This window comes from Pseudomonas sp. PA-1-6B (genome assembly GCF_021609545.1).
GTDB classification, from domain to species: Bacteria; Pseudomonadota; Gammaproteobacteria; order Pseudomonadales; family Pseudomonadaceae; genus Aquipseudomonas; species Aquipseudomonas fluorescens_BV.
Window position 1 is genome coordinate 1 of the sequence record NZ_WJZM01000051.1, and the last position, 40,961, is coordinate 40,961.

39 protein-coding genes and 2 pseudogenes are annotated in these 40,961 nt (G+C 57.5%); 25 read left to right on the forward strand and 16 right to left on the reverse strand.

Features of this window, described 5'->3' with window-relative positions; genetic code table 11:
* Positions 1-140: 140 nt before the first annotated feature.
* The gene (locus GIV35_RS20910; protein WP_034126491.1) at positions 141-575 is read right to left on the reverse strand and encodes a PA3611 family quorum-sensing-regulated virulence factor; all 435 of its coding nucleotides are present in this window, start codon (positions 573-575) and stop codon (positions 141-143) included.
* 178 nt (positions 576-753) lie between these two features.
* On the opposite strand from GIV35_RS20910, the gene GIV35_RS20915 reads away from it, so the two are divergent.
* The 3 genes from GIV35_RS20915 (at position 754) to GIV35_RS20925 (ending at position 2,813) form a co-directional block, all read left to right on the forward strand.
* The gene (locus tag GIV35_RS20915) at positions 754-1,473 is read left to right on the forward strand and encodes a tRNA-uridine aminocarboxypropyltransferase (RefSeq protein WP_054917802.1); all 720 of its coding nucleotides are present in this window, start codon (positions 754-756) and stop codon (positions 1,471-1,473) included.
* 251 nt (positions 1,474-1,724) lie between these two features.
* Complete coding sequence (gene erdR, locus GIV35_RS20920; RefSeq protein ID WP_003189050.1) at positions 1,725-2,375, forward strand: response regulator transcription factor ErdR; 651 nt, start codon at positions 1,725-1,727, stop codon at positions 2,373-2,375.
* 75 nt (positions 2,376-2,450) lie between these two features.
* Positions 2,451-2,813, forward strand: a complete 363-nt coding sequence (locus GIV35_RS20925; protein WP_003189051.1) for a diacylglycerol kinase — start codon at positions 2,451-2,453, stop codon at positions 2,811-2,813.
* A gap of 3 nt (positions 2,814-2,816) precedes the next feature.
* On the opposite strand, the gene GIV35_RS20930 is transcribed toward GIV35_RS20925, so the two are convergent.
* A complete protein-coding gene (locus GIV35_RS20930) occupies positions 2,817-3,743 on the reverse strand; it encodes a LysR family transcriptional regulator (protein ID WP_003189054.1) in 927 nt (308 codons plus the stop codon).
* A 125-nt stretch (positions 3,744-3,868) separates the two neighbouring features.
* Here GIV35_RS20930 and fpr point away from each other — a divergent pair, with 125 nt between their 5' ends.
* Positions 3,869-4,648: a ferredoxin-NADP reductase gene (fpr, locus tag GIV35_RS20935; RefSeq protein WP_003189055.1), complete on the forward strand. Its 780-nt coding sequence runs from the start codon at positions 3,869-3,871 to the stop codon at positions 4,646-4,648.
* Positions 4,649-4,782: 134 nt separating this feature from the next.
* Here fpr and tsaA read toward each other — a convergent pair whose 3' ends face one another.
* From tsaA to rimO, 5 genes are all read right to left on the reverse strand, one after another.
* Positions 4,783-5,478 carry a tRNA (N6-threonylcarbamoyladenosine(37)-N6)-methyltransferase TrmO gene (tsaA, locus tag GIV35_RS20940; protein ID WP_223022986.1) on the reverse strand — a complete coding sequence of 232 codons (696 nt, stop codon included), beginning with the start codon at positions 5,476-5,478 and terminating at the stop codon, positions 4,783-4,785.
* A gap of 3 nt (positions 5,479-5,481) precedes the next feature.
* The gene (locus GIV35_RS20945) at positions 5,482-5,943 is read right to left on the reverse strand and encodes a DUF1456 family protein (protein WP_005785469.1); all 462 of its coding nucleotides are present in this window, start codon (positions 5,941-5,943) and stop codon (positions 5,482-5,484) included.
* Positions 5,944-6,011: 68 nt separating this feature from the next.
* Positions 6,012-6,722: an rRNA pseudouridine synthase gene (locus tag GIV35_RS20950; protein WP_223022984.1), complete on the reverse strand. Its 711-nt coding sequence runs from the start codon at positions 6,720-6,722 to the stop codon at positions 6,012-6,014.
* Between the two features lie 207 nt (positions 6,723-6,929).
* Complete coding sequence (locus tag GIV35_RS20955) at positions 6,930-7,400, reverse strand: GNAT family N-acetyltransferase (protein ID WP_223022983.1); 471 nt, start codon at positions 7,398-7,400, stop codon at positions 6,930-6,932.
* A gap of 100 nt (positions 7,401-7,500) precedes the next feature.
* Positions 7,501-8,841, reverse strand: a complete 1,341-nt coding sequence (gene rimO, locus GIV35_RS20960) for a 30S ribosomal protein S12 methylthiotransferase RimO (protein WP_003231334.1) — start codon at positions 8,839-8,841, stop codon at positions 7,501-7,503.
* 216 nt (positions 8,842-9,057) lie between these two features.
* Between rimO and GIV35_RS20965 the strand changes: the two are divergent.
* The 3 genes and pseudogenes from GIV35_RS20965 to GIV35_RS20975 form a co-directional block, all read left to right on the forward strand.
* Positions 9,058-9,366 (forward strand): annotated as a pseudogene (locus GIV35_RS20965) (hypothetical protein); the annotation flags it as partial.
* The gene (locus tag GIV35_RS20970; RefSeq protein WP_236264851.1) at positions 9,339-10,310 is read left to right on the forward strand and encodes a hypothetical protein; all 972 of its coding nucleotides are present in this window, start codon (positions 9,339-9,341) and stop codon (positions 10,308-10,310) included. The pseudogene GIV35_RS20965 and the gene GIV35_RS20970, both read left to right, overlap by 28 nt.
* A gap of 73 nt (positions 10,311-10,383) precedes the next feature.
* Entirely contained in the window at positions 10,384-11,358 is a 975-nt protein-coding gene (locus tag GIV35_RS20975; RefSeq protein WP_236264850.1) for a hypothetical protein, read from the forward strand.
* On the opposite strand, the gene GIV35_RS20980 is transcribed toward GIV35_RS20975, so the two are convergent.
* From GIV35_RS20980 to GIV35_RS20990, 3 genes are all read right to left on the reverse strand, one after another.
* Complete coding sequence (locus tag GIV35_RS20980) at positions 11,319-12,278, reverse strand: hypothetical protein (RefSeq protein WP_236264849.1); 960 nt, start codon at positions 12,276-12,278, stop codon at positions 11,319-11,321. The genes GIV35_RS20975 and GIV35_RS20980 overlap by 40 nt on opposite strands.
* A gap of 67 nt (positions 12,279-12,345) precedes the next feature.
* A complete protein-coding gene (locus tag GIV35_RS20985; RefSeq protein WP_236264848.1) occupies positions 12,346-12,642 on the reverse strand; it encodes a hypothetical protein in 297 nt (98 codons plus the stop codon).
* An 812-nt stretch (positions 12,643-13,454) separates the two neighbouring features.
* Positions 13,455-14,360, reverse strand: coding sequence for a hypothetical protein (locus GIV35_RS20990; protein WP_236264847.1), 906 nt, complete (start codon positions 14,358-14,360; stop codon positions 13,455-13,457).
* A gap of 273 nt (positions 14,361-14,633) precedes the next feature.
* Between GIV35_RS20990 and GIV35_RS20995 the strand changes: the two genes are divergently transcribed.
* A complete protein-coding gene (locus GIV35_RS20995; RefSeq protein WP_236264846.1) occupies positions 14,634-15,182 on the forward strand; it encodes a hypothetical protein in 549 nt (182 codons plus the stop codon).
* Positions 15,183-15,509: 327 nt separating this feature from the next.
* Here GIV35_RS20995 and GIV35_RS21000 read toward each other — a convergent pair whose 3' ends face one another.
* On the reverse strand, positions 15,510-15,845 hold the full coding sequence (locus GIV35_RS21000) for an addiction module antidote protein (RefSeq protein ID WP_105225983.1): 336 nt from the start codon (positions 15,843-15,845) through the stop codon (positions 15,510-15,512).
* Entirely contained in the window at positions 15,842-16,165 is a 324-nt protein-coding gene (locus GIV35_RS21005) for a type II toxin-antitoxin system RelE/ParE family toxin (RefSeq protein WP_019817718.1), read from the reverse strand. Before GIV35_RS21005 ends, GIV35_RS21000 begins: the two co-directional genes overlap by 4 nt.
* 413 nt (positions 16,166-16,578) lie before the next feature.
* Between GIV35_RS21005 and GIV35_RS21010 the strand changes: the two genes are divergently transcribed.
* The 4 genes from GIV35_RS21010 (at position 16,579) to GIV35_RS21025 (ending at position 20,743) form a co-directional block, all read left to right on the forward strand.
* Positions 16,579-18,480 carry a potassium transporter Kup gene (locus tag GIV35_RS21010; protein WP_014717187.1) on the forward strand — a complete coding sequence of 634 codons (1,902 nt, stop codon included), beginning with the start codon at positions 16,579-16,581 and terminating at the stop codon, positions 18,478-18,480.
* A gap of 126 nt (positions 18,481-18,606) precedes the next feature.
* Positions 18,607-19,713, forward strand: a complete 1,107-nt coding sequence (locus GIV35_RS21015) for an NADH:flavin oxidoreductase/NADH oxidase (protein WP_223022982.1) — start codon at positions 18,607-18,609, stop codon at positions 19,711-19,713.
* A gap of 103 nt (positions 19,714-19,816) precedes the next feature.
* Positions 19,817-20,353 (forward strand): GNAT family N-acetyltransferase, encoded by a 537-nt coding sequence (locus GIV35_RS21020; RefSeq protein ID WP_223022981.1) that lies wholly within the window; start codon positions 19,817-19,819, stop codon positions 20,351-20,353.
* Between the two features lie 204 nt (positions 20,354-20,557).
* Positions 20,558-20,743, forward strand: coding sequence for a hypothetical protein (locus GIV35_RS21025; protein WP_014717190.1), 186 nt, complete (start codon positions 20,558-20,560; stop codon positions 20,741-20,743).
* Positions 20,744-20,797: 54 nt separating this feature from the next.
* Here the strand turns inward: GIV35_RS21025 and GIV35_RS21030 are convergent, their stop codons facing one another.
* Positions 20,798-22,423, reverse strand: coding sequence for a glucan biosynthesis protein D (locus GIV35_RS21030; protein ID WP_054897106.1), 1,626 nt, complete (start codon positions 22,421-22,423; stop codon positions 20,798-20,800).
* Positions 22,424-22,727: 304 nt separating this feature from the next.
* Between GIV35_RS21030 and GIV35_RS21035 the strand changes: the two genes are divergently transcribed.
* The 8 genes from GIV35_RS21035 (at position 22,728) to GIV35_RS21070 (ending at position 32,074) form a co-directional block, all read left to right on the forward strand.
* Positions 22,728-23,435 (forward strand): tellurite resistance TerB family protein, encoded by a 708-nt coding sequence (locus GIV35_RS21035; RefSeq protein ID WP_105225987.1) that lies wholly within the window; start codon positions 22,728-22,730, stop codon positions 23,433-23,435.
* A 210-nt stretch (positions 23,436-23,645) separates the two neighbouring features.
* Positions 23,646-25,268 carry a methyl-accepting chemotaxis protein gene (locus tag GIV35_RS21040; RefSeq protein WP_105225988.1) on the forward strand — a complete coding sequence of 541 codons (1,623 nt, stop codon included), beginning with the start codon at positions 23,646-23,648 and terminating at the stop codon, positions 25,266-25,268.
* On the forward strand, positions 25,268-25,780 hold the full coding sequence (locus GIV35_RS21045; protein ID WP_127882178.1) for a chemotaxis protein CheW: 513 nt from the start codon (positions 25,268-25,270) through the stop codon (positions 25,778-25,780). The genes GIV35_RS21040 and GIV35_RS21045 overlap by 1 nt, the downstream gene beginning before the upstream one ends.
* A complete protein-coding gene (locus tag GIV35_RS21050) occupies positions 25,777-27,039 on the forward strand; it encodes a CheR family methyltransferase (protein ID WP_236264844.1) in 1,263 nt (420 codons plus the stop codon). The genes GIV35_RS21045 and GIV35_RS21050 overlap by 4 nt, the downstream gene beginning before the upstream one ends.
* The gene (locus tag GIV35_RS21055; RefSeq protein ID WP_200648466.1) at positions 27,036-27,737 is read left to right on the forward strand and encodes a chemotaxis protein CheW; all 702 of its coding nucleotides are present in this window, start codon (positions 27,036-27,038) and stop codon (positions 27,735-27,737) included. The genes GIV35_RS21050 and GIV35_RS21055 overlap by 4 nt, the downstream gene beginning before the upstream one ends.
* On the forward strand, positions 27,734-30,013 hold the full coding sequence (locus GIV35_RS21060) for a hybrid sensor histidine kinase/response regulator (RefSeq protein ID WP_236265926.1): 2,280 nt from the start codon (positions 27,734-27,736) through the stop codon (positions 30,011-30,013). The genes GIV35_RS21055 and GIV35_RS21060 overlap by 4 nt, the downstream gene beginning before the upstream one ends.
* Positions 30,010-31,020 (forward strand): chemotaxis response regulator protein-glutamate methylesterase, encoded by a 1,011-nt coding sequence (locus GIV35_RS21065; protein ID WP_034126508.1) that lies wholly within the window; start codon positions 30,010-30,012, stop codon positions 31,018-31,020. The genes GIV35_RS21060 and GIV35_RS21065 overlap by 4 nt, the downstream gene beginning before the upstream one ends.
* A gap of 52 nt (positions 31,021-31,072) precedes the next feature.
* Positions 31,073-32,074, forward strand: a complete 1,002-nt coding sequence (locus tag GIV35_RS21070) for a response regulator (RefSeq protein ID WP_054897111.1) — start codon at positions 31,073-31,075, stop codon at positions 32,072-32,074.
* 144 nt (positions 32,075-32,218) lie between these two features.
* Here the strand turns inward: GIV35_RS21070 and GIV35_RS21075 are convergent, their stop codons facing one another.
* On the reverse strand, positions 32,219-32,473 hold the full coding sequence (locus GIV35_RS21075; RefSeq protein WP_236265594.1) for a bacteriocin immunity protein: 255 nt from the start codon (positions 32,471-32,473) through the stop codon (positions 32,219-32,221).
* A 40-nt stretch (positions 32,474-32,513) separates the two neighbouring features.
* On the opposite strand from GIV35_RS21075, the pseudogene GIV35_RS21080 reads away from it, so the two are divergent.
* Positions 32,514-32,672: pseudogene (locus GIV35_RS21080) on the forward strand (diguanylate cyclase domain-containing protein); the annotation flags it as partial.
* A 132-nt stretch (positions 32,673-32,804) separates the two neighbouring features.
* On the opposite strand, the gene GIV35_RS21085 reads toward GIV35_RS21080, so the two are convergent.
* Both GIV35_RS21085 and GIV35_RS21090 read right to left on the reverse strand, forming a co-directional pair.
* A complete protein-coding gene (locus GIV35_RS21085; RefSeq protein ID WP_105225993.1) occupies positions 32,805-33,056 on the reverse strand; it encodes a bacteriocin immunity protein in 252 nt (83 codons plus the stop codon).
* Positions 33,057-33,058: 2 nt separating this feature from the next.
* Positions 33,059-35,323, reverse strand: coding sequence for an S-type pyocin domain-containing protein (locus GIV35_RS21090; protein WP_236265593.1), 2,265 nt, complete (start codon positions 35,321-35,323; stop codon positions 33,059-33,061).
* 531 nt (positions 35,324-35,854) lie between these two features.
* Here GIV35_RS21090 and prfB point away from each other — a divergent pair.
* The 4 genes from prfB to GIV35_RS21110 all read left to right on the forward strand — a co-directional run bounded on the left by prfB (position 35,855) and on the right by GIV35_RS21110 (position 40,798).
* Positions 35,855-36,950 (forward strand): peptide chain release factor 2 gene (prfB, locus tag GIV35_RS21095; RefSeq protein WP_096001736.1). Its coding sequence is split into 2 segments (ribosomal slippage): positions 35,855-35,926 and positions 35,928-36,950, totalling 1,095 coding nucleotides; the frame shifts between segments, so codons are not numbered across the junction.
* 79 nt (positions 36,951-37,029) lie between these two features.
* On the forward strand, positions 37,030-38,532 hold the full coding sequence (lysS, locus tag GIV35_RS21100) for a lysine--tRNA ligase (RefSeq protein ID WP_236265592.1): 1,503 nt from the start codon (positions 37,030-37,032) through the stop codon (positions 38,530-38,532).
* 143 nt (positions 38,533-38,675) lie between these two features.
* A complete protein-coding gene (locus tag GIV35_RS21105) occupies positions 38,676-39,392 on the forward strand; it encodes a TetR/AcrR family transcriptional regulator (RefSeq protein WP_105225995.1) in 717 nt (238 codons plus the stop codon).
* Positions 39,393-39,520: 128 nt separating this feature from the next.
* Entirely contained in the window at positions 39,521-40,798 is a 1,278-nt protein-coding gene (locus GIV35_RS21110) for a flavohemoglobin expression-modulating QEGLA motif protein (protein ID WP_014717201.1), read from the forward strand.
* Positions 40,799-40,961: the final 163 nt, after the last annotated feature.

Below are 40,961 nucleotides of genomic sequence, written 5' to 3' on the forward strand. Positions count from 1 at the left end.
GGGATGAACTGATCATGGGCCGAAAAACCCTTGGCTGGCAACCGCTTATTGGGGGTTCATTACGCAGTTTAGTCGTTGGTGGCAAACGCAGAGGAAGCGTGCGCGCCGCTGGGAAGCAGCGCGGGAGGGTCAAGCAGAGGTTACTTTTTCTTTTTCGCCGGAGCCGGGCAATCGGCCTCTGCGAACTTGACGGAAGCCACCGGGCGATTGGTCTTGTTCTCGGTAATTTCGTAGCGCATCACTGCGCCCTTGGCCATCAGCTCGCGGTAGCCCGGGTTGGTGCACACACTGCGGCCCAGCTGGAAATACACAGCCTTGGGGTTGGCGCGCATCTGTTCGGCACGGTCAGGCAGCACGCTGAGGTGATCGATCAGTTGCATCCCTTCAACGGTGTAGGCGACTTCCAGGGTTTTTTCATCGATTTCCCGGGGCAGGTCCTTGTTGCTTTCGGCCGCGACGCTTTGCAGCTTCTTGTTCATTTGAGCCTCCAACAGCGAGGCCGCGTGGGCGCCCATAGGCAAGACCAGCGCAAGGGCGACGGATGGGGCAACAAGGCGCAGCATGGAACGCAGCATGAAACTCTCCTGATTCGGTTACTGGTGCATAGACCAGCCACTGCGCTGTGCGTTCAGTGGCGCGCAATTATAGGTGAGGCCTTGCCACTACAGCCAGGCGTATCGCTGGTAAACTGCGGGACTTCTGTTTTTCACGAGTTTGTTCCGTGTCGATTTCTTCTACTGCGCCGCGTGCCCGATGAGTCACGCCGTCTCCCGTTTGCGTACCCAGCGTCTGGCGCGTGCCGTCAGGCCGTTTCTCAATCGGGGTTCCCGTGCTGAGCGCTGTCCCGGCTGTCGGGTCATTCCTGAGTACTGCCTGTGTGCCTGGCGGCCTCAGGTAGAAGCCAAGTCCGCCATGTGCCTATTGATGCATGACGTTGAACCGATGAAGCCCAGTAATACGGGCTGGCTGATCGCCGATGTCATACACGACACCACCGCATTCGCCTGGTCGCGTACCGAAGTCGACCCCGAGTTGCTCAGATTGCTGGCCGACCCGCAGTGGCAACCCTACATCGTATTTCCCGGTGAATTCGTGGCGCCGCAACGGGTGGTCAGTGAAGTGCGCGTGGAGGAGGGTAAGCGCCCACTGTTCATCCTGCTGGACGGCACCTGGAGCGAAGCGCGCAAGATGTTTCGCAAAAGTCCCTATCTGGAACATTTGCCGGTGCTGAGCCTGGCGCCCGAGCAGTTGTCGCGTTACAAGCTACGGCGCTCCAAGCGCGATGACCATTTCTGCACGGCCGAGGTGGCGGCGCTATGCCTGGAACTGGCCGATGACCTGGTCGCCAGCGAAGTGCTGGATGCCTACCTCGATGTATTCAGCACCCATTACCTGGCTGCCAAGTTCCAACTGCCACTGGATGCGGCAGACACCGTGCATACGCGCCTTGCACCCTACATCCCGGCGGGATAACCAGACGACGTTTGCATGATGGCACTGTAAGCCCGCAACCCGCTAAAATCCCCACGGGCGTAGTGCTTGACCCTCCAGGCTACGCTGGGCATGCTGTGCGCCGATTGGGCGCAACCGTGAATTATCGACGTCGTTTCATGTGTTTTTGACGTTGAGCGGGCCCTGTGGCGATCGCTGCCTGGCCGTCGCCTCGTGTATTGGTGAACCCTGAACCCATCAGGGCTCCCATAAAAAACAGGATCATTTAACCAATGGCCACATACGAAATCCTGATTGCCGATGATCACCCGCTGTTTCGCAGCGCACTGCATCAGGCCGTAACCCTGGGCCTTGGCCCCGATGTACGTTTGGTCGAAGTAGCCAGCATTGCCGAACTGGAAGCCCGCCTGACTGAAAAATCCGACTGGGACCTAGTGTTGCTCGACCTGAACATGCCGGGCGCCTACGGTTTTTCCGGGCTGGTGCTGCTGCGTGGCCAATACCCGCAGATCCCTGTGGTGATGGTGTCGGCCCAGGAAGAAGCCGACGTGGTGGTGCGCTCCAAGGAGTTTGGCGCCAGCGGTTTCATTCCCAAGTCCAGCGCGATGGAAGATATCCAGAAAGCCGTGCGCACGGTGTTGGACGGCGATGTGTCCTGGCCACCCCAGGCGTTTGAAGAAATCAATGTGTCCGATGAAGCCAAGGCCGCCCGCGATGGCCTGGCCAGCTTGACGCCCCAGCAGTTCCGGGTGTTGACCATGGTTTGCGAAGGTTTGTTGAACAAGCAGATTGCCTACGAATTGAGTGTGTCGGAAGCGACCATCAAGGCCCACGTTACGGCGATTTTCCGTAAGTTGGGCGTGCGTACGCGCACTCAGGCGGCGTTGCTTTTGCAGCAACTTGAGTCTATCTCGCAACATTAAGTTACAGCCACTTCACGCTTTTTTGACTTTGCGTGATCTAGCTTCCCCACTTCTTTGGTTCAGTTGCCTACATCTATGTCGCCTTTCAAGGGTCAAACCGGTATCAAACGTATTTTCAACGCAGGGGGCTATTCCCTGGATGGCCTGCGTGCGGCTTTCACTGGCGAGGCGGCATTCCGCCAGTTGGTGTTGCTGAACGTCATCCTGATCCCCTTGAGCTTTTTCCTGCAGGTCAGTCGGGTTGAACGGGCGCTGCTGATTGCAGTGTGCCTGTTGGCGCTGATCGTCGAATTGCTCAACTCCGCGGTAGAAGCGGCCATTGACCGTATTTCCCTGGACCGCCACCCGCTGTCGAAAAACGCCAAGGACATGGGCAGCGCCGCGCAATTCGTGGCACTGACCATGATCACCCTGGTATGGGCGGTGATCCTGATCTGAGGATCACGCGATACTCGGCAGCACGATCTCGTCGCTGCGCTGCACCCCAGCGGTGAAGGCGCGGCACAGTTCGAGAAACTCGCGCATCGCCGAGGTCTGGTACTTCTGCTTGTGCCAGATGAAGTAGAACTGCCGGGCCAGATCCAGGTCCGGGGTTTCTACCGGCACCAGGCTGCCACGGCGGAAGGCATCGCGCAGCGCCAGCCGCGAAATGCAGCCAATCCCCAAGCCTGACTCCACAGCTCGCTTGATTGCCTCGGTGTGTTCCAGCTCCAGGCGGATATTCAGTGCGCTACGGTGATGACGCATAGCCTGGTCAAAGGTCAGGCGCGTGCCCGAGCCTTGTTCTCGCAGGATCCACGCTTCGTGGGTCAACTCGTCCATGGTGGCCACGCCACGCTTGGCCAAATGATGCTGGGGCGCACAGAACACCACCAGCTCATCTTCTACCCACGTCTGCACCTCGATATCTGGGTGGCTGCAGTCGCCTTCGATTAGACCCAGATCAATTTCGTAGTGGGCAACCTGATGCACGATATGGGCAGTGTTCTGCACGTGCAGCTTTACCTGGCTCTCGGGGTGTTGCTGCATAAAGCTGCCAATCAGTAGCGTCGCCAGGTAATTGCCGATGGTCAGCGTGGCGCCGACCGCCAGGGAGCCGAAGCCGGACTTGCCGTTGAGCAGGTCTTCTATCTCCTTGGCTTGGTCCAGCAATGCCACGGCCTGGGGTAATAGCTGGTGACCAAGGGCGTTGAGGCTCAGGCGTTTGCCGGCGCGGTCGAATAATTGGCAGCTGGATTGACGCTCCAGCTCGGTAATCGAGGTGCTGGCGGCGGATTGAGATAAGGCCAGAAGGCCAGCAGCGCGCGAGACGCTTTCCTGCTGGGCGACGGCGACGAAAACTTGCAGTTGACGGAGAGTAAATCGCATATCGATATAACCGATAACCCTTATCTTAATAATCCAGTTAACAGATATTGTCGCCGCCATTAGAATGCTGTGCAATTGCGCATCCATACCTTTGGCGCAGACCCATTTCCAGGAGTCCCCCGTACATGAGCAACATGAACCACGAGCGTGTCCTCAGTGTTCATCACTGGAACGACACTCTGTTCAGCTTCAAGTGCACCCGCGATCCGGGCCTGCGCTTCGAGAACGGTCAGTTCGTGATGATCGGCCTGCAACAACCCAACGGCCGCCCGCTCATGCGCGCTTACTCCATTGCCAGCCCGAACTGGGAAGAGCATCTGGAGTTCTTCAGCATCAAGGTGCCCGATGGCCCGCTGACTTCCCAATTGCAGCATTTGAAGGAAGGCGACGAGATCATCATCAGCAAAAAACCGACGGGCACCCTGGTGCTTGACGATTTGAAGCCGGGCAAACACCTGTACCTGCTCAGCACCGGTACTGGCCTCGCTCCATTCATGAGCGTGATCCAGGACCCGGAGACCTATGAGCGTTTCGAAAAAGTGATCCTGTGCCACGGCGTGCGTTACGTCAACGAAGTTGCCTACCGCGAATTCATCACCGAGCACCTGCCGCAGAACGAGTTCTTCGGTGAGGCCCTGCGTGACAAGTTGATCTACTACCCGACCGTGACCCGCGAGCCGTTCGAAAACGAGGGTCGCCTGACCGACCTGATGCGCAGCGGCAAGCTGTTCAGCGACATCGGCCTGCCGCCGATCAATCCCGAGGACGACCGCGCCATGCTGTGCGGCAGCCCAAGCATGTTGGACGAGACCAGCGAAGTGTTGAACAGCTTTGGCCTCAAGGTTTCGCCACGGATGCGTGAGCCGGGTGACTACCTGATCGAGCGTGCGTTCGTCGAGAAGTAATACAGAGTCAGTAACACCAGCGATCCAAAAAATGTGGGAGCTGGCTTGTCTGCGATGCAGACACCTCAGTGGTTCAGTTGAACCGAGGTGATGCTATCGCAGGCAAGCCAGCTCCCACATGGTTTTTGCCCTATTTAGTTAGCCGAAACCACTTCCAGCACACAAATCATCCCCGGCTCCGGGTAGTGCCAGCGCACATCCACATCCCAGAACCGCACACCGTATTCCCGTTCCGACGTCGGAACCTGATACGCAGGCCGCGGATCCTGTGCCAGACACTGTTCAATCAGCGCCACCAACGGTTCACCAAGGCGCTGTGCATGGCCTTGCGCCTGTTGCAGGGCAGCCTTGAGCCATTGCACGCCGATCAGCGCGGGCGCATCGCTGGCGATGTCGTTGGTGGCCGCATCCACGATATCGGCATACGGCACATACGGCTTGATATCCAGCACCGGCGTGCCATCGAGCAAATCTATGCCGGAAATCCACAGGCGCCCCGGTTCCACCTTGTCCAGCTTCACCACCGACTGGCCGATGCCATTGGGGCGATGGGTTGCGCGGGTGGCAAACACGCCCATGGACGTATTGCCGCCCAGGCGTGGCGGGCGCACTTTCAGGCGTGGCTTGTCTTCCAGGGCCTGATGAAACAGAAACAGCAGCCACACATGGCTGACCTGCTCCAGCCCCTGCACCGCCTCACCCTGGTCGAACGGCGCCACCAGCTCCAGCACGCCACGGGCAGCCGGTGCCAGTTGCGGTTGGCGCGGGATGGCGAACTTCTCCTTGAAACAGGAGCGTACGAAGCCGACGGGCGAGACCTGGTAACTCATGGCTTAGGCACGGACCCGCAAGGTCAGGCCCTTGAGGAAGTTACGCAGCAACTGATCGCCACAGGTGCGGTAGTTGGTATGACCAAACTTGCGAAACAGCGCGCTCAGCTCTGGCTTGGACACCGGGAACTCCGCCGCCTTGAGGATGGCATGCATGTCGTCTTCCTTCAGCTCGAAGGCCACGCGCAGCTTTTTCAGGATGATGTTGTTGGTCACCGGGGTTTCGATCGGCTGCGGCGGGCGGCTCTCGTCCTTGCCGCGCTTGAAGATCACCAGACCATCGAGGAAGTGGGCCATGACTTCATCCGGGCAGAACACAAAGCCTTCTTCCTCATCTTTCTTGAGGTAGGTCAGCAGGTCTTCCTTGGTCACGTCCATGCCGCCGAGCTTGATGATCTCGACCATCTTGTTGTCGCTGATGTCGAGCATGTAGCGCACGCTGCGCAGTACGTCGTTGTGAATCATGGTGGGCAATCCTGGTATTCAACTGATGACACCGCCGGAATCAGGCGGTGTCGGGAAAAGGGAACGGCTTAAAACTTTTCTTTGCCGGACAGGTAACGCCATTGGCCCACTGGCACCTTGCCGATGGACACGCCGCCGATGCGGATGCGGCGGATGGCGATGACTTTCAGGCCAACGGCTTCGCAGAACAGCGCGATCACGCCGGGTTGCGGGTTTTTCATCGCAAAGCGCAGGCGGTTCTCGTTTTGCCAGCTGGCTTTGACGGCAGGCAGCTCTTTGCCTTTGTAGGTCAGGCCGTGGTTCAGGCGGTTAAGGCCGTGGGCAACCATGTCGCCTTCGACTTCCACCACGTATTCCTGCTCGATCTTGGCGGCATCGGCGGTCAACTTGCGCAGAATCTTCCAGTCCTGGGTGAACACGAGCAGGCCACTGGCCCTGGCTTGCAGGTCGGCGCTGGCGCTCAGGCGCAGAAAGTGCCCCTTGAGCGGACGCTTGCCGAAGCGGTGCTCTTCAGAAAGGGTTTCGGCGCTGATCGAGGCCATGGCGGTTTCAGCATCCACGCCTGCGGGGGCGTGCATCAGGATGGTCACCGGTTCTGGCGCGGTGGCTTTAGCTTCCGGGTCCAGCTCGACTTTCTCGTCAGTGACCTTGAACTGCGGCTCGTCGATCACTTCGCCGTCCACCGAGACCCAGCCGCCTTCGATAAACAGCTCAGCCTCCCGACGGGAGCAACCGACCAGTTCGATAAGGCGTTTGGAGAGGCGTATGGGGTCAGTCATGACAAGGGCCGTAACAAAAGGGGGTCACTATTGTACCTGCCTGGCGCCGGTTAATCCCGGCTCCATTTCAGCACATGGGCCATAACAATTACTTAACTGACACAACACGGGTCAAATGTGGGAGCTGGCTTGCCTGCGATGGCGGTATACCAGCACCGGATGGGTAGACTGACCCGACGCCTTCGCAGGCAAGCCAGCTCCCACAGTTCAGGCATTACGGGCCTGTTGCTGCTGGCGCAGACGCAGGTGCAACAACGGATAAGGCTGTCCAAGCCCATCATGTTCTGTTCGCCCGATTACCTCGAAGCCTTGTTTGAGGTAAAAACCCAGGGCCTGGGGGTTCTGTTCGTTGACGTCCAGTTCATCGGCATTCATGTGTTCGATCGCGTAACCCAGCAATTGCCGGCCCAGTCCCTGGCCACGGTGGTGCGGGTCGATAAACAGCATTTCCACCTTGCCCGCCGACACTCCGGCGAACCCGGTGATGCGTTGGCATGAGTCCTTGGTGCAGATCAGCATGACCGCATCGAGGTAGCGGGTCAGCACCAGGTTTTTCAACATGTCGATATAGCTGTCCGGGAGGAAGTCGTGGGTAGCGCGTACCGAGTCCTCCCAGATCTGCACCAGGCGCGTGTAGTCGCTGGTTTTAGGTGTGTGAATCACCGAATGCTGACGCATACCCGCTGTCCCTTGCTGTATTCGGGGTTGATGGACAATACGATAGCCCTAAAAAAGCCCCGCATCTTCTCAGAGGCGAGGCTTTTTTATCACCGTGCGATCAGTCGCGCTTTTCAGCCCACAAGTCGTACTCGTCGGCGTCGGTCACGGTGCACCACACTTTGTCACCCGGCTTCAGGCCGCTGGCATCGTCGATAAACACGTTACCGTCAATTTCAGGGGCGTCGAAGAAGCAACGACCCACCGCGCCTTGCTCGTCGACTTCATCGATCAGCACTTCGATTTCCTTGCCGATGCGCAGTTGCAGGCGTGCCGAGCTGATGGCCTGCTGGTGCGCCATGAAGCGCTCCCAACGGTCTTGCTTGACGTCGTCCGGCACCACGGCCAGGTCCAGCAGGTTGGCCGGAGCACCTTCCACCGGCGAGTACTGGAAGCAACCGACGCGGTCCAGCTGCGCTTCGGTCAGCCAGTCCAGCAGGTACTGGAAGTCTTCCTCGGTCTCGCCGGGGAAACCGACGATGAAGGTGGAGCGGATGATCAGCTCCGGGCAGATCTCGCGCCAGTTCTTGATGCGCGCCAGGGTCTTGTCTTCGAACGCCGGGCGTTTCATCGCCTTGAGCACTTTCGGGCTGGCGTGCTGGAACGGGATGTCCAGGTACGGCAGGATCTTGCCGGCGGCCATCAACGGGATCAACTCGTCCACGTGCGGGTAAGGGTAAACATAGTGCAGGCGCACCCACACGCCCAGGCTGCTGAGGGCTTCGCACAGCTCGGTCATGCGGGTTTTCACCGGCGCGCCGTTCCAGAAACCGGTGCGGTATTTCACATCGACGCCGTAGGCGCTGGTGTCCTGGGAGATCACCAGCAGCTCCTTGACGCCAGACTTGACCAGGCGCTGGGCCTCGTCGAGCACATCACCCACCGGGCGGCTTACCAGTTTGCCGCGCATCGACGGGATGATGCAGAAGCTGCAGCTGTGGTTGCAGCCTTCGGAAATCTTCAGATACGCGTAGTGGCGTGGGGTCAGCTTGATGCCTTGAGGCGGCACCAGGTCGATCAGCGGGTTGTGATCCTGGCGTGGCGGCACCACCTCGTGCACAGCGTTGACCACTTGCTCGTACTGCTGCGGGCCGGTCACCGCCAGCACACTCGGGTGCACGTTACGGATATTGCCTTCTTCCACCCCCATGCAGCCGGTCACGATGACCTTGCCGTTTTCCTTGATGGCTTCGCCGATCACTTCCAGGGATTCGGCCTTGGCCGAGTCGATGAAGCCGCAGGTGTTGACCACCACCACATCGGCGTCCTGGTAAGTGGACACGACGTCGTAGCCTTCCATACGCAATTGCGTGAGGATGCGCTCGGAGTCGACAAGCGCCTTCGGGCAACCCAGGGAAACAAAGCCAACCTTGGGGTTGGCTTTTGCGATGGTGGTGGACATGTCTAACCTCGGTATTGAATGACGCTGCCGGTCGTGCACGACAAGGCAACGGATGGGCGCTTGGTGCGCCTCTGATCAAAAAGTGCGCAATTCTATCGGCGGGCAACGCACTTGACCAGCTTTATGCAGGGAAATGCGACGAGTGCTGCGCTTGGCCTGAGTATCGCCCCAATCAACACTTCTGCTTGTGCTCGCGTATCTCGGTTTGGCTTACGCCGTGTCAATGCGCCGTTCTTCTACAGCCTGGCCCGGGTTTTCAACATCCCCGACTTCATCTGGCAGCAGCAGGGTGACGGGGAAGTATTCGTGGGCAGTTGGGCCGACAGCTTCTTTGGCGTTCGCTCGCCGCTGCAGCTGCCGGTCGAACTGTTCGACGACTACCAGGGCAACCAAAGCGCGATGATTGCAGCCCTTCCCGGGTTGCGACCAGGTGCAACTATCAACCACGGCGAGCGCATCACCAGTGTGGCGCTCATCGATAACCAGATGGCCATCCGATGGACGACGCAATCCGCCGCAGCGTAGAACGACAATTCCCCGAACTCACCGGCGGTTACCACCTGCCACGCTTTGCCCGCGTTGTCGCCGTAGCCGACGCCCCGGCCGGCGCGGGGATCTGTGACGACTTCCGGCCGCGTTATGCGGTTGACATCGAGGTCATGGGGCCGGACGGCGAGCCAGATCCCAAGCTGCCGGTCCTGGCGGGCGTGCCGTTGCCACTGCCCACCGGTGGCGAGGAAATGGGCATCTATGCCTTTCCCGAGGAAGGCACCCAGGTTGTGGTGTGCTTTGCCTACGGCCTGCCGCACAAGCCCTACATTCAGACGATCCTGCCCCACGGCCTGAGTATGCCCAGCGTGCCGAAGGGCGATCAGGTGTGGCAGCACAGCGAAGCCTGTCAGCAGCGTGTGGACGCCGATGGCAACTGGCTGCGCCAAACGGACGGCAAGATCCGGGATAAGGCGATCGAACGGGAAGTGGAGGCGATGGGGAATAAGGAGACGTTCCAGAACCACACCAGGACGGTAGACGACCATTCAACCGAGGCAGTGGGTGGAATCAAGACGATCGAGGCGCTGGGCGCGCTCAAGCTGTTGTCGGGCGGATCTGCCAGCTTGGCGGCGGTAGATGATCTGCATCAGGCGACTGGGCGTGACTTGAACCTGGTGGTGGGGCAGAGGCATAACGCCACGGTGGGTGGTGATATGGAGGAAAGGATCGAGGGGCTGCGTAAGAGTGTGGCGGCGGTCAGCCAGCGACTGGTCGCGCCCAAGACTTGGTTGGGGTCCGAGGATGTGAACGTACTGGTGGTGCTGTGTGATCTGATCGAGTTGGTGCAGCAAATGAATGTACAACTAGCGGGTCATACTCATGGCCCGACACCAGCGCCCAGTAACGCATCAACATTTACGAGCAACGCCGCTGGCGCTTTGGCGTTATCAACAAAAATGAAACCTATCACCAATTAAAAATGGTAAAGCTCCCAGCACGCGATAGTTCCATGGTTTAATCTGAAGGGGTAATGGTTTATTCGGAGCGAAGATGGATCTTAAGAGCGAAACAAAGAATCAGCACTTCTTATCACAAACTGAACAGCGCCTAAACTCATTAAATCCTGATGTCGATGTTAAGAAGCAGAGGATTTATGAGTTTGAACTCGTCGAGCGCGAAGAGCATAAAGTCGCGCTACGCTCTCCCAAGGGAGTAGTGATAGGCAAGACGCTCAGCTTGTATGATCTATTCAGCTTCGATGTTCTAAAAGATTCTGATCGGTATAATTTTGAAGCATTATTTACGCGGTACGAAGCAAATACAAAAAAATTAACAAATGAGTTGATTCGAAAGCTCGATATTCCTGGTTCAAACATAGCTCCGGAAATAGTGAATATTTTTGCAATAAAATTTTTGAATTTTGTGCGCAATCCGTTTTCAGTAAAGAAAATCCTGAATACTTTTCCCTCAATCAGTTCGGTGCAGCCAACTGACCCAATTCATTTGGCTAACTTCAATAGGGTGCTAACCGGCAGAAAGCCGCAGCAACGCTATTTGTGCGAAAAACTAGGCATATCCGAAGTTGAATATGTTTCCTGGCTGGCTATCTTGTTTATTCTTCTGACACCTCTAGCCAAGGGTGGCAGTAATTTTCTTAATGATATGGTGGAAGGGTTGTTCGACTCTAAGGAGCTCTTTGTAGCAGTGTTTATTCATGACTATGACAAACACTCCTGCCTATTGTCAGACAGAGGATACAGCACGCCCATGAGTGAGGATCAAGGGCAGGCTTTTGATTTTAATGTGCACTCCAAATGCTTTATTAGATATGTATTTCAACAAATTGACTCATTGATTCCTGCGGGTTATCCGCAGGAATTCGTCGAGATGTTTAAGGCAACGAAGAAGATTGATGCTCGTTACATTCGCAATGACCTGAAAGCACTTGAAATTTACAACAAACATGTAATTTATCAGTGCCACAGTCAGGTTTTTTGCGCCGAACCGGATTTTTTCGGTTTTTGAAGTGGCACGATCTCACTGCTAACATAACGCTTCTCCATATTCGATATAGATTGGTTTTTCTCTACTAGACCAATTCTCACGTCGTCCCAGTCAAGAAATAGCATCGTTGGCTTTACCTTCTGTTTAAAGGCTGCCGCGCTATAGCATCCTAGTGGGAAAGATTTTCCGTCATTTACTTCCGCGTACTTTGCCAAATACCTCTCTATAGTCGACCGAGCATTGCTGACTGTTTCTTTGGTTAGCTTTCTTACTTCTTCTTGAATGCTACTAATTGCACCAATGTACGATCTGGCAGCTTTTTTCAGATCGGTTTTTTCCTCAAGTTCATTCAGTACTGCTGCCTTAAATTTGGTATTTTCAGCAAGTCGTTCTTTTAGTGCGTAAATACTTAAGTTGAAAACAAGGCTTGTTGCTTTATTGTTTTCATCTAGAAGCCATTTATCTGGGTTGTTCACTGAGTGTACAGCTACACCGCTATGGCTAACGTGGTTGCGAAGCGCTTCCATTAAACGATAGTCTGGGTTGTTTTGGTAGTGAATATTCGTGAGCTTAGTAACCTCTAATCCTACTTCCTGGCTGTTGCTTGCACATTTAGATGCTTTGCTGGATATTAACTCCGTATAGTTTTTTCCAGATATAACAAAGTTAACCATTCTTCGATTAAGAGATGTTGTAATGGTATAAGCTCGACTATAGTCAAATCTATGGTCCGCGATCTTTTCAACCGTAAGCATCAATAATTCTTTCTCAAGATCCAAGAAGTTGCCTAGAGCTAGGTCGTAGTTCTCTTCGATGCTTAGCGCCGCTGTTAACGTGCGGCGAGCGCTGATAATTTCCTTGAACTCGTCCTCACTTATTTCTAGTTCCGGGTATTTTCCAATTGCTGCAATTTTCAAAAAGTAATCATATTTGAAATCCATTTTTTAAATTCCTATTAGCTTATTGGTAATTGGGATCGTAGTGCTTTGAAAAAAGTAAGTATCGACTTCACCCCAGCCGACACCACCAAGACTGCGCATAAGCGCACCCGTCCACATATTCAATTCCGCTCAAGACAAAACCGGTCGGTGCCATTCCAGCCAGCGAAGCATCTTGCAGACAAGGCAATGCATCGGGTTCTAAGGGTAACTCTCTCCTCAGCTTAGCGACATTGGTGCTACGCCCAAGATCTGCGCTTATTTCCGACGCGACCAGCACGTCTCCCCTGATTGGAATGTAGCGCCTACGTTCTTGTGGCGACAAAGCCACTCCCTTAGCACGCATAGGGGTCACTAGCATATGCATAAGAAATCCACCTATTGGTTTTCGTGCTCATCCAGGAGCGCTTCCACCGCATATGCCAGAGCACCATCGGCTTGTTCAAGCAAATCGCTTAGGTGGTCATGGTCTATCACTCCTGCCCGGTGCAACGCGTGGGCTTCATCGACAAGCAATTTGTAACGGGCGCCCGGTTGCCCTAGGAGCGCCTTCTGATCCAGGAGGAGTAATAGCCAAGCGTCCGTTGACTTGACCAAGGGAACACCGCTTGCATTCATTGGCAATACCTTTCAATTATCCTGTACATATAACCAGTATATTGGCAGTCGTGGGCCCTCACATTACCTTCCGACGAAATGCTGGCGGACTACCACTGGAAAGTGGAACGGGAGAAATAAATCAGATCGAAAAAGCACTTATCCCCCTCCCGCCGACGGGGTTTGTGTCCTTTTTTTGTGCAAAGTCGGGAGTAGTGCAAACGAAGCTACAGCCCAAGCGGGCCGTGGGACTCTGCAGGCGATCGGCAATTTCACAATATGCAAAGTTTTGAGGGGGAATGCAGCGTCGCTTCAAAAGCGGCGCATGGGATAGTCACGAAGGCGCTATCGCTGAAGTCCCCGGATTCATTGAGCGGAAAATCCTAAAGTCTCAAATAAGGTAGGTTTTAGGATTTTCAATCGTACGTTCGTGAAGCGAATTCAAGCACCTCCGTATTAAGGTGAAATTGTCTGGATCCCTCATTCTGCGAGCCTTTCGAGTGACTGCAAGCATTTCAACATCTCACTCACTTATCCCGACCTCAAGGCCTGGTTGGGGGCAGAATTATAAGTACGTTCAGTTTAATCAAATCTCATATTTATGCGCTGCCACCATTTTAAACTTGCCTTTTGGACAGTGACGAAGCCAGATAACCAATCAACGTAATCTTCGTCCTTCGGAACCAACCCATCCTGACGCGGCTTTTCAAAGTCGGCTGTCGAGATCCTTGGCGGGCTTCCCCTCAGCCTAGATTTGTAGCGTTTTTCGAGTGTTTTCCCATGGTCCCGCAAATCTTCACACAGCTTAATACTGAAAAAAATTATGTCATCCGTGTAGAGAGAAATGGCTTCTACCGATCCCCCGTATTCTTGGTTTGTGTGGGTTTCTCCATAGGGCAACCCTAAGTACATGTGATGGAAATTGGCTCCTTCCGGAAACTGGTTGTTTTTGAAAGTGTTCAGAAGTTCGTTTCGCCTGAATAAAGCTCCATTCAGATTTCCCACAGCATCAGCAAGAGCGGTCACAACTGAAATTGTCCGCCCCACGGCAGAAAGGCGGCTCAGGACGATATCTTGGAGTTTAGCGATTGGAGGTGAAATTTCCTGCAAATACAGTAGGTTAGGCTTGATTTCGAAAGGAGTGTTTGCTGCAATTTGGCGTCCATAGATTTTTTCTTTATGTGCCTCAAAATTTTTCTGATCGATATCGTAAGAGCTCTTCAAGGCTCTGACGTGCTGCTTTTTTAACGCCATAGCTTGGGAGGCCATCCCCGCTGCGAGCGATATCACCGCGTTCGTGGCTTGAAATTCCTTTACTAATTCATCTCTGAATTTACCTTTTTCCGCGATGCGCTGCGCAGCTATTGCACCTGCGAAAGCCCCCGCCAGTGACGTCGTGAAGGAAGAGTTAGCAAAACCTTTGATGTTCTCCCACAGTGGGGATACGAGAGGGGAAAGCTCTGCGACTATGGAGGCAATGTCGGACACGTACAAAAATCTCACATGGTGGTGAAGGTGTAAGGGTGACGATTCGATCTGCTGCCAGTGTAGGCACACCTAAGCGAAAGCCCTACATCCCGCTCATTGATTTTCAGGGTTGGCGTTTACAAAGTGTTGGTTGGGCGTTGCGGTTGATCGCGTTGGCTTGCGTCAAACAATCCGAGAAGGGCCGCCAGATGATATAGTGATGATGGCATTGCGCCGCAATCTGCGGCGACAATGCTTTATGGACTATGCACTGGAGAGGTTAAGGAAGGCTTTATGAAGAAAATTTTGCTGCTGATTGGCGTTGTATTGATCGCTTCATGTTCGGTGATCGAACATAAACCGACTCAGATTCTCCCATATACCGTCACATTTCACGGTGCCAGTAACGCCATCAACCCTGCCGCGTCTGGTCTACCGAGAAGTGAAACTCCATCAAATGGCCAGCCCGGAGACATTCAGTATGGAGGGATTTATCCCCTCTCCTATGCCGTTGAATGCGACCCGGCAAGAACTGCCTGCAAACATGCTGTCATCCAGACTGAACTGACCTATGAAATTCATGAGGTAAATTCAGTGGTGCAGTTCACTGGTGTTCTGAAGTCGACTATGGGCAGGAAAATTACACAACGGATCGTCGCTCAGCCAGGCTCGGAGAGCAGCTTGACAATGGCCGTCAGCGATGAGGTGCCGGTTATTGGGACCAAGACGATTAATACTCCAATCTCATTCATCTACGCTCCTGGCAAACGCGTAGTAATCGATGGTTTAGGAGGCGTTCAGGTCATCTTCGCCTTCGACGCAGTGAAGGCTCCTGCAGCGTAGGCTGCGGTCGACGGTAATGTGGCTCCCAAAGAACCGCCTATTCAGGCGGTTTTTTATGTCTGAAATTTAATTATAGATTAACCATCGTTAGGGCAACCCAGGGAAACAAAGCCAACCTTGGGGTTGGCTTTTGCGATGGTGGTGGACATGTCTAACCTCGGTATTGAATGACGCTGCCGGTCGTGCACGACAAGGCAACGGATGGGCGCTTGGTGCGCCTCTGATCAAAAAGTGCGCAATTCTATCGGCGGGCAGCGCACTTGACCAGCTTTATGCAGGGAAATACGACGAGTGCTGCGCCGGGTAATCCCATAGCCACTGGCGCGCTTAAGCCTGGACGTCTTGTTCTGTTCGGTGCGATACCACTTTAGACATGCCCACACCTAACGCCTTGAGGACTTTAAGCAAAGTGGAGAGCTTAGGATCACCGCCGACGCCGATGGACCTGTAGAGGTTTGCTCGATTGAGTCCTGTGTTCTGCGACAAGCTGAGCATCCCACCACGAGCTTCCGCCACTCGACGGATAGCGACAAGGAAAGCGTCCTCTCCACCGGCTTCATCTATTTCTTCAAGCGCGACAGACAGATACTCGAGGGCGAATGCTTCGTCGTTGCGAAGCATTTCCAAAACGCTATCTTCGTGCGGGCGGGTACGAATGGTCATTTTTGCTGCACCTTGTAAGATTTCCAGAGAGCCTTGGCCTGATCGATATCGTTCTGCTGTCTGGCCTTCGAACCACCGCCCAATAGGAAAATGATTTTTCGATCCTGGACTGCGTAATACACGCGAAACCCCGGGCCGAAATCGAGCTTCATTTCAAAGACCCCATCACCCACTGGCTCGGTAACGCCAAAGTGACCAAGGGACGCCCGATCCACTCTGGTGGTGATTCTTGCTTTCGAACGCGTGTCCAGCACTGTATCCAGCCAAGCCTGGTAGATATCCACGCCGTTGATTGACAGTACGTGTTTCACTTCGTACATGAGGAATGTACCTTAAAAGAGACAGCTCGATAATTGAGTTTTTATATCGACTGCGTGCTCTGCGGATGCACGATTGACCGATCAGGTAATCCGGCAAGGGGCTCCTGATCACACCACCCGGGCAGCACGACTGAGCCGGGCCAGGAATATACGGTTGGCCGTAAATGTGATCAATGCAGGCAAAAAGGCGCCAAAGTGCTGCTGTGGTCTCTATGACTGATTGCCTAAAACGACGCCCGATTCACTTGAACGGGAAATGCGACGAGTGCTGCGCTATGCTTCGCGCCGTTACGCACGGGTAAAGCCCTTGGGTCAATAAAACGTCTGTTACGAGAAGTAAAACAGCGCATGCTAGGGTCAGCTTAGAAGCGCTGTTTATAAGAGACCTCAGGTCAAAAGGGCAGGAGTGGTTGATGGGTCAGGCAAGTAGTCAGGCAGCAGGTGCCGAGCATTCAAAAGCCAAGCCGATTGGCATGCTGGTGGCGGCGGTCGGGGTGGTTTATGGCGATATCGGGACCAGCCCGCTCTACACCCTTAAAGAGGTGTTCAACGGCGGTTATGGGGTGCAGGTCAACCATGACGGCGTCCTGGGGATCCTGGCGCTGATCTTCTGGTCGCTGATCTGGGTGGTGTCGATCAAGTACGTATTGTTCGTGCTGCGTGCCGACAACCAAGGCGAGGGCGGCATCATGGCCCTCACCGCGTTGGCCCGGCGAGCTGCCGGGAAGCACACGAAATTGCGCAGTTTCCTGGTGGTGTGTGGCCTGTGTGGCGCGGCGTTGTTCTACGGCGACAGTATGATCACCCCGGCAATTTCGGTGTTGTCGGCCATCGAAGGCTTGGAACTGGCGTTCGATGGCCTGGAAAAATGGGTAGTGCCCATTGCCCTGGTGGTGCTGGTGGCGCTGTTCCTGATCCAGAAACACGGCACCGACCGCATCGGCAAGCTGTTTGGCCCGGTGATGGTTACCTGGTTCCTGGTATTGGGCGGCCTGGGGGTGTACGGCATTCTGCAGCAACCCGAAGTGCTCAATGCGCTGAACCCGGCATGGGGCGTGCGCTTCTTCATGGTTCACCCCGGTATTGGCGTGGCGATCCTCGGCGCGGTGGTGCTGGCATTGACCGGCGCTGAAGCGTTGTACGCCGACATGGGCCACTTTGGCCGCAAACCCATCGCCCGCGCCTGGTTCCTGCTGGTGCTGCCGGCGCTGGTGCTGAACTATTTTGGCCAGGGCGCGATGCTGCTGGGCGATCCGGAGGCGGCGCGCAACCCGTTCTACCTGCTGGCGCCGAGCTGGGCACTGGTCCCGTTGGTGGGCTTGTCCACCATGGCCACGGTGATTGCTTCCCAGGCGGTGATTTCCGGCGCGTTCTCGTTGACCCGCCAGGCGATCCAGCTGGGTTACATCCCGCGCATGCATATCCAGCACACCTCCAGTGCCGAACAGGGCCAGATCTACATCGGTGCAGTGAACTGGTCGTTGATGGTCGGCGTGATCCTGCTGGTGCTGGGTTTCGAATCTTCCGGCGCTCTGGCCTCGGCCTACGGTGTAGCGGTGACCGGCACCATGCTGATGACCACCATCCTGGTATCGGCGGTGATGCTGCTGCTGTGGAAGTGGCCACCGGTGCTGGCCGTGCCGCTGTTGCTCTGCTGCCTGTTGGTGGATGGCCTGTTCTTCGCCGCCAACGCGCCGAAGATCCTCCAGGGCGGCGCCTTCCCGGTACTGGCCGGGATCGTGCTATTCGTGCTGATGACCACCTGGAAGCGTGGCAAGCAATTGCTGGTCGGCCGTCTCGACGAGGGTGGCCTGCCGTTGCCGATCTTTATCAGCAGTATCCGTGTACAGCCGCCCCATCGCGTTCAGGGCACGGCGGTGTTTCTCACCGCTCGGCCCGACGCCGTGCCCCATGCGCTGTTGCACAACCTGCTGCATAACCAGGTGCTGCATGAGCAGGTGGTGCTATTGACCGTGGTCTACGAAGACATTCCACGGGTGCCTGCGGCGCGACGCTTCGAGGTGGATGCCTATGGCGAAGGCTTCTTCCGGGTGATCCTGCACTTCGGGTTCACCGATGAACCGGACGTGCCTGAAGCGCTGAAACTGTGCCATCTGGATGACCTGGACTTCAGCCCGATGCGCACCACCTACTTCCTCAGCCGTGAAACGGTAATTGCCTCGCGTATCAAAGGCATGGCCCGTTGGCGTGAAGTGTTGTTTGCCTTCATGTTGAAAAACGCCAACGGCAACCTGCGGTTCTTCAAACTGCCGGTCAACCGTGTGATCGAGCTGGGCACCCAGGTCGAGATGTAAGGTGCTGCCTACCGGGAGCCGGCAATCGGCTCCCGCTTTCCTTTCTGAACCCTGTGCAAACGATGGTTGTCGACTAGGCTCTATGCACTGTTGAACAGTGCCCACAGAACCCAGAAGAGGTGCGCCATGAGTCAGCTGCTCGAACCTTATACCCTGCGCCAATTGACCCTGCTCAACCGCATCGCGGTTTCACCCATGTGCCAATACTCCAGCGACGATGGCCTGGCCAATGACTGGCACCTGGTGCACCTCGGCAGCCGAGCCGTGGGTGGCGCCGGGCTGATTTTTACCGAGGCCACGGCGGTGACCGCCGATGGCCGTATCACCGCCCAGGACCTGGGCCTGTGGAACGACGCCCAGATCGAACCATTGCGGCGCATCACCCGTTTTATCGCGGCCCAGGGCGCGGTGGCGGGTATTCAATTGGCCCATGCCGGGCGCAAGGCCAGCACCCATCGGCCATGGATCGGCAAACACGGCAGCGTCAAGCCGGAGGAGGGCGGCTGGGTGCCGGTGGGGCCTTCGCCAATTGCGTTTGATCCCAATCACACCCAACCCAAGCCATTGGACGAAGGGCAGATCCAACAAGTGATCGCCGACTTTGTCGCCGCCGCCAGGCGCGCCTTGACCGCAGGCTTTGAAGTGGTGGAAATCCACGCCGCCCACGGTTACCTGCTGCACCAGTTTCTCTCGCCGATCAGCAACCAGCGTCAGGACCACTACGGCGGCTCCTTCGAAAACCGCATTCGCCTGGCGCTGGAAGTCACCAAGGCCGTGCGTGCCGTGTGGCCTGAGGAGTTGCCGCTGTTTGTGCGCGTGTCGGCCACCGATTGGGTGGAAGACGGCTGGAACCCGGATGAGACCGTGGAATTGGCGCGCCGCCTGAAAGACCTCGGGGTGGATCTGATCGACGTGTCGTCCGGTGGTACCGCCGCCAATGCCGAGATTCCTACCGGCCCCGGCTACCAGACGCGCTTCGCCGAGCGCGTGCGCAAGGAATCGGGCATCGCCACCGGTACGGTCGGCATGATTACCGAACCGGCCCAGGCCGAGCACATCCTGCGTACCTGCCAGGCCGACATCATCTTCCTGGCCCGTGAACTGCTGCGCGACCCGTACTGGCCGTTGCATGCCGACGATGATTTGGGCGGACGCAAAGCCATCTGGCCGGCGCAGTACCAGCGGGCAACCCATCGGGACCAGCCGATCCATGAGTCGGATCTACGGGATTGACCCTGTACACGGCCCTACCGGACCCACCCTGACACGGTGGGTTTTTTCTTGCTCGTGTTTAAAGGAAGGCTGATCCTTGGCGGTTGTGAAACAGGAGACCCCTATGCTGGTGGAACGCGCGTTAACCGAAGACGATATTTCTTTGCTGGCAACCATCGACCGCACGGAGCTGATCCAGGCGTGCTACCGCATGGAATGCGGCGAACTGGTGTTGTATGCCACGCACCATGACATGCACGGCTGGCCCGAAGGCGAGGCTGAACAGGATGCCGTGGCGCTGCGTGCCTGCCTCCAGCGCGGCGGGTGGTTGTGGGGCGTATTCGACGGCCAGGTGCTCGTTGCCGCAGTGGTAGTGGACAATCGGCCCTTCCATCACCAGGGCCTGCTGATGCGGCAGTTGAAATTCCTGCATGTCAGCCATAGCGCCCGTGGTTCGGGCCTGGGCGGGCGGTTGTTGGCGCTGGCTTGCGAGCACGGCCGGCAAGTGGGGGCCCAAGCGCTGTATATCTCGGCCACAGAGTCGCGTAATAGCGTGGACTTTTATCTGCGTCATGGGTGTCGTCTGTTGCTGCAACCCCGTGCTGAGCTGTATGCGCAAGAACCTTTAGACATCCACTTGTATCGACCACTTCGTGAGTAATGGCTGTAGGTTTTTATTACTGAAGCTATTTTTTTAAGTGAATACTCTAAAAAAATCCCACGTGTGACGAGATAGTTTCTAAGCTTAGGGTGAGCTTGGTTCCTAGCCCAGGGAGGCAGGCTGTCTGTCCACGAAAATGTTGTACTTCGGGGAGTTTGGAAATGGGCACCAGGAGTATTTGACTGATAGCAGGAGTAGTGGTCCATGGCCAAATCCTATGGCGTAGCGGGTGCGGTGGCGTCTTTTCTGAGCCGCCGGATGTCCTTGCGGGGTCGAAGGTTGAGTTCGGATGAGATGGAGTTGCTGGTGCAATACCGGGCACTGACCGAGAGCGATCAGGTGGCGATGCGATATTTGATTGGCGCGATGAAAAGCGTGTCGCGGTTCTGAGCCCAGTCCGATCATTCCTACGTTATTGCGTGGGAATGATCGTGCAGTGTGGCATCAGGTGTACTTGCGTTGCTCTGGCGCAGGCGGGAAGTACTGATAAAGCCAGGTTTCACTCAGGGTGCGGTCCTGGGTTCGTATAAACAGGCGCAATTCGACGGGTTCCACGCTGTCGCTGGTGGGGTACCAGTCGAACAGGATGCGATAGCCCTTGATGTTATCCAGCACCAGCACGCTGAAATCCTTCACCTCACCATGGGAACAAGTCACCACCGGCTCGATGCCGGTGCCCGCTGGCAGGCGATCCAGCCCGCCACCCTTGAAGTCTACGGCGAAACGCCGCGCCCATACCTTCGGATAATGCTCGCCGGGTGCCCAGCCTTCGGTAAAGCCGCCCATGCCCGAACGGGTCGCGTCCACCTGTGCCAGCGGCGTGCTCACCGGCGGCAGTGCGCTCCAGTACAGCTTGTAGCCGTAGTTGAGCGAATCACCCGCGGCCACGGGCTTTTTCGGGGTCCAGAAGGCCACGATATTGTCCAGGGTTTCGCCAGTGGTGGGGATTTCCAGCAAGTCGATGGAGCCTTCGCCCCAGGCCGTGGTCGGTTCAACCCACAGGCTTGGGCGTTTGCTGTACCAGTCGACGGTGTCCTGGTAGCTGGCGAACTCATGGTCGGTCTGCACCAGGCCGAAGCCTTTGGGGTTGGTGTCGGCGAACGCGTTGAATTGCAGCTTGGCCGGGTTGTTCAGGGGGCGGCAGATCCACTCGCCGTTGCCGCGCCACATGGCCAGGCGGTCCGAGTCGTGGATTTGCGGGTGGATGGTGTCGCACATGCGGCGCTCATGGGTGCCACAGCTGAACATACTGGTCATGGGCGCGATGCCCAGTTGTTCGATGGCGGTGCGCGCGTTGATGTGCGCGTCGATCGCCATCACCACTTGGTTGGCCTGGCAGTCGATGTCGAAGCGGTAGGCGCCGGTGGCGCTTGGCGAGTCGAGCAGGGCGTAGACCACAAAGCGCGTGGCGTTCTTGTCCGGGGTTTCGAACCAGAATTGCGTGAAATCGGGGAATTCCTCGCGTTTTTTCGCGTAGGTATCAATCGCCAGGCCACGCGCCGAGAGGCCGTATTGGCCGGTGGAATCCACCGCACGGAAGTAGCTGGCGCCGAGAAACGACAGCACGTCATGGCGGTCCAACTCCGGGGCCTTGAACAGCTTGAAGCCGGAGAAACCCAGGTCCCCGGTCAGTTGCTGGGTGTCCACCGTGGTTTTTTCATAGTTGAACAGTGAAGGGCGAAAATGCACTTCGCGGGCTTCACGGGTCTTTGGGTCGACGCTGTGCATGCGCACCGGCGTCTTGAAGCCCATGCCGACGTGGAAGAACTGCACGTCCAGTTGGCCGTTCAACTCCTTCCACAGCGAATGGTTACGGTCATAGCCGATGGCGTTGAAATTCTGCGGGGTCATGGTGGCCAGGGTTGGCGGCAGCACCTGCTTAGTGTCCTGGTAGCCACGGGTGGCCAATTGCTTGGCCTGGGCCTTGAGCGATTCGAAATCGAACGCCACGGCCTTGCCATCGGCAGCCCGATTCCCGGCCCAGGCCTGCGCGGCCAGCAGGCCACTGGCCGACAAACCGGTGTAAGCCGCAATGGCCATGGATGCTTTGAGCAAATTCCTGCGGTGCATAGAGACAACCTGTCGTGAGCAAATCCCGCGCCTTTCCTGGCACGTAGCGGATCAGAAATAACGGTTCGGACATGCCTTCGGCCAAACGCAACGGACAATAAACAGACGCCGGATAGCTTAAGCGGTTCGATGAACAAGGCAAATTGATTGATGGCGGGATGATGGCGTTGCATGTGCAACAAGACATTTCCAGCATCGCAGGAGAACGTTACATCTGGAAGCACTCTAGATCGCGGCTTTTTGGCACTTAGTTTTACGCTGGAGGCCTATTGGTCCTACGAACCCAAGTGTCTGGAGGCTACGAATGAATACCCGTGGATTGCTCGATCAGTTGCTCAAGTCTGGCCAGGACATGTTGCAAAACAAGGCCGGCGGCCAACGCAAATCCAATGACAAGGGCGCCCTCGGCGGCTTGCTCAGCGGTGGCGGGCTCGGCAGCATGCTCGGCGGTGCCGGCGGCGGCGCCCTGGCGGCGGGGGCCATGGGCTTGCTGCTGGGCAACAAGAAGGCGCGTAAATTCGGTGGCAAGGCGCTCACCTACGGCGGCCTGGCCGCACTGGGTGTGATTGCCTACAAGGCTTACGGCAACTGGCAAGCCCAGCAGGCCAGCGCGCCCCATGGCGAGCCGCAAACCATCGACCGCCTGCCGGCTGACCAGGTGGAGCAACACAGCCAGGGCATTCTCAAGGCACTGGTGGCCGCGGCCAAGGCTGATGGGCATGTGGATGAGCGCGAGCGTGCCTTGATCGAAGGCGAATTTACCAAGCTGGACAACGACCAGGAGCTGCAACACTGGCTGCACGCCGAACTCAACAAGCCCCTGGACCCCACCGACGTTGCCCGCGCCGCCAGCACCCCGGAAATGGCCGCCGAAATGTACATCGCCAGCGTGATGCTGGTGGACGAAGAAAACTTCATGGAAAAAGCCTATCTGGACGAACTGGCCCGCCAACTGAAACTTGAGCCCGGTTTAAAGCTTGAGCTGGAAAAGCAAGTACGGCTTAACTCATAAACAAGGCCACACGTTCATCAAAAATGTGGGAGCGGGCTTGCTCGCGAATGCGGTAGACCAGTCACACTCTTTCTGGCTGACTCACCGCATTCGCGAGCAAGCCTGGTCCCACTTTTGCATTCTGTGCACTGCACATCAAAAGCCTTGATAAAAGCACGCAGCCGCTCAGCTATACTCCCCTCCATTTGAATGGCCCTGCGAGGAATTACTGTGAAGAATTGGACCCTGCGCCAAAGGATTTTGGCGAGCTTTGCGGTAATTATCGCGATCATGCTGCTGATGGTCGTGGTCTCGTATTCGCGCCTGCTGAAAATCGAAATCAGCGAAAACTCAGTGCGGGACGATGCGGTGCCCGGGGTGTTTTTCAGCTCGATGATTCGCAGCGCCTGGGTCGACAGCTACCTGCAAACCCAGGAGTTGGTGGGGATCCACGAGAACCAGGGCATTTCCGAAGAGGATAAGCAGGACTACAAGTCTTTTGAGGTTCGGCTTGAGCAACACATGGCCAGCTACGCGGGGACGATCAATATCACCCAGGATCGTACCCAGTACGATGCCTTCGAAAAACTGCACCAGAACTACAATCAGATTCTCGCCCAAGTCCTGGCAGCCCATCAGAGCAATAACGCGGCCGAAGCGCTGAGGTTGTTCAACGAGCAACTGACCCCCGCCTGGACAGCAGGCCGCATGAAACTCAATGAAATTATCAACGAGAATAAACAGGTCGCCGACAATGCCACTGCGGCCATTGATGATGCGGTAGCGGCCGCGAAGATCAGCATGGGCGTCTCGCTGTTGCTGGCGATTCTCGCCGCCGCGCTGTGTGGCTTGTTGCTGATGCGCGCGATCATGGCGCCGATGCAGCGCATCGTTCAAATCCTCGAAGTCATGCGCACCGGCGACCTGAGCAAGCGCCTGAATCTGGAGCGCAAGGACGAATTCAACGCGGTTGAAACCGGCTTCAACGACATGATGACCGAGCTGACTGCCCTGGTGTCCCAGGCGCAGCGTTCATCGGTACAGGTCACTACCTCGGTCACCGAAATTGCCGCGACCTCCAAGCAGCAACAAGCGACCGCTACCGAGACGGCGGCCACGACCACCGAAATCGGCGCCACTTCCCGCGAAATTGCCGCCACGTCCAAGGACTTGGTCCGCACCATGACCGAAGTCTCCACCGCCGCCGACCAGGCCTCGGTGGCTGCCGGTTCCGGCCAGCAGGGCCTGGCCCGCATGGAAGAAACCATGCACTCGGTGATGGGCGCTGCCGACCTGGTCAACGCCAAGCTGGCGATCCTCAATGAGAAGGCCGGCAACATCAACCAGGTGGTAGTCACCATCGTCAAGGTGGCCGACCAGACCAACCTGTTGTCCCTCAATGCTGCGATCGAGGCTGAGAAAGCCGGTGAGTACGGGCGCGGCTTTGCCGTGGTTGCCACCGAAGTGCGCCGCCTGGCCGACCAGACCGCTGTGGCGACCTACGACATCGAGCAGATGGTGCGTGAGATCCAGTCGGCGGTGTCGGCGGGGGTGATGGGCATGGACAAGTTCTCCGAGGAGGTGCGCCGCGGCATGTCTGAGGTGCAGCAAGTGGGCGAGCAACTGTCGCAGATCATCCATCAGGTACAGGCCCTGGCGCCGCGGGTGTTGATGGTCAACGAAGGCATGCAGGCCCAGGCCACCGGTGCCGAGCAGATCAACCACGCGCTGGTGCAATTGGGCGATGCCAGCAGCCAGACCGTCGAATCCCTGCGCCAGGCCAGCTTTGCCATTGATGAACTGAGCCAGGTTGCGGTCGGTCTGCGCAGCGGCGTCTCGCGTTTCAAAGTCTGATGAGCGAGCTCGCGGCTAAACGCGGTGCCGTCCCGGCAGCGAAAAAGGTGTTGTTCCTGGTGTTTCGCATCGGCAACGAACGCTTTGCCCTCAAGGCTACGGAAGTGGCCGAGGTGCTGCCGCGCCTGGCGCTCAAACCTATCGCCCAAGCGCCCTTGTGGGTGGCGGGTATCTTCGCCCATCGTGGGGTGCTGGTGCCGGTCATCGACTTGAGCGCCCTGACGTTCGGCACTTCGGCTCAGGCGCGTACCAGCACGCGCCTGGTGCTGGTCAATTACCAGCCGCAGCCCTGGAGTGAGGCGCGTTGGCTGGGGCTGATTTTGGAACAGGCCACCGACACCCTGCGTTGCGACCCCGCCGAATTCCAGCCCTATGGCCTGGACAACCGGCAGGCGCCGTACCTGGGGCCGGTGCGTGAAGATGCCCAGGGCTTGATGCAGTGGATTGGCGTTGCGGATCTGTTGACCGCGCCAGTGCGCGCCTTGCTGTTTTCCGCCGAGTTGAGCCTATGAGCAATGACCCGCGGTTTTTCGCGTTTTTGAAAGAACGCATCGGCCTGGACGTCGCTTCTGTGGGCGAGGCGATTATCGAACGCGCGGTGCGCCAGCGCTGCCAGTCGTCCCAGTCGCTTTCGGCGGAGGCTTACTGGCAACACCTGCAAACCTCCGATGACGAGCAGCAGGCGCTGATCGAAGCGGTGATCGTCCCCGAGACCTGGTTTTTCCGCTATCCCGAATCCTTTGCAACCCTGGCCCGCCTGGCTCAGGTGCGCCTGGCCGAGATCAATCAGCTGCGCGCCCTGCGTATTCTCAGCCTGCCGTGTTCGACGGGCGAAGAACCCTATTCGATTGCCATGGCCTTGCTCGATGCGGGCCTGGCGCCCCACCAGTTCAAAGTGCAAGGCATGGATGTCAGCCCGCTGTCGGTGGAGCGCGCGCGACGGGGCGTGTACGGCAAGAACTCGTTTCGCGGCGCCGACCTTGAGTTTCGTGACCGCCACTTCACTGAAGACGCAGGTAATTACCGCATCGCCGACCGGGTGCGCGAACAAGTGCGCCTGCAAGTCGGCAACTTGCTGGACCCGGCACTGCTGGCGAATGAGCCAACCTACGATTTTGTGTTCTGCCGCAACCTGCTGATCTACTTCGACCAGCCGACCCAGAAACAGGTCTTTGATGTGCTCAAGGCATTGACTCACGTAGACGGTGTGCTGTTTATCGGCCCGGCCGAGGGCAGCCTGCTGGGGCGTCACGGCATGCGCTCCATCGGTGTGCCGCAGTCCTTTGCCTTCAGTCGGCATGTAGAACCGGCCCCGCCGGTTGCACCTGTGGTCAAACCGACGCCCGCGCCGCTACCGCAGCGCAGGGCGGCGCCGATACCGCTCAAGCCGCGGCCGTTCAGTACGGTCAGCCCCAACGTGCCACCGGTCAAAGTGGTGACTACCGATGCCGGGGATTTGCTCAGCCAGATCGCAACCCTGGCCAACGAGGGCAAAAGTGCCGAGGCCCGAGCGGCCTGCGAACGGTATTTGAGCAGTCACCCGCCGGCCGCCCAGGTGTTTTACTGGTTGGGGCTGCTCAGCGATGTGGCTGGCAGTGCCCTGGAGGCACAGGGGTATTACCGAAAAGCCCTGTATCTGGAACCGCAGCATCCCCAGGCCCTGATGCACCTGGCCGCGTTGCTCGAGTCCCAGGGTGACAGTGCCGGCGCGCGTCGTCTTCAGGCACGCGCCGCCCGTAGCGAGCGAGCTGACAGTGAGTCCAAACGATGAGTAGCCCTGACGCGCTCGACACCGCAGGCCTGGACCTGACGCTGACCGATACCCAAGCCATTGACGACTGTTGGAACCGCATCGGTATTCATGGCGACAAGTCCTGCCCGTTGTTGGCCGAGCATATCCACTGCCGCAATTGCTCGGTGTATTCCGCCGCCGCCACACGCCTGCTCGACCGCTACGCACTGCAACAGGACGACCATCACGCGCAGGCAACTGCCGAAGCGGATAACGAGGTGGTCACCCGATCGCTGTTGATGTTCCGCCTCGGCGAAGAATGGCTCGGTATCGCCACCCGTTGCCTGGTGGAAGTGGCGCCGTTGCAGCCGATCCACTCGCTGCCGCACCAGCGCTCCCGAGCGCTGCTGGGCGTGGCCAACGTACGCGGGGCGCTGGTGGCGTGCCTGTCACTGGTGGAACTGTTGGGCCTGGACAGCACCAGTGCCAGCGCCAGCGGCGGGCGGATCATGCCGCGCATGCTGATCATCGCTGCCCAGGACGGCCCGGTCGTGGTGCCGGTGGATGAAGTAGACGGCATCCATGCCATCGATGAGCGCACCTTGAAGGCCGCATCGGTGTCCGGCACCCAGGCCAGCGCACGCTACACCCAAGGCGTGTTGCAGTGGAAAGGCCGCAGCCTGCGTTGGCTGGACGAAGCGCAATTGTTGTCCGCCGTGACCCGGAGCCTCGCATGACCCCCGACCAGATGCGCGATGCCTCGCTGTTGGAACTGTTCAGCCTGGAGGCTGATGCGCAGACTCAAGTGTTGAGCGCGGGCCTGCTGGCGCTGGAGCGCAACCCGACCCAGGCCGACCAGCTCGAAGCCTGCATGCGCGCCGCGCATTCACTTAAAGGGGCGGCGCGGATTGTCGGTGTGGATGCCGGCGTCAGCGTGGCCCACGTCATGGAAGATTGCCTGGTCAGCGCCCAGGAAGGCCGTCTGTATCTGCAACCTGAACATATCGACGCGTTGCTGCAAGGTACTGATCTGCTGATGCGTATCGCCACCCCGGGCAACGATGTGGGGCCGGCGGATATCGAGGCGTACGTAGCGCTGATGGAGCGCTTGCTCGATCCCTCGCAGCCGATTGCCACGCCCGTGCCAAAACCCGAGCCCATCCCCGCGCCGCGGGTTGACGCATTGCTGCTGGAGCCCGAGCTGGAGCCCGCGCCACCGCTCGGCAGTGAAGCGCCGCGCCAGAACAAACGCATGACCGAAGGCGGCGAGCGTGTGCTGCGGGTGACGGCTGAGCGCTTGAACAGTCTGTTGGACTTGTCCAGCAAATCCCTGGTGGAAACCCAGCGGCTCAAGCCGTACCTGGCCAGCCTGCAACGCCTCAAGCGCATTCAAAGTAACAGCTTGCGTGCGCTGGATGCCCTGGACGGCCAGCTCAAGTCGCTGGATCTGAACCTGGAAGCCCAGGAGGCCCTGGCCGATACCCGTCGCCTGCTGAGTGAAGCCCAGGCCCTGCTGGCGGAAAAAAACGCCGAGCTGGATGAGTTCGGCTGGCAGGCCGGCCAGCGCGCCCAGGTGCTCTACGACACCGCATTGGCCTGCCGCATGCGGCCGTTTGCCGATGTGCTGGCCGGGCAGGTGCGCATGGTGCGTGACTTAGGTCGCAGCCTGGGCAAGCAAGTGCGCCTGGAGATTGATGGCGAAAAGACCCAGGTCGACCGGGACGTGCTGGAAAAACTCGAAGCGCCGCTCACCCATCTATTACGCAATGCGGTCGATCACGGCATCGAAACCCCTGAGCAACGCGTGCTGGCGGGCAAGCCGGCGGAAGGCTTGATTCGCCTGCGTGCGTCCCATCAGGCCGGGTTGTTGGTGCTGGAATTGAGCGATGACGGCAACGGTGTCGACCTCGAGCGCCTGCGCGGCACCATCGTCGACCGCCATCTGTCGCCGGTTGAAACGGCCCTGCGTCTGAGTGAAGAAGAACTGCTCACGTTCCTCTTCTTGCCAGGGTTCAGCCTGCGCGACAAAGTCACCGAAGTGTCCGGGCGCGGGGTCGGCCTGGACGCGGTGCAACATATGGTTCGTCAGCTGCGCGGCGCGGTGGTGCTGGAGCAGACGGCAGGGCAGGGCAGCCGCTTCCATCTTGAGGTGCCGTTGACCCTGTCGGTGGTGCGCAGCCTGGTGGTGGAAGTCGGCGAAGAAGCCTATGCCTTTCCCCTGGCGCATATCGAACGCATGTGCGACCTGGCGCCCGACGACATCGTGCAGTTGGAAGGCCGCCAGCACTTCTGGCATGAGGGCCGGCACGTCGGCCTGGTTGCCGCCAGCCAGTTGCTGCAACGCCCGCCGGGGCAGGCCCCGTCAGATACCTTAAAGGTGGTGGTGATCCGCGAACGCGATGCCGTATACGGGATTGCCGTGGAGCGCTTTATCGGCGAGCGCACCCTGGTGGTGTTGCCGCTGGATGATCGCCTGGGCAAAGTCCAGGACATTTCCGCCGGGGCCTTGCTCGATGACGGCTCGGTGGTGTTGATCGTCGATGTCGAAGACATGCTGCGTTCGGTGGATAAATTGCTCAACACCGGTCGCCTGGAGCGCATTGCCCGGCGCAGCCAGCAGGCCACCGAAGCGCCGCGCAAGCGTGTGCTGGTGGTGGACGACTCACTGACGGTGCGCGAGCTGCAACGCAAATTATTACTCAATCGTGGTTATGAAGTCGCTGTTGCGGTCGATGGCATGGATGGCTGGAACGCATTGCGCTCCGAGGACTTCGACCTGCTTATCACGGATATTGATATGCCTCGCATGGACGGTATTGAATTGGTCACACTTTTGCGCCGTGACAGTCGCCTGCAATCGTTGCCGGTGATGGTGGTTTCCTACAAGGATCGTGAAGAAGACCGCCGCCGTGGCCTCGACGCCGGGGCCGACTATTATCTAGCCAAAGCCAGTTTCCATGACGACGCCTTGCTCGACGCCGTGGTTGAACTGATTGGAGGCGCCCGGGCATGAGAATTGCGATCGTCAATGACATGCCCCTGGCGGTGGAGGCCTTGCGCCGCGCCCTGAGTTACGAGCCCGCCCACGAGGTGGTATGGGTGGCCAGCAATGGCCTGGAAGCGGTACAGCGTTGCGCCGAGCTGACCCCGGACCTGATCCTGATGGACCTGATCATGCCGGTGATGGACGGCGTGGAGGCTACCCGGCAGATAATGGCCGACACGCCTTGCCCGATTGTGATCGTCACTGTCGACCGCCAGGCCAACGTCAGCCGCGTATTCGAAGCCATGGGCCACGGCGCCCTGGATGTGGTGGACACCCCGGCACTGGGCGTTGGCAATCCCAAGGATGCGGCGGCGCCCCTGCTGCGCAAGATCCTCAATATTGGTTGGCTGATCGGCCAGCGCGGCACGCGGGTGCGTGCCGAAACCCCGCCGCAGCGGGTCACCGGCAAGCGTCAACGGCTGGTGGCCATTGGTTCTTCGGCTGGTGGGCCGGCGGCACTGGAAGTTCTGCTCAAGGGTTTGCCCCGGGATTTTCCCGCCGCCATCGTGCTGGTACAGCATGTGGACCAGGTCTTCGCCGCCGGCATGGCCGAGTGGCTGAGCAGCGCTTCCGGCCTGCCGGTGCGCCTGGCCTGTGAGGGCGAGCCGCCTCAACCCGGCGTGGTATTGCTGGCCGGCACCAACCACCATATTCGCTTGTTGAAAAATGGCACGCTAGCCTATACCGCAGAGCCGGTGAACGAGATTTACCGGCCCTCCATCGACGTGTTTTTCGAAAGCGTCGCCAGCTACTGGAACGGTGACGCCGTTGGCGTCTTGCTCACCGGCATGGGGCGCGACGGCGCCCAGGGCCTCAAGCTGATGCGTGAACAAGGATATTTGACCATCGCCCAGGACCAACAGAGCTCGGCGGTGTATGGCATGCCCAAAGCGGCGGCGGCGATTGATGCTGCTGTTGAAATTCGCCCACTGGATAGAATTGCGCCCCGATTGCTGGAGGTCTTTGCAAAATGAACAAAAATCTCCCGCCGTGCTGGCTTGCAGGTAGTAATTCAGGTGATTGCACATGAATGATTTACAGCTCGACGACTTCAAGACCGACGAAAACGCCGCCATGGTGCTGCTGGTCGACGACCAGGCCATGATCGGTGAAGCCGTGCGGCGTGGCCTGGCCCATGAAGAGAACATCGACTTCCACTTTTGCGCCGACCCGCATCAGGCGATCGCCCAGGCGATCCGCATCAAGCCCACGGTGATCCTGCAAGACCTGGTGATGCCGGGTCTGGACGGCCTGACCCTGGTGCGCGAGTACCGCAATCACCCGGCCACCGCGAATATCCCGATCATCGTGCTGTCCACCAAAGAGGACCCACTGATCAAAAGCGCGGCCTTTGCGGCCGGGGCCAATGATTACCTGGTCAAGCTGCCGGACAACATCGAACTGGTGGCGCGCATCCGCTATCACTCGCGCTCCTACATGACCCTGTTGCAGCGCGACGCGGCCTACCGCGCGTTGCGGGTCAGCCAGCAACAGTTGCTGGACACCAACCTGGTGCTGCAGCGCCTGATGAACTCCGATGGCCTGACCGGGCTGTCCAACCGCCGTCACTTCGACGAATACCTGGAGCTGGAATGGCGCCGCGCCATGCGCGACCAGACCCAACTCTCGTTGCTGATGATCGATGTGGACTTCTTCAAGACCTACAACGACAGCTTCGGCCATGTCGAGGGCGACGAAGCCTTGCGCAAAGTCGCCGCCACCATTCGCGATGCCAGCAGCCGCCCTTCGGACTTGCCGGCGCGCTACGGTGGCGAAGAGTTCGCACTGGTCCTGCCCAACACCTCGCCGGGCGGCGCACGCCTGGTCGCGGAAAAACTGCGCATGGCGGTGGCGGCGTTGAAAATCCCGCACATCGCCCCGGCTGAAGGTGCCAGCCTGACCATCAGTATTGGGCTGTCGACGTTGACGCCGGCTCAGGGTACGGACTGTCGGCAGTTGATCATGGCGGCGGACAAGGGGTTGTACACGGCCAAGAACAATGGGCGTAATCAGGTTGGTATCGAGTAATTAGAGGCCAATTCCAATGTGCGAGGGGGACTTCCCCCTTGCACTCCTGAGTTTCGTACTCATCCGAATATGATTACATATGAAAGTTTTTGAGCTAAGAAGTCTGCCATCGTTGTGGAAACGATGGCAGGTGATAGGGCGGCGTTATTCTATTCTGAATCCAGGCTTGCCATTATTCGCGCGCCACTCTTTGACCTCTTTTACAATGCCTTCTGGACTGTCTTCTCTACCCTTTCTTGGATAATAGACGAGGTCTGACCCATCAGGATGCTCCGTAAGTCGCTTGAATGCTAATAGCATTTCGTCATCTTCTTCCTCAGAGCGAGCACTCGCATCACAAAGAGAAATTACAAATTTTAAAAATTCGCTTTCTGTGTACTCGGAAATTGAGGTTTTCATCTTAATTGCCTTTGCCGTGAATACGCTTGTGAAGTTTTGGAACATCGCCCCGGCTGAAGATGCCAGCCTGACCATCAGTATTGGGCTGTCGACGTTGACGCCGGTTCAGGGTACGGACTGCTGGCACTTGATCATGGAGGCGGACAAGGGCCTGTATACCGCCAAGCATAATGGGCGCAATCTGGTGGGTATCGAGTAATCTGAGATCGCAGCAAGTCCACATGGGGTAGAGGGGGCTTTCTCACATTGGATGTGCGTGTTCCTTGAACTGCCGTTGGATTAAAAAACTGCCATCGATGTCGAGTCGATGGCAGAAATTTGTAGAAGAATATTATTCTGCTTTAAATCCGGGCTTACCATTAGCAGCGCGCCAATCTTTAACTTCTTTTACTACAAATTCAGGTCCATCTTTTTCAGGCTCCGGATAAAATATTAGATCTGAACCAGAAGGGTGTTCCGTTAACGCTTCAAATTTTAAAATTGCATCGGTGTGCTCTTTTTCTGTGGCGTAGTCGTCGTTATAGATTTTTACAACCAAGTTTAAAAACTCACGCTCCGTCATCTCGCTCATTAATGTGCCCATTTTTAGGAACCTCTGTGAATGTCGATATGCTTTTTTGGCGTTAGAATCACGATATTGTCGATGCCGTATACTTCACCGTCAGTAGACACATATTTTTTATGATGAAGCTCAAACCGTATCCGTTTACCCACTGCTTCACTTTTTTTAACAATCGGCGAACGTCCATTTTTCATGGTGGCTAACTCACTAGGTGCAAAATGCTGAGCCAACTCTGAATCTGTAGACACTGCTTTCCAGAAAGCCTCACGAAATGCCTTGAAATTTTTAAACTGCTGGCCTCTCAACTGATCAGCGATTTGCGATGGAATGGGGGCGCCGTCGTCTGTGGTCGCTGCTCCAAGCCAGTTGCCAAACACAGGTTGGCCCATCCCGGTAGCAACTCCCGGATCCTCCCGCCTATCCCTGAACATCACATAGATAGGAGGCAACCCGGAATCTATAGGGAATACGGTTATAAAGTCATCAAAACGTGACTCACGGACTCCTGGAAACGAATCAACTCTGCCAGCAACCGGCGTCACCGTAGCTCCAACGTAAACAGGCGGTTCAGGCTGGTCAACGGGCAGAGTTGTTGAGCTATCCCCGGGGGCAACGATAGGTGTCCAGACCAACGTCCTGGGTGGGACGTCACTTGTCGTGACGGTGTACACCTTCCGCGCTGGATCGTAGGTCGCGGCAACCACCTTGACCTTGGAAGGCACGCTTGTACCGTCGGCAATGACCACAAACACTTCGGAGCGTCCATCCTCCGCCGTCTTTGAACTCATTCGCACTGGCAGGTCGATTGTGCCATTGAGTGCGGTGGTGAGCGTTGACTCGTTGACATCTGGCAAAAACGTTGAAACCGGGGTACCGAGTGCGTAACGCTCCGCCAGTTCTCCGTTTGCAAGCTTGGGTGAATAGACCAGAGCTGAAACACCGACAAGTAAGCCGCCTGCCGTGCTTGCGACCAACTCCGTCAATGCGGCCACTGCTGACCGAATGGCAGCTTGCAGCGTGATGGTAATCCCTTCTGCTGTAACGATAGTCCCGACTGAGGTCATGACTATCGCTTGAGTCGCAGCAGCAGTGCCCGACAGTCGATAGGTATTGGCTACTCGTACCGCGTCAATACGCGCCTGGGCCGTTGCTATCTGCTGCGCACGTTCCGCGAGGTCGCTGATTGCATTGGAGGCGTTGGCAAGAAACCGCGCGGACTCTGACTTCAGCACAAAATCATGGTGGCTGAGCCATCTCACCCCAAGCGCGGTGTTCTGCTGCAGATAAATAAGCTGTTTGAGTCCCTCAAGCTCGGGTTTGCTGAGTGGCGGTGTAACCTGTGGGTTGGCTGCGGGATAGTAAATCATTAACCCGTTACGGTTTATGGCTAACGGTGGGTCAATAGGTTTGATCGCAGCCATCGTTTCTTCGATCATTTTGGCCAGCGTGTTTTTGTAAAGCATGAGGGTCTGGTCGGGTGTCAATCCAACGACCGAACCGGCAAGAGAGGCGAGTTCCACCTGCAGGTATTCCGGCAGCACCTGCACTTGAATTTCCAACTCATCTGCAATGACCTTCAGATACTCATTGTGTAAATTTGCCCAGCCAGGATCCTGTTCGGCTAAATTGGCCTCCAGCGTTTGCCGGGCCTTTGCCAACCCTGAAAGTTTTTTAGTCAGAATGTCTATGGAGAGCGAGAGAGCCTTGAGTTCTTGTGCGGCCCTCCAGACGTTGTCGTAAAGTGTGTAGGCATCGCCCAGATTTTTTATCGGGTCAGAAGAGGCAAGTGTTTCACGTAGCTTTGTATAAGTTAAGTTTTCCATCAGGTAAAAAGGGCTTTGATCATAGAGCCCATAGATGAGTGGCGCAGTGCTGGCGTATTTGGATTTTTTCGCGTCGATGATTTCAAATGCGATTTTTTGATCGAGAATGGCTGAGGCTGTCTCTGTGAGTGCCTGTGAAGCTTTCGCGGCTTGCTGTTTCTCTGCGAGTTCGCGTTCAGTGTCAGTAGTGAGGGTTGCGAACCGTGCGCTGTACTCCGCGTCAATCAAGGATTGATTGTACTTTTGCTCTCCAATGAAATCGGCGGTGGTGCTAGGGAAGTCAAACTGCTTGAAGCGGCTACGGTCTCCTTCACCCCGACGTGGCCCTTCTTGAAGGCCCCAGCCATCTCCACTTCCTACGTAGCCTCCGCCTTCACCACCCCAATAAGTGTTTCGTCTCCCTGCGGTAATTATCGTCGGCTTGAGTTCTAAAGGTTGTCCTGGCTGCCACCCTTGTTGTGCCATAGGGCCTCTCCATTTTTATGAGAGTGATCGTTAGAGTTTGTGCGTCCTGAAGAAAAAAACTCAGGCGCTTTGATCAAACTTATTTGAGAGGGAAGAAAGAAAAAACTGATGGCGTTTTGATTTAATTTTATGCGCGTAGGAGACTCTGTAAGACGGTTCTGAAACTGATGTATTTATATTCTTGTATGTTTATCACTTGAGTCTTGGGATGATTTGGCTAGAAACCTAATTGGTTGTTTTTATTGGAGTGGGTTGGTTTGTGGTCTTTTAGGCAGGCTCTGATTTGGATTTTCAAATTATTTGTATAAACAGATGAACGGTCTGGTTTTAGCGAGTAGTAGGTCGGGTTTTCTAACGCGCGGCATCGTCAATCTATAGGAAATGCTCTGATGGTCGCGTATCCGTCACCGAAGCAAGCGTGACGAGAGGCAAGCGCTGTCTTGGCAGAATCGACCAAGCGGGCTGCCGTTTCCAGCCGTTTGCCGTTATACTCGCCGGCTTTCAAAAGTTCGCCAACGAGTGCTGCCCGCCATGGAAATCAACCCGATCCTTAACACCATCAAGGACCTGTCCGAGCGCTCCGAAACTATTCGGGGGTATCTTTGACTACGATCAAAAGCATGAGCGTCTGACCGAGGTCAATCGCGAGCTTGAAGATCCGAGTGTCTGGAACAAACCTGAATACGCCCAGGAACTGGGGCGCGAGCGCGCTGCGCTGGCACAGATTGTCGATACCCTCGACGAACTGAACACCGGCCTGGGTGATTGCCGCGACCTGCTGGACATGGCCGTCGAAGAAAACGACGAAGGCGCAGTGGGCGATGTTGTCGCCGAGCTGGCCCGTCTCGAGGAAAACCTCGCCAAGCTTGAATTCCGCCGCATGTTCAGCCACGAAATGGACCCGAACAACGCCTACCTGGATATCCAGGCCGGTTCCGGTGGCACCGAAGCCCAGGACTGGGCCAACATCCTGCTGCGCATGTACCTGCGCTGGGCCGACAAGCGCGGTTTCGACGCGACCATCATGGAACTGTCCGCCGGTGAAGTGGCCGGTATCAAGGGTGCGACCGTACACATCAAGGGCGAATACGCCTTTGGCTGGCTGCGCACCGAGATCGGCGTGCACCGCCTGGTGCGCAAGAGCCCGTTCGACTCCGGCAACCGTCGCCACACCTCATTCTCTGCGGTGTTCGTCTCGCCAGAGATCGACGACAAAGTGGAAATCGAGATCAACCCGGCCGACCTGCGGATCGACACCTACCGTTCCTCCGGCGCCGGTGGTCAGCACGTAAACACCACTGACTCGGCCGTACGTATCACCCACGTACCGACCAACACCGTGGTCAGCTGCCAGAACGAACGTTCCCAGCACGCCAACAAGGACACCGCCATGAAAATGCTGCGGGCCAAGTTGTACGAGCAGGAAATGCAGAAGCGCAACGCCGCTTCCCAGGCGCTGGAAGACACCAAGTCGGATATCGGCTGGGGCCACCAGATCCGTTCGTACGTGCTCGATGCCTCGCGGATCAAGGATCTGCGCACTAACATCGAACGCAGCGACTGCGACAAGGTACTCGACGGCGATATCGACGAATACCTGGAAGCCAGCCTGAAATCCGGCCTCTAATACCCTCTGTGGGAGCGGGCTTGCCCGCGATCCCCCGCCGAAGGCTGGGGGCAACGAACCTGATGGAATATTTAAAGACATGAGCGACCAACAACTCGACCCGCAAGCCCTGCAACAGGAAGAAAACTCCCTGATCGCCCTGCGCAAGGAAAAGCTTGCTGCCGAGCGCGCCAAGGGTAACGCCTTCCCCAACGACTTCCGTCGCGACAACTACTGCGATGCCTTGCAGAAGCAATACGCGGACAAGACCAAGGAAGAACTGGCAGAGGCTGCGATCCCGGTCAAGGTGGCAGGTCGCATCATGCTCAACCGTGGCTCGTTCATGGTGATCCAGGACATGACCGGTCGCATCCAGGTCTACGTCAACCGCAAGACCCTGTCCGAAGAAACCCTGGCCTCGGTGAAAACCTGGGACATGGGCGACATCATCGCCGCCGAAGGCACCCTGGCCCGTTCCGGCAAGGGCGACCTGTACGTCGAGATGACCAATGTACGCCTGCTGACCAAGTCCCTGCGCCCGCTGCCAGACAAGCACCACGGCCTGACCGACACCGAACAGCGCTATCGCCAGCGCTACGTTGACCTGATCGTCAACGAAGACGTGCGCCAGACCTTCCGCGTACGCTCGCAAGTCATTGCTCACATCCGCAGCTTCCTGATGCAGCGTGACTTCCTGGAAGTGGAAACCCCGATGCTGCAGACCATCCCGGGTGGTGCCGCAGCCAAGCCGTTCGAGACCCACCACAACGCGCTGGACATGGAAATGTTCCTGCGCATTGCGCCTGAGCTGTACCTCAAGCGGCTTGTTGTTGGCGGCTTTGAAAAGGTGTTCGAGATCAACCGCAACTTCCGTAACGAAGGCGTTTCGACCCGTCATAACCCTGAATTCACCATGTTGGAGTTCTACCAGGCCTACGCCGACTACGAAGACAACATGGACCTGACCGAAGAGCTGTTCCGCGAGCTGGCACAGCTGGTGCTGGGCAGCACTGACGTGCCGTACGGCGACAAGGTGTTCCACTTCGGCGAGCCATTCGTGCGCTTGTCGGTGTTCGACTCGATCCTCAAGCACAACCCCGAGCTGACCGCTGACGACCTCAACGACATCGACAAGGCCCGTGCCATTGCCAAGAAAGCCGGCGCCAAGGTGCTGGGCTTCGAAGGCCTGGGCAAGCTGCAGGTGATGATTTTCGAAGAACTGGTGGAGCACAAGCTGGAACAGCCGCACTTCATTACTCAGTACCCGTTCGAAGTGTCGCCGCTGGCCCGTCGCAACGACGACAACCCGAACGTCACCGACCGTTTCGAGCTGTTCATCGGTGGCCGTGAAATCGCCAACGCCTATTCCGAGCTTAACGACGCGGAAGACCAGGCCGAGCGCTTCATGGCCCAGGTGGCCGACAAAGACGCCGGTGACGACGAAGCCATGCACTACGATGCCGACTTCGTTCGGGCCCTGGAGTACGGCATGCCGCCGACTGCCGGTGAAGGTATCGGCATTGACCGTCTGGTGATGTTGTTGACCAACTCGCCGTCGATCCGCGACGTGATCCTGTTCCCGCACATGCGGCCACAAGCGTAACCGTAGCGAAATCCGAAGCCGCCTTTTATAAGGCGGCTTTTTTATGTGGCCTGTTCAAGTGGTGCTCGTCAGTGATCGTTCCCACGCTCCGCGTGGGAGTGCACTCTGTGACGCTCCGCGTCACCTCTAAAGGAAGAAGTGTGGTGAACCGCATAATGGCTAAAGAAGGTGCCGCCGGCATTGCTGCTGCCGTGGCTGAAAGCGTTCAGTACCAGGGCCGCAAGGCCAGTCGGCGGGGCAGCGAGCAGCGCCGGCAAGACATTCTCGATGCGGCCATGCGTATCGTCGTGCGCGATGGCGTGCGGGCCGTACGTCATCGGGCAGTGGCGGCAGAGGCGGGGGTGCCGCTGTCGGCCACCACCTATTACTTCAAAGACATCGACGACCTGCTCACCGACACCTTCGCCCAATACGTGGAGCGCAGCGCCGCTTTCATGGGCAAGCTGTGGGTGCGCAACGAAGGCCTGTTGCGCGAGATGGTCGCCTATGGTGACGGCAGCCCGCAGTCGCGCTCGCAACTGGCCGATGATATCGCCCGCCTGACCGCCGACTATGTGCTGCGCCAACTGACCAACCGCCGCGAATACCTGATGGCCGAGCAGGCTTTTCGCCAGGAAGCCCTGCTCAACCCGCGGCTGGCCGAACTGGTACGCTCCCATCAACAGATCCTGTTGCAGGGTACCGGGCAGTTTTTCCAGGTATTGGGTTCCCGTGAGCCACAGCAGGATGCCAAGGTGTTGACGGCTATCATCAGTCGGATGGAATATCAGGGCCTGTTGGGCGGCGCAGAGCCTCTGACGGGTGACGAGATGCTTGAAATCCTCAAGCGTCACATGCACCTGGTATTGGCCTCGGCCTAGCCTTGTGCGCAATCTGCTTTGGGTGGGGGCAGGCAAGCCAGCTCCTACCTCTGATGGGCCTGCTGCTCAGATGTGAAGCCGTGCGCTAACTGCGCGTGGGCCAATAACGTTTAAAGAGGAAGCACCGGGTGGACGATTACCAGCAGACGATACGCACCTTGTCCGATCGCATTGTGCTGGCGCAAACACCGATCCGCGTCCTTGATGCGGTGAAATGGGACGAGAACATTCGTCAGGGATTTCTCAAGGCCAAGGGCAAGGCGATGCCTGCCGTAGACCGTGATTACTACCTGAACCGGCCGCTGTCGTTCGATTCCAGTGCGGTGAAGCTGGAGTTTCAGAACATCGAGCGCGACATCACCCGTCGCCTTGGACAATTCAGCCCGGTGGGGCAGATCATGCGGCGCATGTGCCGCGAATACCGCATGGTGGTGCGCATGCTTGAAGCGCGCGGCACCGAGGACTTCGGTCTGATTTCCCAAGAGCTGTACGGCGCCGCCTCCGATGCGTTCCACGCCGGCGACCCGACCCTGGCCGACCTTGGCCTGATGCTCTCCGACTACCTCAACAACATCGACGGTAGGGGTGACCTCAAGGACGAAGCCAAGACCCTCACCGCCAAAGATGCGGTCAGCCTGCTGCAAACCCGCCTGAACAAAGTGTTTGGCGAAGCGGAGGAGACCATCCGCGTATTCGAGTCCGATGGCATTGTCGCCGACGCAGCGGCGGGCGCTGACTACATCAAGATCCGCGCCGATGCGATGTTTAACGACCGCGACGTCCGCGCCCTCGAAGTGCATGAAGGGCTGGTGCATGTGGGCACCACCCTCAACGGCCAGAACCAGCCGATCTGCACGTTTCTGTCCAAGGGCCCGCCGTCGTCCACGGTCACCCAGGAAGGCCTGGCGATCCTGATGGAAATCATCACGTTTGCCTCCTACCCCAGCCGCCTGCGCAAGCTCACCAACCGGACCCGCGCCATCCATATGGTGGAGGAGGGTGCCGACTTCCTGCAGGTGTTCGAGTTCTTCCGCGAGCAAGGCTTTGAAATGGCCGAAAGCTATGGGAATGCTAGCCGGGTATTCCGTGGTTCGGTGCCCACCGGCCTGCCATTTACCAAGGATTTGTCCTACCTCAAGGGCTTTATCATGGTCTACAACTATATTCAGCTCGCCGTGCGCAAAGGCAAGCTGGAACAGGTGCCGCTGCTGTTCTGCGGCAAGACCACCCTTGAAGACATGCGTACCCTGCGCCAATTGGTCGACGAAGGCCTGGTGGTGCCGCCCAAGTACCTGCCGGAGCAGTTCCGTGACATGAACGCACTGGCGGCCTGGATGTGCTTCTCCAACTTCCTCAACCACTTGAGCCTGGACCGGATTGAAGCGGATTACTCCAATATCCTGTAACTGACGAAACCGAATCAAAAAATGTGGGAGCTGGCTTGATCTGGCCTAATGAAATTGGACACATCAATAGGGCGCTATGATGGCGCCCAAACCTGAGGTGTACAGATGATGCGAAAGTCCTATTCCAGTGAGGTCAAACTCAACGCTGCAAGCATGGTGCTTG

What these genes read in the sequence shown, in the direction of transcription:
- GIV35_RS21015 (WP_223022982.1), top strand. Translation starts at nt 18,607, where the DNA reads ATGAGTCAGCTGCTCGAACCTTATACCCTGCGCCAATTGACCCTGCTC.
- erdR (WP_003189050.1), top strand. Translation starts at nt 1,725, where the DNA reads ATGGCCACATACGAAATCCTGATTGCCGATGATCACCCGCTGTTTCGC.
- rimO (WP_003231334.1), bottom strand. Translation starts at nt 8,841, where the DNA reads ATGTCCACCACCATCGCAAAAGCCAACCCCAAGGTTGGCTTTGTTTCC.
- GIV35_RS21035 (WP_105225987.1), top strand. Translation starts at nt 22,728, where the DNA reads ATGAATACCCGTGGATTGCTCGATCAGTTGCTCAAGTCTGGCCAGGAC.
- GIV35_RS20995 (WP_236264846.1), top strand. Translation starts at nt 14,634, where the DNA reads ATGAAGAAAATTTTGCTGCTGATTGGCGTTGTATTGATCGCTTCATGT.
- GIV35_RS20975 (WP_236264850.1), top strand. Translation starts at nt 10,384, where the DNA reads ATGGATCTTAAGAGCGAAACAAAGAATCAGCACTTCTTATCACAAACT.
- GIV35_RS20950 (WP_223022984.1), bottom strand. Translation starts at nt 6,722, where the DNA reads ATGACTGACCCCATACGCCTCTCCAAACGCCTTATCGAACTGGTCGGT.
- GIV35_RS20955 (WP_223022983.1), bottom strand. Translation starts at nt 7,400, where the DNA reads ATGCGTCAGCATTCGGTGATTCACACACCTAAAACCAGCGACTACACG.
- GIV35_RS21005 (WP_019817718.1), bottom strand. Translation starts at nt 16,165, where the DNA reads ATGTACGAAGTGAAACACGTACTGTCAATCAACGGCGTGGATATCTAC.
- GIV35_RS20910 (WP_034126491.1), bottom strand. Translation starts at nt 575, where the DNA reads ATGCTGCGTTCCATGCTGCGCCTTGTTGCCCCATCCGTCGCCCTTGCG.
- GIV35_RS21010 (WP_014717187.1), top strand. Translation starts at nt 16,579, where the DNA reads ATGGGTCAGGCAAGTAGTCAGGCAGCAGGTGCCGAGCATTCAAAAGCC.
- GIV35_RS20915 (WP_054917802.1), top strand. Translation starts at nt 754, where the DNA reads ATGAGTCACGCCGTCTCCCGTTTGCGTACCCAGCGTCTGGCGCGTGCC.
- GIV35_RS21090 (WP_236265593.1), bottom strand. Translation starts at nt 35,323, where the DNA reads ATGGCACAACAAGGGTGGCAGCCAGGACAACCTTTAGAACTCAAGCCG.
- GIV35_RS20970 (WP_236264851.1), top strand. Translation starts at nt 9,339, where the DNA reads ATGGACGACGCAATCCGCCGCAGCGTAGAACGACAATTCCCCGAACTC.
- GIV35_RS21075 (WP_236265594.1), bottom strand. Translation starts at nt 32,473, where the DNA reads ATGAAAACCTCAATTTCCGAGTACACAGAAAGCGAATTTTTAAAATTT.
- GIV35_RS21060 (WP_236265926.1), top strand. Translation starts at nt 27,734, where the DNA reads ATGACCCCCGACCAGATGCGCGATGCCTCGCTGTTGGAACTGTTCAGC.
- lysS (WP_236265592.1), top strand. Translation starts at nt 37,030, where the DNA reads ATGAGCGACCAACAACTCGACCCGCAAGCCCTGCAACAGGAAGAAAAC.
- GIV35_RS21055 (WP_200648466.1), top strand. Translation starts at nt 27,036, where the DNA reads ATGAGTAGCCCTGACGCGCTCGACACCGCAGGCCTGGACCTGACGCTG.
- GIV35_RS20930 (WP_003189054.1), bottom strand. Translation starts at nt 3,743, where the DNA reads ATGCGATTTACTCTCCGTCAACTGCAAGTTTTCGTCGCCGTCGCCCAG.
- GIV35_RS21000 (WP_105225983.1), bottom strand. Translation starts at nt 15,845, where the DNA reads ATGACCATTCGTACCCGCCCGCACGAAGATAGCGTTTTGGAAATGCTT.
- GIV35_RS21070 (WP_054897111.1), top strand. Translation starts at nt 31,073, where the DNA reads ATGAATGATTTACAGCTCGACGACTTCAAGACCGACGAAAACGCCGCC.
- GIV35_RS20985 (WP_236264848.1), bottom strand. Translation starts at nt 12,642, where the DNA reads ATGCATATGCTAGTGACCCCTATGCGTGCTAAGGGAGTGGCTTTGTCG.
- GIV35_RS21065 (WP_034126508.1), top strand. Translation starts at nt 30,010, where the DNA reads ATGAGAATTGCGATCGTCAATGACATGCCCCTGGCGGTGGAGGCCTTG.
- GIV35_RS20980 (WP_236264849.1), bottom strand. Translation starts at nt 12,278, where the DNA reads ATGGATTTCAAATATGATTACTTTTTGAAAATTGCAGCAATTGGAAAA.
- GIV35_RS21050 (WP_236264844.1), top strand. Translation starts at nt 25,777, where the DNA reads ATGAGCAATGACCCGCGGTTTTTCGCGTTTTTGAAAGAACGCATCGGC.
- fpr (WP_003189055.1), top strand. Translation starts at nt 3,869, where the DNA reads ATGAGCAACATGAACCACGAGCGTGTCCTCAGTGTTCATCACTGGAAC.
- GIV35_RS20925 (WP_003189051.1), top strand. Translation starts at nt 2,451, where the DNA reads ATGTCGCCTTTCAAGGGTCAAACCGGTATCAAACGTATTTTCAACGCA.
- tsaA (WP_223022986.1), bottom strand. Translation starts at nt 5,478, where the DNA reads ATGAGTTACCAGGTCTCGCCCGTCGGCTTCGTACGCTCCTGTTTCAAG.
- GIV35_RS21025 (WP_014717190.1), top strand. Translation starts at nt 20,558, where the DNA reads ATGGCCAAATCCTATGGCGTAGCGGGTGCGGTGGCGTCTTTTCTGAGC.
- GIV35_RS21045 (WP_127882178.1), top strand. Translation starts at nt 25,268, where the DNA reads ATGAGCGAGCTCGCGGCTAAACGCGGTGCCGTCCCGGCAGCGAAAAAG.
- GIV35_RS20945 (WP_005785469.1), bottom strand. Translation starts at nt 5,943, where the DNA reads ATGATTCACAACGACGTACTGCGCAGCGTGCGCTACATGCTCGACATC.
- GIV35_RS21030 (WP_054897106.1), bottom strand. Translation starts at nt 22,423, where the DNA reads ATGCACCGCAGGAATTTGCTCAAAGCATCCATGGCCATTGCGGCTTAC.
- GIV35_RS21085 (WP_105225993.1), bottom strand. Translation starts at nt 33,056, where the DNA reads ATGGGCACATTAATGAGCGAGATGACGGAGCGTGAGTTTTTAAACTTG.
- GIV35_RS21020 (WP_223022981.1), top strand. Translation starts at nt 19,817, where the DNA reads ATGCTGGTGGAACGCGCGTTAACCGAAGACGATATTTCTTTGCTGGCA.